A 57,671-nucleotide genomic window follows, 5' to 3' on the forward strand; every position below is an offset into this window, starting at 1 on the left:
GCCGGACGGCTGCTGCGTCACACTGGCGGGCGTGGACATGGAGGCGGACGCAGACCTGGACGCAGGCCCGGGTGCCGTGAGTGCCGACCAGGTCGAGGTGGTCGTGGCTCACCACGAGCGCGCCACGCTCCGAGTAGGGCAGGTCTTCCTGAAGGTCGATGCGGACCGGGCGCGGACCGATGTCGAGGTCGACGCCATGGAGGCAGCGCCCGTCCCGACCGCGGACATCCTCTGGCGCAGGCCGCCCGTGCTCGCCCTGGCCGCCCTGCGGGGCGAGCCACTGGGGCGACTCGGACAGGCCTCGACCGCGTCGCCGGCCGCGTGGAGAGCAGCAGGCGCGACGCTGCGCCGGCTGCACGACGCGCCCCTGCCTCCGTGGTCCGGGGCGAGCCTCGACGAGAAGGCAGCGTCCCTCGACCGCGAGTGCGCGTGGCTGCTGGCCGGTGCCGTCGTGCCCGCCGACCTCGTCACGCGCAACCGGGAGATCGCCGAGGTCGCCCTGCGCCGAAGGCCGCCGGTGTTCATGCACGGAGACCTGCAGGTGACGCACGTCTTCGTCGAAGGCGACGAGGTCACCGGGGTGCTCGACTGGTCCGAGGCCGGGCAGGGCGATGCCATGTACGACCTCGCGAGCCTGACGCTCGGGCACCGGGAGCACCTCGACGACGTCGCCGCCGGCTACGGCGCGGGGGTCGACCTCGACGCTGTGCGCGGCTGGTGGTCACTGCGCAGCCTGACGGCGATCCGCTGGCTCATCGAGCACGGCTTCGACCCGGCCGCGCCGGGGTGCGAGATCGACGTGCTGAGGTCGCAGGTGTCAGCGAGGAACGTGCGCCGATGACGTCCCGACGCCGACCGCTGCTCCTCACGGTGAGAGGCCTTGCTCTCGCCGCCGTGATCGCCCTCAGCCCGGCCTGCAGCGCCCCCGCAGCCACTCCGTCGGCCACTCCGTCGGCCACCGCGTCAACCACCACGCCAGCCACTCCGTCGGCCACCGCGTCAACCACCACGCCAGCCACTCCGTCAACCACCACGTCAGCCGTGCGGCTGCCGCCACCCGTCGGCCACGTCTTCCTCATCAACCTCGAGAACAAGGGCTTCGACCGGACGTGGGGCCCGGGCTCCGCCGCTCCCTACCTGTCCGGGACGTTGCGCGACCAGGGAGTCCTGCTCACCCAGTACTTCGGCACGGGCCACAACTCGCTGCCGAACTACGTCGCGCAGGTCACCGGTCAGGGACCCAACCCGCAGACCCAGGCCGACTGCCGGGTGTACTCGCCGTTCAGGACGTCCGGCCCGACCGTCGACCCCGGCCAGTACGTCGGGAGCGGGTGCGTCCTGCCTGCGGAGGTGCCGAGCCTGCCCGGCCAGCTCGACGTGTCCGGGCGCTCGTGGCGCGGCTACATGGAGGACATGGGCACGCCGTGCCGCCACCCGCAGCTCGGCGCCCTCGACGAAACCCAGAAGGCGCGCGTCGGCGACCAGTACGCCGTGCGACACAACCCCTTCATGTACCTGGGGTCGGTGACTGGATCGACCTCGTGCGCGCAGCGCGTCGTCGACCTCGACGCGCTGCCGACCGACCTGGCGTCGACCGCGACGACGCCCGCCCTCAGCTACATCACCCCCAACCTCTGCCACGACGGGCACGACGCGCCGTGCGTCGACGGGCAGCCCGGTGGCCTCGCGAGCGCCGACGCCTTCCTGCGCACGTGGGTCCCCCGCATCACGAGCTCCCCGGCCTTCCGCCAGGACGGCGCGCTCGTCATCACCTTCGACGAGGCCGACGCCGGCCCGGCCCATGCCACGGCGTGCTGCGGCGAGGGCCCCGGACCGAACAGCCCCCTGCCGGGCATCACCGGTCCCGGCGGCGGACGCGTCGGCGCCCTCGTGCTGTCGCGGTTCGTCACGCCGGGGTCCACGAGCACGACGCCCTACAACCACTACTCGCTCCTGGCGAGCATCGAGGACCTCTGGCGGCTGCCGCACCTCGGCCATGCTGCGAGCCCGGGCCTGCCTCGCTTCGGCCTCGACGTCTGGAACGGCCGCTGGACCTGATCGCGATGCTCGCCTGACGGACTGCCGAGCACTTCCACGATGTAGAAGTTAGAGTCCGCTGGTCAGAATTTCTGCAAAGGAGCAGCCGACATGACCGTTCACGACGCGCCCGATGGGCTCACCTCCTCCCTCACCACGGAGCTGACCAGCGAGCTCGACGGGCTGCTGCGTGAGGCCGACGACTCGCTCGCGCGCGACTTCCCGGGACCCCGCGCGGGGCGCCAGCCGATCCACACCGTCTACGTTCCGGCCCATCGTCTGGAAGCCGGACTCACGACGTCGTGGGGCGCGGACGCACTGGCGGCCATCGACGCGCACGCGGCCGGCTTCGACGCCCTGGTCGGCGACCCCGCCGTCGTCGCCGCCGTGCGGCGCAAGCTCGCCACCGAGCCCGTCGAGGACCTCCGGATCGACTTCGAGGACGGCTACGGACCCCGCCCGGACGCCGAGGAGGACGACGCCGTCGACCGCGCGGCAGCGCTGCTGCGCGAGAGCGTCGCGGCCGGCTCGGCCCCACCCTTCACCGGCATCCGCTTCAAGTCGTTCGAGGCGCCGACGCGCGGCCGGGGCGTGCGGACGCTCGTCCGCTTCCTCGACCGGCTCGCGGTCGACGGCACCCTCCCGGACGGCTTCGTCGTCACCCTGCCCAAGGTGACGAGCGTCGCCCAGGTCGAGGCAATGGTCGTCGCGTCCGAGCGCATCGAGCGCACGCTGGGGCTGGAGCGGCCGATCGGGTTCGAGATCCAGGTCGAGACGCCGCAGGCGGTGCTCGGCCCCGACGGCACCGCGCTCGTCGCCCGGATGGTGCACGCGTCGGCAGGCCGGTGCACCGGCCTGCACTACGGCACCTACGACTACTCGGCCTCGCTCGGCATCGCCGCCGAGCACCAGGCCATGGACCACCCGGCGGCGGACCACGCCAAGGCGGTGATGCAGGTGGCCGCCGCCGAGACCGGGGTGCGCCTGTCCGACGGGTCGACGAACGTGCTGCCGGTGGGTTCGGCGCAGGCCGTCGCCTCCGCCTGGTCGCTGCACCACCGCCTCGTCGGCCGCTCGCTCGCTCGGGGGTACTACCAGGGCTGGGACCTCCACCCGGCCCAGCTCCCGTCGCGCTACGCGGCGACGTTCGCCTTCTACCGCAACGGTTTCCACCAAGCTGCGGGCCGCCTCGCCGACTACCTCGGGCAGCGCGACTCCGCCTTCATGGACGAGCCGGCCACGGCACGGGCCCTGGCCGACTTCGTGCTGCGGGGGGTCGACTGCGGCGCGGTCGAGGCTGATGATGCCGTCGAGCGGTGCGGCGCGTCACGGGCGGACCTCGAACGGCTGGCCCGCCGCGGCTGACCGCAGCCCGGACGCCGGGTGACCGGGTCGCGAGACGGATGCGCCGAGATGGTTGACGCTCGCGAGACCGATCCCTAGCCTTCCATTATTCGATAAAGCACTTCCACATCACGGAATTAGAGACCGGGCTCGATCTTCGCCCCATCGCGACACCGACAACGGCACCCTGTTGGGAAGGCAGCGTCGCGTACAGAACCGCCACACCTCGACAACGGAGTTGAACCATGAGCATCGTTCTGGGCCCGAACCAGTACGGCAAGGCAGAGAACCGGGTGGTGCGCATCACGCGCGACACAGCCCGCCACGAGATCACCGACCTCAACGTCTCGACGTCCCTGCGCGGCGACTTCGCCGACGCGCACGTCACCGGTGACCAGTCGAAGATCCTGCCGACCGACACCCAGAAGAACACCGCGTTCGCCTGGGCCAAGAAGCACGGCGTCTCCTCCCCCGAGGACTACGCCCTGGCGCTCGCCCACCGCTTCCTCGACGCAGCCCCCGCCGCCACCGCCGCCCGCATCGAGGTCGAGCAGTACGCCTGGGACCGCATCCCGGTCGGCGGCGCGGGCCACGACCACGCATTCGTCCGCCGCGGCGGTGACGTGCGCACGACGGTCGTCACGCTCGAGCGCGGACCTGAGGGCCAGGAGCCCACGCCGCACGTCATCTCGGGCCTCAAGGACCTCGTCGTGCTCAAGTCGACGGGCTCGGAGTTCAAGGGCTACCTCAAGGACGAGTACACGACGCTCGCCGAGGCCGACGACCGGATCCTCGCCACCTCGCTCGTCGCACGCTGGCGCCACACGAGCACCGACGTCGACTGGAACAAGACGTACGACAGCGTGCGCGACACCCTCCTCGAGCTCTTCGCGACGACGTACAGCCGCGCCCTCCAGGAGACCCTGCACGCCATGGGCCAGGCCGTCCTCGAACGCCATCCCGACATCGCCGAGATCCGCTTCTCCGCGCCGAACAAGCACCACTTCCTCGTCGACTTCTCCCGCTTCCCGGACGTCGAGAACCGCGGCGAGGTCTTCATCGCCGCCGACCGCCCGTACGGCCTCATCGAGGCCTCGGTCCTGCGCGACGACGTGCCGGCCGCACCGGAGGCCTGGCTCGCGACGCCGGGCTTCTGCTGAGGACCCGCCATGAGCGCCACGACCTCCACCACAGCCGCCCCCGAGCGTCCCCGCAGGTCCCGCCACCCCGTCGACGAGGTGCTGCCCGCACCGAAGCTCTTCGTCTATGGCTTCCAGCACGTGCTCGCCTTCTACGCCGGCGCCGTCATCGTGCCCATCCTCCTCGCCGGCGCCATCGACCTGACCACCGAGCAGCTCATCCACCTCATCAACGCCGACCTCTTCACGTGCGGCATCGCCTCGATCATCCAGTCGATCGGGTTCTGGAAGGTCGGGGTTCGCCTCCCGCTGCTGCAGGGCGTGACCTTCACCGCCGTGTCGCCGATGATCGCCATCGGCCTCGCCGCCGGCGGCGGCACCGAGGGCCTGCTCGTCATCTACGGGGCGGTCATCGTCGCAGGCCTGTTCACCTTCTTCCTCGCGCCGTACTTCAGCCGGCTCATCCGGTTCTTCCCACCCGTGGTCACGGGCTCAGTCATCCTCATCATCGGCATCGCGCTGCTGCCGGTCGCGGCGGCGGACGCGGTGGGCGGGGCCGGACCAGAGGGCGACCCGTCGAGCGGCCGCAACATGGCCTACGCCCTCGGCACACTCGCGCTCATCGTCGTCATCCAGCGCGTCTTCAAGGGCTTCATGGCCACCGTCGCGGTGCTCGTCGGCCTCGTCGCGGGCACGTCCATCGCGTGGCTGCTCGGCGACGCGCACTTCGACGCCGTCGGGCAGTCGAGCTGGTTCGGCGTCACGACGCCGTTCTACTTCGGCTGGCCGAAGTTCTCCTTCGCCGCCATCGTCTCGATGGTCGTCGTCATGCTCATCACGGCGGTCGAGACCACCGGCGACGTCTTCGCGACCGGCGAGATCGTCGAGAAGCGCATCGAGCGCGAGGACATCGCCCGGGCCCTGCGGGCCGACGGCGTGGCCACCACCCTCGGCGGCATCCTCAACTCGTTCCCGTACACCTGCTTCGCCGAGAACGTCGGGCTCGTGCGGCTCACCCGGGTCAAGAGCCGCTACGTCGTCGCGATGGCCGGCCTCATCATGATCGTCATCGGGCTCATCCCCAAGGCCGGTGCGATCGTCGCCGGAATCCCGCACCCGGTCCTCGGCGGTGCGGCCCTCGCGATGTTCGCGACCGTCGCGGTCGTCGGCATCCAGACCCTGACGCGGGTCGACTTCCACGACCACCGCAACGTCGTCATCGTCGGCACGAGCGTGGGCCTGGCCATGTACGTCACGGCCCAGCCCGACGTGTCCAAAGCCGTGCCGGAGTGGGCCCAGATCATCCTCGGGTCCGGCATCACGCTCGGCAGCATCACCGCGATCCTGCTCAACGTCGTGTTCCACCACGTCGGTCGGCGTCGCGGACCGGCCGTGGCCGGCACACCCGGCAACCTCATCCGGCTCTCCGAGGTCAACGAGATGTCGCGCGAGCAGTTCGTCGAGACGTTCCACAGCCTCTTCCAGGGGCCGAGCTGGGTCGTCGAACGGGCCTACGACCAGAGGCCGTTCAGTGACACGAACGACCTGCGGCAGGCGTTCCAGGAGGCGCTCTTCACCGCGCCCCCGGAGGAGCAGCGCCGGCTCATCGACTCCTACCCGGAGCTCGGGGCCGAGAGCGTCGCCGGTGGCGACGAGGGAGAGCTGTCGCTCAAGGACCAGTCCGCGCTCGGGCTCACCCGCCTCGACGAGAAGAGCCACGACGAGCTGTTCGACCTGACGTCGCAGTACCGCGACCGGTTCGGCTTCCCGCTCGTGACGTGCGTGCGCGACCGCGACTCGTACGCGCAGGTGCTGCGCCACGGCTGGGAGCGGCTCAACAACTCCCCCAGCCAGGAGCACGCCGCCGCACTCGTCGAGATCAGCAAGATCGCCGCCTACCGCTTCGACGACCTCGTCGCCGACGCCAACCCGGTGCACAGCGCCCGGCAGCGGATCGTCGACGTGGACCAGATGGCATGAGCGAGCAGACGGAGGTGGGGCGCGCACGCCCCACGACAGGCGTCGCCGCCTTCAACCAGGCCGACGCCGACGGGCTACGCCCACGACTGCACGCCTGCCTCGGCGTCGACCGGTGGGTCGAGGAGGTGCTTCGCGGGCGGCCGTACGCCGACCGCGAGGCGCTCCTCGGGGCCGCCGACCACGCGGCGCGCGAGCTCGACGACACCGAGCTCGCGTCGGCCCTGGCCGGGCACCCGCGCATCGGCGAGCGGGCCAGCGCGCCCGAGCACGACGCCGCCCAGTCGGCAAAGGAGCAGGCCGGCGTCGACCCGAACGACGCTGAGGTGGCACGGTCCCTCCTCGAGGGCAACGCGGCCTACGAGGCACGCTTCGACCGCGTCTTCCTCATCCGTGCCGCCGGGCGCTCGGCCGCCGAGATCCTCGCGGAGCTGCGGCGCCGCCTCGACAACGACGACGCGACCGAGCGCGCGGAGACCGTCGACCAGCTGCGACAGATCGCGCTGCTACGGCTGGAAGGACTCCTCTGATGGGCACTCTCAGCACCCACGTGCTCGACACCAGTGCCGGACGACCGGCCGAGGGGGTCCCCGTCGAGCTCCGTTCTGCCGACGGGTCGCTCGTCGGTGAGGGCCGCACGGACGCCGACGGCCGGGTCGGCAGCATCGGGCCCGACCGGCTCGACGCGGGCGACTACACGCTGCGCTTCGACACGGCCGCGTACTTCGCGACGACGGGCACGACGGGGTTCTACCCGGAGGTGACGATCGCCTTCACGGTGGCCGACGCCGGCCAGCACTACCACGTGCCGCTGCTGCTCAACCCGTTCGGCTACTCCACCTACCGCGGCAGCTGAGCACCGCACGCGGGGCGCCAGCCGCGCGTTCCCACCGACGGCACGTCACGCAGGGCCCCAGCGAAATCCGCTGGGGCCCTGCGCACTTCGGCGTTCCAGCGTCGGAGACCAATCGGCGAGACGGTCGGCGACTGCCCTTGACCGGAGCCGGCACGCGTCTCTACTGTTTTGCATATCGGAATATGTTTTCCACGATTCGGAAGAGTGAACGATGTCGACGCTGACCCACCACCACGGCCTCCGCTACCTGGCGAACTGCTCGATGCTCTTCACCGAGCTGCCCCTCCTCGAGCGCCCGGCCGCCGCACGCACGGCCGGCTTCGACACCATCGAGCTGTGGTGGCCGTGGCCCGACCAGCCGGTGCCCGCCGACCGCGACGTCGACGCCCTCGTGGCTGCCGTGCAGGACGCGGGGGTACACCTCGCCGGGCTCAACTTCTTCGCCGGCGACCTGGCCGGGCCCGACTGCGGCGTCCTGTCGGTCCCCTCGCGGTCGCAGCAGTTCCGCGACAACATCGAGGTCACCGTCGGCATCGGCGAACGCCTCGGCACCCGGGCCTTCAACGCCCTCTACGGCAACCGAGTCGACGACGTCACCCCGGAGGAGCAGGACGCCCTCGGCCGGGAGAGCATCGCCCTGGCCGCCCGCGCCGCCGACCGCATCGGCGCCACCGTGCTCGTCGAGCCGGTGAGCGGGCCCAAGCCCTACCCGCTGCGCACCGCGGCCGACGCGGTCGCCGTCGTCGACGACCTGCGCGCCGCAGGGGTCGGCAACGTCGGCCTTCTCCTGGACCTGTTCCACCTCGCGAACAACGGCGACGACGTCGAGGCGGCCGTCACCGCGTACGCCGACCGCATCGCCCACGTGCAGATCGCGGACTGGCCCGGTCGCGGCGAGCCCGGCAGCGGGCGGCTCGACCTCGAGGGCCTCCTCGGCCGCGTCGCCGCCTCCGGCTACGACGGGTTCGTCGGCCTCGAGTACAAGCCGCTCACGACGACCCTCGAGAGCCTCACCGCCTTCGGCGAGCTCACCACCCCGCGCCCGGCCTGAGCGCGGCGGACACCCAGCCACCACCGTCCCACCTCGAAGGAGACCGACATGTCCACCATCGCCTTCATCGGCCTCGGCATCATGGGCAGCCCGATGTCCGTGCACCTCGCCCGCGCCGGCCACGACGTCGTCGGCTACAACCTCACCCCCGACCGGTACGGCCCGCTCGAGGAGGCCGGTGGCCGCGGCAGCGGCTCCATCGCCGAGGCCGTCAAGGCCGCCGACGTCGTCGCCGTCATGGTCCCGGACTCCCCCGACGTCGAGGCCGTACTCCTCGGCGACGACGGCGTCTTCGCCAACGCCCAGCCGGGGACGCTCGTCATCGACTTCTCCTCGATCCGGCCCGACGTCACCGCCGAGCTCGCGACGGAGGCGCAGGCCAAGGGCTTCCGCCTGCTCGACGCCCCGGTCTCCGGCGGCGAGGCCGGTGCCGTCAACGCCACCCTGTCGATCATGGTCGGCGGCGCGGCCGATGACTTCGCCGCAGCCCGGCCGCTCCTCGAGGCCGTCGGCGGCACCGTCGTCCACGTCGGCGGCAACGGCGCCGGCCAGACCGTCAAGGCGGCCAACCAGCTGGTCGTCGCGGCCAACATCGAGGCCCTCGCCGAGGCCGTCGTCTTCCTCAAGGCCTACGACGTCGACCTCGACGCGGCTCTCACCGTGCTCGGCGGCGGGCTCGCCGGCTCGAAGGTGCTCGAGCAGAAGCGCGGCAACATGCTCGACGAGTCCTTCGCCCCCGGATTCCGGATCGACCTGCACCACAAGGACATGGGCATCGTCAGCTCGGCCGCGCGCGAGGCCGGTGTCGTCCTGCCCCTCGGCAACCTCGTCGCGACGCTCATGGCCGCGGCCCGCGCCAACGGCGACGGCGGCCTCGACCACTCCGGCCTGCTCCGCGGCGTCCAGCGCCTGTCCGGGCAGCCCACCCCCTGACCTCTCCCGACCCCGCGCGCCCGACTCCGGGCGCCCCACGCAAGGACACGAACATGGCACGCATGACTGCAGCGCAGGCCGCGGTGGAGATCCTCAAGAAGGAGGGCATCACCCACCTCTTCGGCCTGCCCGGCGCCGCGATCAACCCGTTCTACAAGGCGATGCAGACCCAGGGGGGCCTGCACCACACGCTGGCCCGCCACGTCGAGGGCGCCTCGCACATGGCCGAGGGCTGGACCCGGGCGAAGGCCGGCAACATCGGCGTCTGCATCGGCACGAGCGGACCCGCGGGCACCGACATGATCACTGGTCTCTACTCGGCCAGCGCCGACTCGATCCCGATCCTCTGCATCACCGGGCAGGCGCCCGTCGCCAAGCTGCACAAGGAGGACTTCCAGGCCGTCGACATCGCCTCGATCGCCAAACCGCTGACGAAGATGGCCGTCACGGTGCTCGAGCCCGCCCAGGTGCCGGGCACGTTCCAGCAGGCGTTCCACCTCATGCGGTCCGGCCGCCCCGGCCCGGTGCTCATCGACCTGCCGATCGACGTCCAGATGACCGAGATCGAGTTCGACGTCGAGACCTACGAGCCGCTGCCGGTCTACAAGCCGGCCGCGACCCGGGCCCAGGTCGACAAGGCGCTCGACCTGCTCGCCGCGTCGGAGCGCCCGCTCATCGTCGCCGGCGGCGGCATCGTCAACGCCGACGCCGCCGACCTGCTCGTCGAGCTCGCCGAGCTGACCGGCGTCCCCGTGGTGCCGACGCTCATGGGCTGGGGCACGATCCCCGACGACCACGCCCTGAACGCCGGCATGGTCGGCCTGCAGACAAGCCACCGCTACGGCAACGCGACACTCCTCGCGTCCGACTTTGTGCTCGGCATCGGCAACCGCTGGGCCAACCGCCACACCGGCGACCTCGAGACGTACACGGACGGGCGCACCTTCGTGCACGTCGACATCGAGCCGACGCAGATCGGGCGCGTCTTCGCCCCCGACTACGGCATCGTGTCCGACGCCAAGGCCGCGCTCGAGCTGTTCGTCGAGGCCGCAGGCGCGCGCCGCGACGCCGGGACGCTCGCCGACCGGTCCGCCTGGGCGGCCGACTGCGCCGAGCGGAAGCGGACCCTGTGGCGCAAGACGAACTTCGACGCCGTGCCGATCAAGCCGCAGCGGGTCTACCAGGAGATGAACACGGCCTTCGGCAAGGACGTGCGCTACGTCAGCACGATCGGCCTGTCGCAGATCCAGGCCGCCCAGCTGCTCCACGTCTACGGCCCCCGGCACTGGATCAACGCCGGCCAGGCCGGCCCGCTGGGCTGGACCGTGCCCGCCGCGCTCGGCGTCGCCACGGCCGACCCGGACGCGACCGTCGTCGCGCTCTCCGGCGACTACGACTTCCAGTTCATGATCGAGGAGCTGGCGGTCGGGGCGCAGTTCAACATCCCCTACATCCACGTGCTCGTGAACAACGCCTACCTCGGCCTGATCCGACAGGCCCAGCGCGGCTTCGAGATGGACTACTGCGTGCAGCTGTCCTTCGACAACATCAACGCACCCGAGGTCAACGGCTACGGCGTCGACCACGTGAAGGTGGCGGAAGGCCTGGGCTGCAAGGCGATCCGCGTCTTCGAGCCGGACGGCATCCTGCCCGCCCTCGAGCAGGCGAAGAAGCTGCTCGTCGAGCACCGCGTGCCGGTGGTCGTCGAGGTCATCCTCGAGCGGGTCACCAACGTGTCGATGGGCACCTCCATCGCGGGCGTCACCGAGTTCGAGGAGCTCGCGACGAGCGACCTCGACGCCCCGACCGCCCTCTACGCCAACCTCGACTGAGGAGTCCCACCGTGCCGCGCGTCGTCATCGCCCCGGACAAGTTCCGCGGGTCGCTCACCGCCACCGAGGTCGCAGCGCACCTCGCGACCGGCCTGCGCGCCGCGGTCCCCGGCATCGAGGTGACCCTCGTCCCCGTCGCCGACGGGGGCGAGGGCACCGTCGACGCCGCGGTCGCCGCCGGCTTCGACCGCGTCCCGGCCGTGGCCACCGGCCCGACCGGCGCACCGGTCGAGACCTCGTGGGCTCGACGCGGTGGCGACGCAGTGGTCGAGCTGGCGGCGGTGAGCGGGCTCGACCTGCTCCCGCACGGGTCTCCGGCGCCGCTCACGGCGACGAGCCGCGGCACGGGCGAGCTCGTCGCCGCCGCGCTGGCCGCCGGGTGCACGCGGGTCGTCGTCGGCATCGGTGGGAGCGCCGGCACCGACGGCGGCGCGGGCCTGCTCCGCGCGCTCGGGCTGCGCACCCTCGACACCGACGGGCGCTCCGTCGCCGAGGGCGGTGCCGCCCTCGCCGACGTCGACCGCGTCGTGACGGCCGGCCTCGGCCCGCACCTCGGCGGCGTCGACCTCGTCGTCGCGTGCGACGTCGACAACCCCCTCACCGGGCCCTCCGGCGCGGCGCACGTGTACGGCCCCCAGAAGGGCGCCACCCCGGGCGACGTCTCCCGGCTCGACGACGCCCTCGCCCACTGGGCCGACCTCGTCGCGTCCGTCACCGGCGTCGACCGGCGCGAGGTGCCAGGAGCCGGCGCGGCCGGCGGCGTCGGGTTCGGGCTCCTCGCCCTCGCCGGCGCCCGCACCCGTCCCGGTGCAGACCTCGTCTTCGAGCTGACCGGCCTGGGCACGGCCGTGGCCGGCGCCGACCTCGTCATCACCGGGGAGGGGTCGCTCGACGCGCAGTCGCTGCGCGGGAAGGCCCCCACCGCCGTCGCCCGTCTGGCGCGCGAGCACGGGGTCCCCGTCGTCGCGGTCGTCGGGCGGTCCCTCGTCGACGCGGCCGAGGCGGAGGAGGCCGGCTTCGCCGAGGTGCTGACCACGACGGACGAGGCGGGTTCGGTCGAGGCCTCGCTCGCCGACCCCGGACCCGCCCTCGAACGCATCGGGCACCGCCTCGGCCTCCGGCTCGCCGAGCGCGTCGCAGCCTCGGGGGCGAACGGCACGAACGGCACGAACGGCGTCGCGCGATGAGGCTCGCACGCATCGGCACCGCGGGCCACGAGCGTCCGGTCGTCGAGGCACCCGACGGGTCGCTGCTCGACCTGTCGCCCCTGACCCCGGAGATCGACGCCGAGTTCCTCGAGCTGCTCACGGCCACAGGCGGGTCCGTCGTGCGCGACGCAGTCCGGTCGGGCCGCCTCTCTCCCGTGCCCGACGGCGCGACCGCCCGCTTCGGTCCGCCCGTCGCTCGCCCCGGGAAGGTCGTCGGCATCGGCCTCAACTACCGCTGCCACGCCGCCGCGATCGGGTCCGCCGAGCCGGCCGAGCCCGTCGTCTTCCTCAAGGCGACGACGTCGGTCTGTGGGCCCGACGACACGGTCCGGCTGCTCGACGGGTCCACGACGACCGACCACGAGGTCGAGCTCGCCGTCGTCGTCGGGCGCCTCCTGCGGAGCGCCTCGCCCGGTGAGGCGCTCGACGCCGTGGCCGGGTACGCCCTCGCCGACGACCTGACCGACCGCACCCTCCAGCTCGGCGGTGCCGCCACCTGGGCGCCCGGCAAGTGCGCCGACACGTACTGCCCGCTCGGTCCCTGGCTCGTCCTGCCCGACGCGATGCCTGCCCCCGACGGCTCCGGCGTCCGGCTCACCCTCACGGTCAACGGGGAGCAGCGCCAGGAGGGCTGGACCGACGACATGGTCCACGACGTCGCGGCCTGCCTCGCCCACGTCAGCACGCTCATGACCCTCGAGCCCGGAGACGTCGTCATCACCGGCACGCCCGCGGGTGTCGCCATGGCCGCCGCCGAGCCGCGCCCGTACCTGCGCGACGGTGACGTCGTCGAGGCCGACGGCGGCGCGCTGGGGCGGCAACGCTCCCCGATCGCCGCCGCACGGCATACGGTCGGACACGAGACCACGACGAAGGAGTCGGCCGCATGGCTCTCGACACGCTGATCCGCGCGCCCCGCGCCGTCGTCGACGGTGCCGAGACGGCAGCGGTCGTCGGCCTGCGCGCCGGTCGCATCGCGCTCGTCCTCACGGGTGCCACGCTCGACACCGCCACCGACGGCGCCGCCCCCGGCGACCTCGACGCGGCGACGCTCGTCGAGCTGGCCGACGACGAGGTGCTCCTGCCCGGGCTCGTCGACACGCACGTCCACGTCAACGAGCCGGGTCGCACCGAGTGGGAGGGCTTTGCGAGCGCGACCCGTGCTGCTGCCCGGGGCGGCGTCACGACGATCGTCGACATGCCGCTCAACTCGGTGCCGCCGACGACGACCGTCGACGCGCTGCGCACCAAGCAGGAGGTCGCCCGTGGCCAGGCCTGGGTCGACGTCGGATTCTGGGGCGGCGCCGTTCCCGACAACCTCGCCGATCTCGAACCGCTCCACGCCGCAGGGGTCTTCGGCTTCAAGTGCTTCCTGCTGCACTCGGGCGTCGACGAGTTCCCGGCGCTCGAGCCCGACGCGTTCGCGGCGGCCATGACCGAGACCGCTCGGATCGGGGCGCTCATGATCGTGCACGCCGAGGACGCCCACACCATCGAGCACGCACCGCCGTCCGACGGGCGCGCGTACGCCGGCTTCCTGAACTCGCGCCCGCGTGAGGCCGAGAACCTCGCGATCGCCCAGGTGCTCGACGAGGCCCGCCGCACCGGTGGCCGGGCCCACGTGCTGCACCTGTCGAGCTCGGACGCGTTGCCGGCGATCCGCGCGGCCAGGGCGGACGGCGTCCGCCTCGGCGTCGAGACGTGCCCGCACTACCTCACCTTCACCGCCGAGGACGTGCCGGACGGCGCCACCGAGTTCAAGTGCTGCCCCCCGATCCGCGAGTCGACCAACCGCGAGCGGCTGTGGCAGGGACTCGTCGACGGCGACATCGACCTCGTCGTCACCGACCACTCCCCGTGCACGGCCGACCTCAAGGCCCTCGACAGCGGCGACTTCGGCACGGCCTGGGGCGGCATCGCCGGGCTCCAGCTCGGCCTGGCCGCGACGTGGACCGGCGCGCGCGAGCGCGGGCTCGGCCTGCCCGACGTCGTCCGCTGGATGGCGGAGGCGCCGGCCCGTCAGGTCGGTCTCGAGCGCAAGGGACGCATCGCCGTCGGCGCCGACGCCGACCTCGCGGTGATCGCCCCCGACGAGGCGTTCGTCGTCGACCCCGGCTCGCTGGAGCACAAGAACCCCGTGTCGGCGTACGCGGGCCGCAGCCTGACCGGCGTCGTGCGCCGCACGTGGCTCGCCGGCACCCCCGTCGACCTCGACGCCGACCCCCGCGGTCGGCTCATCAGCAGAGGAGAGGCATGAGCACCCCCCGCTACCACGTCCCGAGGGGCGGCCTGCCCGCCCAGACCGCCCTGACGACCGACCGCGCCGTCTTCACCGAGGCGTACGCCGTGCTGCCGCGCGGCACGATGCGCGACATCGTCACGAGCGCCCTGCCCTTCTGGGAGCGGACCCGCACGTGGGTCATCGCACGCCCGCTGTCGGGGTTCGCCGAGACCTTCTCGCAGTACATCGTCGAGGTCTCGCCCGGCGGTGGCAGCGACAAGCCCGAGCTCGACCCGGGGGCCGAGGGGGTGCTCTTCGTCGTCAGCGGGTCACCGCGGCTGCGCATCGGCCTCGACGAGCACGTCATGGAGCCGGGCGGCTACGCGTACCTGCCGGCCGGGGTGCGGTGGAGCCTGCACGTCGCGGACGACGCGGGAGAGCCCGCCACCTTCCACTGGATCCGCAAAGCCTACGAGCCCGTCGAGGGGATCACCCCGCCCGACGTGTTCGTGACGCACGAGCGGGACGTCGACGCGAGCCCCATGCCCGACACCAACGGTGCGTGGACCACGAAGCGCTTCGTCGACCCGCTCGACGTGCGCCACGACATGCACGTGACGATCGTGACCTTCGAGCCGGGCGGGGTCATCCCCTTCCCCGAGACGCACGTCATGGAGCACGGCCTGTACGTGCTCGAGGGCAAGGCGATGTACCTGCTCAACAACGACTGGGTCGAGGTGCAGGCGGGCGACTTCATGTGGCTGCGCGCGTTCTGCCCCCAGGCCTGCTACGCGGGCGGTCCCGGCCGGTTCCGGTACCTGCTCTACAAGGACGTGAACCGGCACGCGAAGCTCTCACGCCAGTTCCTCTGATCGGAACCCTTAGTCCACATCGCGGAAAAACTGGAGTCCGAACCCTTCCTCCGGCACGCCCTCGCGCGTACCATCGATGCAGCGCCCGACCGCTGTTCGGCATGGATAACCGGCGGTTCGGTTCACTCCCAACCATGCGGCCGACCCGTCCGGGCCGGTCCGAACGGTGCATGACGCACCACGAGGAGTTGACGATGGCGTCCCTGTCCCCCACCGCACCCACCGTGACGGTCAACGGCCGTACGGTCGACCTCGCCGGCGTCCCGGCCTGGACGAGCGCACTCGACGTGCTCCGGGCGAGCGGCCTGACCGGCGCGAAGGAGGGGTGCGCCGAGGGTGAGTGCGGCGCGTGCTCGGTGCTCGTCGCCCGGCCGGCGACCGACGGCGCCGAGGGCACGACGACGTGGACGGCGATCAACGCGTGCCTCGTGCCGGCGACCTCGCTCGACGGCCAGGAGGTCGTCACGGCAGAGGGTCTCGGCAGCCCTGACCACCTGCACCCGGTGCAGCACGAGATGGCGGTGCGCGGAGGATCGCAGTGCGGCTACTGCACGCCCGGCTTCGTCTGCAGCATGGCCGCCGAGTACTACCGCGCCGGCCGGTGCGACGCGCACGGCGGGGCGGCTGACAGCACCGACGCGTCGGGCGAGGGACACGAGCACGGCCCCAACGGTTTCGACCTGCACGCCCTGTCCGGCAACCTCTGCCGCTGCACCGGCTACCGCCCGATCCGCGACGCCGCCTACGCGCTGGGCGAGCCGGCGGGCGACGACGCGCTCGCCCAGCGTCGCGACCGCCCGGCTCCCGCGCCCGTGGCCACCCGCGTCGTGGCGGCCGGAGGGTCGTACGCGCGCGCCGCCGACGTCGCCGACGTCTTCACGCTGCTCGCCGAGCACCCCGACGCCGTGCTCGTCGCCGGTTCGACCGACTGGGGTGTCGACGTCAACCTCAAGGGAGCGCGCGTCCCGTTCGTCGTCGGCATCGACCGCGTGCCCGAGCTGCGCACCTTCGAGGTCACCGACGCGTCCGTCGAGATCGGTGCGGCGCTGACGCTCTCAGAGGTCGAGTCCCGTCTCGCCGGCCGGGTCCCGCTGCTCGACCAGCTCTTCCCGCAGTTCGCCTCGCGCCTCATCCGCAACGGCGCGACGATCGGCGGCAACCTCGGTACCGGCTCCCCCATCGGCGACACGCCCCCCGCCCTGCTCGCCCTCGAGGCCGCAGTCGTGCTCGCCTCGGCCGACGGAGAGCGGGAGGTGCCGCTCGCCGACTACTTCACCGGCTACCGGCAGACGGTCCGGCGTACGGGCGAGATCATCCGCGCCGTGCGGATCCCGTTGCCGCTCAGCCCGGTCGCGGCGTTCCACAAGATCGCGAAGCGTCGTTTCGACGACATCAGCAGCGTCGCCGTCGGGTTCGCCCTGGCGGTCGACGACGGCACCGTCACCAGGGCCCGCATCGGCCTCGGCGGGGTCGCGGCGACCCCCATCCGCGCCTTGGCAACCGAAGCCGCGCTCGAGGGACGCCCGTGGACCAAGGAGGTCGTGCGCGAGGCCGCGGCCGTCATGCGCCGCGAAGGCACTCCGATGGACGACCACCGCGCGAGCGCGACCTACCGCAGCGCCATGCTCGGCAGCGCCCTGCTCAAGCTCCACTCCGCCACCGCGACCCGACAGGAGGTGGGCGCATGAGCACCCTGTCCGACCGTCCCGAGCGCGCCGTCGTCGGCGAGGCCCTGCCGCACGAGTCGGCGGCCCTGCACGTCACCGGCGCCGCGCTCTACACCGACGACCTCGTCGGGCGCACCGCGGGCTGCCTCCACGCCCACCCCGTCCAGGCGCCCCACGCCCGCGCCACCGTGACGGCGATGCGCGTCGAGCCGGCGTATGCCGTCCCGGGGGTCGTGCGCGTGCTCACCGCCGCCGACGTGCCCGGCGTCAACGACGCGGGCGTCAAGCACGACGAGCCGCTCTTCCCGACCGAGGTCATGTTCGTCGGGCACGCGGTCGCGTGGGTGCTCGGCGAGACGCTCGAGGCCGCCCGCCTCGGTGCCGCGGCCGTCGAGGTCGACTACGAGGAGCACCCGGCGATCGTCACCGTGCGCGAGGCGATCGCAGCGGAGGCCTTCCAGGGCGCCCGGCCGCACATGGAGCGCGGCGACGTCGAGGCCGGCCTCGCCCGCTCGGCGCACGTGTTCAGCGGTGAGCTCGAGTTCGCCGGCCAGGAGCACTTCTACCTCGAGACCCACTGCGCGCTGGCCCTCGTCGACGAGAACGGCCAGGTGTTCGCCCAGTCGAGCACCCAGCACCCGAGCGAGACCCAGGAGATCATCGCCCACGTGCTCGGGCTGCCGAGCCACGCCGTCACCGTCCAGTGCCTGCGCATGGGTGGCGGCTTCGGCGGCAAGGAGATGCAGCCGCACGGCCTCGCCGCGATCGCAGCGCTCGGCGCGACGCTGACCGGTCGGCCGGTTCGCCTGCGGCTCAACCGCACCCAGGACCTCACCATGACCGGCAAGCGCCACGGCTTCCACGCCCAGTGGCGGGTCGGCTTCGACGCCGACGGCCGCCTCCAGGCCCTCGACGCGACGCTGACGGCCGACGGTGGCTGGAGCCTCGACCTGTCCGAGCCGGTCCTGGCCCGCGCGCTGTGCCACATCGACAACGCGTACTGGGTGCCCGACGTGCGGGTCAACGGCCGCATCGCCCAGACGAACAAGACCTCGCAGACGGCCTTCCGGGGCTTCGGCGGGCCGCAGGGCATGCTCGTCATGGAGGACCTCCTCGGCCGCTGCGCCTCGCTGCTCGGCCTCGACCCGATCGAGCTGCGTCGCCGCAACTTCTACGTAGAGGGCCAGTCGACGCCGTACGGCCAGCCGGTGCGCCACGCCGAGCGCATCGTCGCCGCGTGGGACGGCGTCCTCGCCCAGGGCGACGTCGAGCGCCGCCGTGCCGAGATCGCCGCGTTCAACGCGAGCCACGACGACGTCAAGCGCGCCCTCGCCGTGACGCCGGTGAAGTTCGGCATCTCCTTCAACCTCACCGCGTTCAACCAGGCCGGCGCCCTGGTGCACGTCTACAAGGACGGCTCGGTGCTCATCAACCACGGCGGCACCGAGATGGGCCAGGGCCTGCACACGAAGATGCTCCAGGTCGCCGCGACGACCCTCGGTATCCCCCTGGCCCGGGTGCGCCTTGCCCCGACCCGCACCGACAAGGTGCCGAACACCTCTGCGACAGCGGCGAGCTCAGGCGCCGACCTCAACGGCGGCGCCGTCAAGAACGCGTGCGAGCAGATCAAGGAGCGGCTGACCGCGGTCGCCGCCGGACGCCTCGGCGTCCACCCGAACGACGTGCGCTTCGTCGACGGCCAGGTGCGGGGCCTCGGTGACGCGGGCGATGCCGTCGCCTGGGACGAGCTCGTCGGCCAGGCCTACTTCCAGCGCGTCCAGCTGTGGGCCGCGGGGTTCTACCGCACCGAGGGGCTGCACTGGGACTCCTCGCGGATGCAGGGCTCGCCGTTCAAGTACTTCGCCTACGGCGTGGCCGCGGCCGAGGTGGAGGTCGACGGCTTCACCGGCGCCTACTCGACCCGCCGCGTCGACATCGTCCACGACGTCGGCGAGAGCCTCTCGCCGCTCGTCGACATCGGGCAGATCGAGGGCGGGTTCGTCCAGGGCGCAGGGTGGCTCACGCTCGAGGACCTGCGTTGGGACGAGTCCGACCGTCCCTCGCGCGGTCGCCTCGCGACGCAGGCGGCGAGCACGTACAAGCTGCCGTCGTTCTCCGAGATGCCCGAGGAGTTCAACGTCTCGCTCCTCGAGCACGCCCACGAGGACGGCGTCGTCTACGGGTCCAAGGCGGTCGGCGAGCCGCCGCTGATGCTCGCCTTCTCGGTGCGCGAGGCGCTCCGCGAGGCAGCGGCCGCGTTCGGGCCCACCGGCGCGACGATCGACCTCACCTCGCCCGCGACACCCGAGGCCGTCTACTGGGCCGTCGAGTCCGCGCGGGCCCAGGGCGTCGGTGAGCCGCTCGACCGCCGCGCGGCGCACGCGCACCTCGTCGTCGGAGGTGACGGCGTCGAGCCCGAGCAGCCCGCTCCGGGCGAACCGGCCCTGGAGCCGGCGTCGGAGCGTGCTCTCGACGGCGCCGTCACGGCAGGAGCCCGGCCGTGAACTGGGTGCGCGCCGTCGAGGCGCTCCGCGAGCAGCGTCGGGCCGGGGTGCTCGTCACCGTGACGGCCGTCCGCGGCCACGCACCCCGCGACGCCGGCGCCAAGATGGTCGTCGCGGCCGACGCCGAGTGGGACACCATCGGCGGTGGCAACCTCGAGGCCACCGCGGTGGCCCGGGCGCGCGAGCTGCTCACGACGGGCGCCACCGCGCCGGAGACGCTGACGATGTCGCTCAGCGACAAGGCAACCAGCGAGCACGGCCAGCAGTGCTGCGGCGGCGAGGTGACCCTCCTGCTCGAGCCGCTGCCCGTCGTGCCCGCCGTGGCGATCTTCGGCGTCGGCCACGTCGGCCTCGAGCTCGCCCGGATCCTCGCCCGGCACGACGTCGAGCTGCACCTCGTCGACTCGCGGGCCGAGCACGTCGAGCCCGCCCGGCTCACCTGCCTGTCCGACGCCGTCGCACGCATCCACGTGCATCACTCCCCCGTGCCCGAGGTCGTCCTCGGACAGGTGCCGCCCGGCACCCACGTGCTCGTCATGACCCACGACCACGCCGAGGACGCCGCACTGTGCGACATGGCGCTGCGGTGCACGCACCTGGGGTCGATCGGTCTCATCGGGTCGAGCGCGAAGTGGCGCCGGTTCGAGGTGCTCCTGCGTCGCGAGGGACACGACGACGCCGCTCTCGCCCGCATCACGACCCCGATCGGGCTGCCGGACATCGCGGGCAAGGACCCCGCCACCATCGCCGTGAGCGTCGCGGCGCGCCTCGTGCAGGTGTTCCGCGCCGAGGTGCCCGCTGCAGCACCCGCCGGCTCGACCGCCGGGGAGGTGCGGGCATGACGCTCTTCCTCGGAACCTTCCTCGACACCCCCGACGCCTCGGCCCCCGTGGGCGTGCGCCTGCGCGCCGAGGCCGATGGCGCGATCCGGGTGGTCGACGGCGTCATCACCGAACGGGGCCCCGCCGCTACCCTGCGCGCGTCGCATCCCGACGACGACGTCGTCGACCTCCGTGAGGGGCTCGTGCTCCCCGGCCTCGTCGACACCCACGTCCACTATCCGCAGGTGCGCGCCATCGGCGCCCTCGGCATGCCGCTGCTCGAGTGGCTCGACCGCTGCGCACTGCCCGAGGAGACGCGGCTCGCGTCGGTCGACTACGCCCGCGAGGTCGCGACGGAGTTCGTCGGTGGCCTCGTGGGCGCCGGCACGACGACGGCGCTCGTCTTCGGTTCGCACTTCGCGAGCGCGGTCGACGTGCTGTTCGAGGAGGTGGACCGGGTCGGCCTGCGCGTCACGTCGGGACTCGTCGTCAGCGACCGCTCGCTGCCCGAGCCGCTGCTGTCGACGCCCGAGCGCACGTACGAGGAGTCGGTCGCGCTGACCCGACGCTGGCACGGCCGGGGACGCACGCGCTACGCCGTGACGCCGCGCTTCTCGTACTCCGCCAGCGACGACCTGCTCGATGCCTGCGCGTCGGTCATGAAGGACGTGCCCGGCACGTGGTTCACCTCGCACGTCAACGAGAACCAGGCCGAGATCGCCGCGGTGGCGCGCCTGTTCGCCGAGGCCGACCACTACGTCGACACCTACGACCGGCACGGCCTCGTCGGCCCGAGCACGGTGCTCGCGCACAACGTCCACGCCACCGACCGCGAGCTGAGCCTCCTTGCGACACAAGGCGCCTCCGTCGCCCACTGCCCGACGAGCAACTCTGCCCTCGGCAGTGGGCTCTTCCCGCTGCGGTCGCACACGGAGCACGGGGTCCGCGTGGCCCTCGGCTCGGACGTCGGCGCCGGCACCGGCTTCTCCCTCTTCAAGGAGGGCCTGCAGGCCTACTTCATGCAGCAGCTGCTCGGGCCGGCCGGCCTGCCGCTCGCCTCACCCGACCTGCTCTTCCTCGCGACCCGCGCCGGCGCCCTGGCGCTCGGGCTCGACCACGAGGTCGGCGACCTCTCGGTAGGTCGCCAGTTCGACGCCGTCTGGGTGCGCCCGGCGGCAGGCGATCCGCTCGAGGTCGGGCTCCGGCACGCGTCGGGCGCCGAGGACGCACTCGCCAAGACCTTCGCCCTCGCGACGCCCGGCCACGTGGCCGGCGTGTGGGTCGGCGGCGACCGCGTCAAGGGGTAGAGCCGTACCGGGGAGGCGGAACGCAGCGGGGACACCGTCGGTGACGGTGTCCCCGCTGTCGCGTGGCAGGGGCCTCAGGACCGCTCGTCGGCGAGCAGTGCCTCGTAGGCCGGCAGGGTGAGGAAGTCGGGGAAGTCGTCGGCCAGGGCCGACTCCACGAAGAGCTGACGAGCCTTGTCCCACAGCGGATCCGCGTCGAACACGTCGGATCCGACGCGGCCGCGCAGGCCGGCGAACTCCTGCTCGACGACGTCCTCGACGAGGGCGCGGGTGACGGTCTCGCCCGAGCCGAGCGTGACGTCGTTGTGCACCCACTGCCACACCTGCGACCGGGAGATCTCGGCGGTGGCGGCGTCCTCCATGAGGTTGTTGATGCCGGCTGCCCCGTTGCCCGAGAGCCAGGCATGCACGTACTGGATGCCGACCGCGACGTTGCCGCGGAGGCCGTCGAGGGTGCGACCCCCCGGGGTGCTCGCGACGTCGAGCAGGTCGGCCGCCGCGACGGACACGTCGGGACGCTGTCGGTCGAGCTGGTTCGGGCGGTCACCGAGGGTCTCGGTAAAGATCTCGGCGCAGAGCGGCACGAGGTCGGGGTGGGCCACCCAGGACCCGTCGAAGCCGGCGGTGGCCTCCCGCGTCTTGTCCTCGCGCACCTTGGCGAAGGCACGCTCGTTGGCCTCGGCGTCGCGCCGGCTCGGGATGAACGCCGCCATGCCGCCGATCGCCACGGCCCCGCGGCGATGGCAGGTGGCGACGAGCAGGTCGCTGTAGGCCTTCATCATCGGCGCGTTCATCGTCACGTCGTTGCGGTCGGGCAACGTGAACGACGGACCGGCGTCGCGGAAGTTCTTGATGACGGAGAAGAGGTAGTCCCAGCGACCGGCGTTGAGCCCGGCGGCGTGCTCGCGCAGCTCCCAGAGGATCTCGTCCATCTCGAAGGCAGCCGTGATCGTCTCGATGAGCACGGTGGCGCGGATCGTGCCGGGGTCGAGCCCGAGGACCTGCTCCGTGTGCGTGAAGACGTCGTTCCAGAGCCGTGCCTCGAGGTGCGACTCCGTCTTCGGCAGGTAGAAGTACGGGCCGCGCTCCCGGTCGACGAGCTCGCGGGCGTTGTGGAACGCGAAGAGGCCGAAGTCGACCAGACCGCCGACGGCTGCACGGCCGTCGAGCAGCACGTGGGCCTCGTCGAGGTGCCAGCCGCGGGGCCGGGGCACGATGACCGGCGTCGACCCGGGGTCGCGCAGGGCGTACTCCTTGCCGGCGGGGTCGGTGAAGGCGATGGTGCCGCGGACGGCGTCGCGGAGGTTGACCTGGCCACCGACGACGTTGGCCCAGTGGGGCGTGTTGGCGTCCTCGAGGTCGGCGAGCCACACCTTCGCGCCCGAGTTGAGCGCGTTGATCGACATCTTGCGGTCGGTCGGGCCGGTGATCTCGACGCGGCGGTCCTCGAGGCCCGGCGCCGGCGCGGGCACGGTCCACTCCGAGGCGCGCACGTCGGCCGTCCCGGGCAGGAAGTCGAGGCCGGCGCCGCCGGCGATCTCCGTGCGACGGCGGGCGCGCGCCTCGAGCAGCTCGTCCCGGCGTGCGGCGAACCGCTCGTGGAGGTCGGCGACGAAGGCGAGCGCCTCCGGGGTCAGGACCTCCTCCTGCCGCTCGACGTCGGGGCCCGAGATCGTGATCGACGTGGTGCCTGGCATGGGTGCTCCTCCGCGGGACCGGGGACACGCAGCGGGCGCTTCGGCGACGGTGCCGGGTGTCCTGCAAGACTTGGACCGAGCGTGCTGCCCGCCATCGGGCGATCCGCTCGCTATGATTTCATCATACGGAAATCATTTCTCACAAACAGCACCCTCCTCGTGAGACACCCAACCCGAGAGGCACTCCATGCCGGCACGCACGTCGATCTCCGGGGCCTCCTCCAGCGCCCGGTCCAGCGCGTCGTCGTCGGCGGACGGGGTCCGGGGCGCCAAGGCGTCCGGCGGTGTGCAGTCGCTCGACCGGGCGTTCACGATCCTCGAGACCATCGCCGACGCCGGCGGCGTCATCAGCCTCTCGCAGCTCGCCTCGGACACCCGGCTCCCCCTGCCGACGATCCACCGCCTGGTGCGCACGCTCGTCGACCTCGGCTACGTGCGCCAGGAGCCCTCGCGCCAGTACTCCCTCGGCCCGCGGCTCATCCGGCTCGGCGAGCTGACGTCGCGTCGCCTCGCGGCCTGGGCCCGGCCGCACCTCGAGCAGGTCGTCGCGCAGGTCGGTGAGTCGGTCAACCTCGCGATGCTCGACGGCGACCAGATCGTCTACGTCGGCCACGTCATGCCCTCGCAGAACTCCATGCGGATGTTCACCGAGGTCGGTCGCCGGGTCGACCCGCACACGACCGCCGTCGGCAAGGCGATCCTCGCCGGCGACGACGACGCCTCGGTGCGGGCCCTGCTCGCCCGCACCGGGATGGGCACCCGCACCGTCCACACCATCACCAGCCCCGACGCGTTCGTCGAGGAGCTCGGCCTGACCCGGCAGCGCGGCTACGCCCTCGACAACGAGGAGCAGGAGCTCGGCGTGCGGTGCGTCGCCGTCGTGGTGCCCGGCGACCACCGGCTCGCACTGTCCATCTCCGGACCGCAGCCGCGGATGGGCGACGCCGTCATCGACAAGGCGGTCGGGCCCCTGCGCGCCGCCGCGGCCGCGGTCGCGGCCGAGCTCGACTCCCGCTCCTGACCTCCGTCCGGCATCACTCGCCGGGGGTGACCGCCCCGGCCCGGACCACGGCGCCCAGCCTGCCGACCCCCGTTGCCGCCCGGCCGGGCGGACCGTCCGCGACCGGTGCAGATCATCCGGCCCGACGGATGTGGCGACGCGGCGTCTGACGCACGCTGGAGCCCGTTCGACGGGTCAGCCGGACCCGTCGAGGACGTGCCAGGGGGTGCCCACATGACCGGTCCCGACGTATCGAGCCCTGCCCCGCAGACGCGTGTCACGGTGGATGCCCGTCGGCTTTGGGGAGGCGGCCTCGCCACGGCGTGCGTGGCGGCGCTGCTCGCCGTCGCCGGCGTCCTCATCTGCCAGGACGTCCTGGATATCCGGCTCGTCCGGCCCGCCCTGCTCCTCGACCTCGCCCACTCGTTCGCGTTCGACTACGCCGTGACCGCCTTCGTCCTGGCGGTCGTCGCGACGGGACTGGCCCACGCCCTCCTGCTGACCACCCCGAGACCGCGGACGTTCTTCGCCTGGATCGTGGGCCTGGCCACCGTCTGCGGGGTCGCGGCACCGTTTGCCTTCGACGTCGCGAGGTCGAGCCAGGTCGCGACGGCCGCGATCAACCTGGCGCTCGGAATCTGTACCGGGTCGCTGATCGGTGCCGTGATGTCACGGACCGTGCGCGTCACCGCGCACGGGCGGCGATGACGACCGACATCGTCGTGGGCTTCGACGGGAGCCCCGGTGCAGAGTCAGCCGTCGACTGGGCCGCCCGCGAGGCGGGCATCCAGGGCGTCGTGCTCAGGGTCGTGACCGCGGAGCCCTGGGTCCCCCTGTCCCACGGGGCTCCCGGCGCCGGTGCGGTGCCCCCCAGGGGCAACCACCGCGCCGACAGCATCGTCGCCGGAGGCCTCCTGCGTGCTGCGAAGGTGCTCGACGACTCGCACCTCGAGGCCGCCGTCATCCCGGGGTATGCGCCCGTCGCGCTGGTGCGCGAGTCAGGAGACGCCGCCCTGGTGGTGGTCGGGCACCGGGAGCACGGTCGCCCGCGTGAGTACGCCACGGGCTCGGTCGCCCTGTCGGTCGCGATGCACTCGCGGTGCGACGTCGTGGTGGTGCCTCCGGGAGACACCGTGACGGTCGGGCCGGACCGTCCGGTCGTCGTCGGGGTCGACGGCAGCGACGGCGCCAACCGGGCGGCCCGGCGCGCGGCGCAGATCGCCTCGGAGCGGGGCGCGATCCTCATCCTCGTCCAGGCGTGGCGCGGGCGGCGCGACGAGCGGCGCACCCCCGAGACCGGAGCGGACGTGCCGCCGGACGAGTTCACCTACTTCGAACGCGTGGCCGGCCACTCCCTCGAGGAGACCGCGAACCAGCTGTCCGCCCTTCACGACGAGCGCTCCGGCCGGCACCAGGTCGTGGAGACCCAACCGGTCGCAGCCCTCGTCGACGCCTGCCAGGGAGCAGGTCTGCTCGTCGTCGGGAGCCGCAGCCTCGGAGGGTTCCGCCGGATGGTCCTCGGCTCGGTCAGCCGCGCCGCCGTCCGCCGCGCGAAGGTCCCGATCCTCGTTGTCCGTGGTTGACCGGAGCCGCCTCCCGCGACGCACGCCGCGACCAGGGACTTGCGCCTCTACCCGCGAGAGATCCCGGCCCCGACGCTGGGAGCACCATTCCCGAGCCCGCTGCCCCTCGTCGTGGACGGGCCGAACCAGGAGGCCGCGATGAAGGCGAACATCGGCGACCGCATCGTGCTCGCACCCGTGACGGTGGATGCACCGATGCGCGACGGCGAGGTGCTCGAGACCCGAGGGCCCGGGGGCGCCCCGCCCTTCCTCATCCGCTGGAGCGACGGTCACACCGGGTTGTTCTACCCGGGCCCCGGAGCCATCCTCAGCCTCGGCACCGGTCACCCCGACGACGTCGTCGAAGCGCCTCCGTTAGAGGCCGCCCCGACGGCGGAAGAGGGCCATGACGCCCCGGTCCGAGGCGCCGAGGCAGCGAGTCGCCGCCGCGTGCACGACTGGCAGGTCCGCGTCACGATCTTCGAGAGCGACGACGAGACGCACGCTAACGTCGTTCTGCTGTCGGACTCCCCGGCTCACCTCACGGCCCGGGGCGAGAGCACCCGCGGCCCCGACGACCAGCCGGTGCCCGAGATCGGTGACGAGATCGCGGTCGCCCGGGCCCTGCGCCACCTGGCCGACCGGCTGATCGAGGTCGCCACCGGCGACATCGAGACACTCACCGGTGAGCACGACGTCAGGGTCCGTGCGACCTGACCGCGGCCTCGACGACCCGGCGCCGGGTGGCCTCGCCCCGGACGCCCTTGGACCCCGCACGACCGAGACGGCCGACGGCACCGACGCCACCGACGCAACTCGCGACCTGGACCCCCGGGAGCCGGCCGACCGGGTGCTGCGCGATCTGCGGACGACCCGCCAGGGCCTGCGCAGCCGCGAGGCCCACCGGCGTCTCGAGGTGGTCGGCGAGAACTCCCTGAGCGTGCGCTCGGAGCGGTCCTGGCCCAAAGAGCTGTTGGGCCAGCTGACGCACCCGCTCGCCCTGTTGCTCTGGGCTGCCGGCGCGTTGGCCTGGTTCAACGGCAGCGCGCCCCTCGCCGCAGCGATCGTCGTCGTCATCATCGTGAACGCCGCCTTCGCGTTCGTGCAGGAGCAGCAGGCGGTGCGGGCCGTCGAGGCCCTGACCGCCTACCTGCCCCAGCAGACGCGGGTGCTGCGTGACGGTCGTGCCCTGCGCGTGGACGCGAAGAGCATCGTGCCGGGGGACGTCATCCAGGTCGGGGAAGGCGAGCAGGTCCCCGCCGACGCGCGGGTGCTCTCCGGGTCGGTGGAGGTCGACCTGTCGATGCTCACCGGCGAGTCCCTGCCGGCGCTCCGCACGCCGCAGGGGCGCCACGACGTGCCGCTGCTCGAGGCGCCGGACCTGCTCTTCAGCGGCACGTCCTGCCTGTCGGGCGAGGGCACGGCCGTGGTCTTCGCCACCGGGATGCACACCGAGCTGGGGCGCATCGCCGCCCTGTCCCAGCACGTGCGCCGCGAGCAGAGCCCGCTGGAGCGGCAGGTCAAGCATGTCGCCCGTCTCATCGGCATCGTCGCCCTCGCGATGGGCGTCGCGTTCATCCCGCTCGGGACGCTCGTCGCCGGCCTGTCGCTGAGGGACACGACGCAGTTCGCCATCGGCCTGCTCGTCGCCAACGTCCCCGAGGGGCTGCTGCCGACGATCACCCTCGCGCTCGCGCTCGGCGTCAGGTCGCTCGCGCGCGAGGGCGCGCTCGTCAAGCGCATCTCCGCCGTGGAGACCCTCGGGTCGACGACCGTCATCTGCACCGACAAGACCGGCACGCTGACCCTGAACCGGATGCGGGTGGTGCGCTGCTGGACCCCGGACGGCGAGGTCCGGCTCGACCCTGCGGCGACCGCCCCGGACCCACGCCTGAGCAGCGTCGACGGCGCCGGTCGCCGGCTCGTGTCGGCCGCCATGGCGTGCACCGTCGCGGGATGGAGCCCCGACGACCCGAGCCACGAGGTCGGCGACCCGACCGAGGTCGCCCTCCTCCGCCTCGGGCCGGTGGCCTCGCTCGCCCCACCCCTGCACGACGCCGATCGGCCCGTGTACCGGTTCGACCCGTTCCTGCGCAGGATGTCGACGGTCGACGCCGTGGACGGCCAGTCCGTCGTGCACACCAAGGGGGCACCCGAGGAGGTGCTGGCCCGGTGCACGCGGATCGCGACCGGCGCACGTCAGGACGCCCCTCTGGGCGGGTCCGAGGCACGCCGCGTGGCCGGCCTGGTGCAGGACTGGGCGGCCGAGGGGCTGCGGGTGCTCGCCGTCGCGGCCCGTCCACTGCCACAGGCGTCCTCAGGGTCCGTGGACCGGGACGACGTGGAGCGCGACCTGACGCTGCTGGGCCTCGTCGCGATGAGCGACACCCCGAGACCGGAGGTCCCCGACGCCGTCGCGTCGTGCCATCGGGCGGGCCTCAGGCTGATCATCGTCACCGGCGACCACGGCCTCACGGCTCGCGGGATCGCCCAGCGCGTCGGGATCGGCGACGAGTCGACGCCGATCGTCACCGGCCCCGAGCTCGACCGCCTGTCCGACGCCGACCTCGAGGACCTGCTCGCCCGCAGCCGGGAGCTCGTCTTCGCCCGCAGCTCCCCCGAGGCCAAGCTCCGCATCGCCGACGCCCTGCGCGCCCAGGGCCACGTGGTGGCCATGACCGGCGACGGCGTCAACGACGCCCCCGCGCTGCGGCGCGCGGACATCGGCGTCGCCATGGGCCGGTCCGGCACCGACGTCGCGCGCGAGGCCGCGACGATGGTGCTCACCGACGACAACTTCGCCACGATCGTGGCCGCCGTCCGGGCCGGTCGCCAGATCTACGACAACGTCCGCAAGTTCATCGTCTACATCTTCGCCCACGCCACGCCGGAGGTCGTGCCGTTCCTCCTCTACGCCCTCTCCGGTGGGCGGATCCCGTTGCCCCTCACCGTGATGCAGATCCTCGCGATCGACCTCGGCACCGAGACGCTGCCGGCTCTCGCGCTCGGGCGTGAGCCGCCGGAGCCCGGTCTCATGGACGCGCCACCCCGGCAGCGGGGCCACGGTGTCATCGACCCGCCCATGCTGGGTCGGGCGTGGGGGCTCCTCGGTGGCGTCTCCGCGGCGCTGGTGCTCTCCCTGTACCTCGGCACGCTCCTGTCGGGTGGGTGGCGACCGGGCGCCGACGTCAGCGCGGGCCCGTTGCAGCTGGTCTGGCAGCAGGCCACCACGATGACCTTCCTCGGGATCGTGGCCTGCCAGGTCGGCTCCGCCACGGCGGCGCGAACGCAGCACGCCTCCTTGCGGCAGGTCGGCCTGTTCACCAACCGGCTGCTCTGGTGGGGGATCCTCTTCGAGCTCGCCTTCGCGGCTGTGATCGTGTCCTGGCCGCCCCTGCAGCGGGTGTTCGGCACGGCGGTCCCCGAGCCGTGGCAGCTAGCAGCACTGCTGCCGCTGCCCTTCATCGTCTGGGGCGTCGACGAGCTGTGGCGCCTGGTGATGCGTCGGCGCCGCCCTCGGCACGGAGGCGTCGGGAGGGCGTCAGGCGAGGCCGGGACGGCGTCCTGAGCGACGTGTGCGGGCTCCGATGGTCATGGCACGACGCGCAGCCGGTTGCGGACGGCCGTCACACCGGCGATCGCGGACGCGGCCTGGGCCACGAGGCGCGCCTCCTCGGGGCTGCGCACGGTGCCGGTCAGCTCGAGGACCGTACCCACCGCCTGGACGTGGACCTGGGCGGCCGTCTCCTGCGCGCTCCGGACCAGCGCAGCCAGGATCGCGCCCGCCGCCTCGTCGGCCGTCGGTGACGTGTACGGCTCGATGTCGATCATGTCGACCACGGCCGTCACGCCCGGCGCCGCCCGGACGGCGTCGTCCAGCGCGATGCGCTGCTCGGTCGAGCCGAGGCAACCGGTCAGGAGCACGCGGCTCCCGTGGACGACGAAGCGCACCGCCCCTTCGGGGATCGTGGCATCCGTTGCCAGCGCCTCGGCCACGGCCCGGACGACGTCGGCCTCGTCGTCGTTGTCCGGGCGAGGCCGGACCACGAGCTCGTCGGCGATCCTCCTCAGCCCGTCCGCGCGGAAGGCTGTCTGCAGGACGGCCTCCTTCTCGCGCTCCGACCCGACCTCTCCCGCGAGGACGATCGTCCCGTCCTCGACGGTGACCGCGACGCGGTCGGCCTCGACGCCGGGGGCGAACCTCAGGTGCGCCATGACGCGCAGCTCCAGGGCGTGGTCGGTGCCAGTCAGATCCCGGGTCATGTCCTGATCCTGCGCCGACTCCGTCACATCTGGCCGGGACCTAGGACCTACGGCCCGGGACCTTCGGGCGCCGGAGCCCGACAGTGGTGCCGTGGGCGTCCGCGTCGAGCGCGACGCCCCTCCCCTGCCACCCAGGAGGTACCCATGGACGCACGGGCGTCGACGACGCGACCGGCACCGATCGCGGTGGGCTACGACGGATCCACCGCCGCCGAGACCGCCCTCGAGTGGGCGGCCGAGGAGGCCGTGAGCCGGTCGTGCCGGCTCGAGATCCTGATGGCGACCGCCCCCTCGTTCGAGGGAGCGCCGGCCCCGATCGGACTGTCGTCGTCGGTCGTGCCGGGCCGGATGCGTCACGCCCCCGACACGCTGGCGGACGACGCACGGCGCCTGGCGGCGAAGGTCCTCACCGACGACGCGATCGAGATGACCACGGTGGACGGTGCCGCCGCGCCGGCCCTGATCCGGGCCTCCGAGCGGGCGCAGATGCTCGTCGTGGGCAACCGCGGGCACGGAGCGATCGGCTCGGCGCTGCTCGGTTCGGTGTCCTCGACGGTCGCCCAGCACGCGCACTGCCCCGTCACCGTCGTGCGCGGGACGGTCGACGACCCGGACCGCCGACGCCCGGTCACCGTCGGGGTCGACTACCTCGAGCCCTCATCTGCTGCCGTCCGGTTCGCCGCGGACCTCGCCGCCCGCTGGGCGGTCCCGCTGCGGGTCGTCTCGGCGTGGGCCGACCCGGAACCGGGGCCGATCGGCCTGTCCCACCTTCAGACCCGCCCGGTCAGCGAGGGGGCACGAGCCCGGCAGGACCTGGCCAGGGCGGCGACGCTGGAGGCGGCCGCGCAGGCACGGCTCGTCTCGCCCGACCTCGTGCTCGAGCTGCTCACGCCCGGGTCTCCCGCGGCGCCCGCCCTCGAGGACGACTCGCGGCGCTCCGGCCTCCTCGTCCTGGGCTCGCGCCGGCTGGGGCCCCTCGAACGGGTCGCCGTGGGCTCGGTCGGCGACGCGGTCCTCAACCACGCGTCGTGTCCGGTGACGATCGTGCCCACCTGCACCGCGCACACGGCCGGGCGATGGTGATCGGTCGAAACGGCGTGCGTCGCCACTGAGGGGGCGATGATCGAGGGGCTGGATCCAACCCCTCAGCGCCGGTCCGGAGGGTCGGCGCGTCCGAAGGAAAGGCTGGCCATGTCGTTCTGGGACATCATCTGGTTCATCATCGTGTTCTTCGCCTTCGCGACCTATCTCATGGTCCTGTTCTCGATCGTCATGGACCTGTTCCGCGACCCCGAGGTGTCGGGCTGGATGAAGGCGCTCTGGGTGGCGTGCCTCATCCTCTTCACCTTCATCACCGCGATCGTCTACCTCATCGTGCGTGGTCGCGCCATGACCGAGCGTGCGACGCGCGACGCCCATGCGGTGCGCTCGGCCCAGGACGACTACATCCGGACGGTCGCGAGCGGCGGGCCCTCCCCCACCGACCAGATCGCCCGCGCCAAGGAGCTGCTCGACGCCGGCACCATCACGGCAGAGGAGTTCGAGGCGCTCAAGACCAAGGCCCTGGCCTGACCACCGGCCACTGACCCGTGGCGCTGACGCGCCGGACCCGGGACCAAGGTCCCTGCCACGGGACGGACGGGGACCCTACGGTCACGAGCACGACCTGCACAGAAGGCGTCAGATCGCGGTCTGACGCACGCCGGCGACGTCGACACCGTCCTCTTGTCGCACGGCACCCAACGGCATTGGACCACGCATGTCGCACGCCATCAGCCTCCCCACCCGTGTCGACGACCACGCCTCGCGCCTGGCCGAGATGAGCATCCGGGAGCTGATCGGCGCGCTGGCGACGACCGAGGAGCGCTTGCGAACGGTGCCGAGTCTCGTCACCTTCGGCGGGCGTCTCGTGGCCAACCCCGAGCGACGGCTGCTGCTCCAGCAGCAGCGTCGGGTCATCGCCGCCCTGCGCCGACGCCGCGCCGCGCTGCGCCTGCCCGTGCGGCGCCACTGAGCCCACGGCCGGGAACCCGTTCAGCCGGAGGCATGTCCGCGCATCGGCCGCGGAGTGGGCCCCTCGTCAACTAGCCTCGGATCATGAGTCGGGCGACGGCCCCTCGCAGGTTGACGGCGCGGTTCTGGCGAGGACGGCGCTCCGCCGCCGCGGCCGGGATCGTCTTCGGCGTGCTGCTGCTGGCCGCCCTGACGATGGTGCGCCTCGCGCTCTCGGACACGAGCGTCGCCTCACTGCAGTCGGACCCGTCGAAACGCGCGCTCATCGGGCTGAGCCTCAACCTCGTCCCCTTCGCGGGCATCGCGTTCCTCTGGTTCATCGGGGTCATCCGCGACCAGCTGGGTGACGTCGAGGACCGGCTCTTCTCCACCGTCTTCCTCGGCAGCGGCCTGCTCTTCCTCGCGATGCTCTTCATGGGCGCGGTGACCACGAGCACCGTGATGTCACTCGTCGTCGCCCCGACCCCCAGCGCGGAGCTGTTCGACTACGGCCGCGTGACCACCCAGGGCCTCATCTCGGTCTACGCGCTGCGGATGGCCGCCGTGTTCACCCTCTCGGTCAGCACGGTGGGCCTGCGGACCGGGGCGCTGCCCCGCTGGGTGGTGTACAGCGGCTACGTCGTGGCGCTGGCGCTGATGGTGGCCGCCGGTGAGCACAAGTGGGTGCAGCTCATCTTCCCCGCGTGGGTGCTCATGGTGAGCGTCGTCATCCTCGTGACCAGCCCGCCCGACCACGACACGGTCACCTAGCGCGACGCGGTCACCTAGCGCGACGCGGTGACCTGACGCGACGCGCTCACCTGGCCACGCCGCGCGCGTCGCACGGCGGGTCGACCGTGACGCCGACGACGTGCAGCTGGGTGTCCATGAGCTGGAGCGTGCGTTGCATCGCCGTCGGTTGCAGCGTGCCGATGCCCGGGCCGTAGGGGTGGTTGAAGAACACCACGAGCAGCATGAGCACGGCGATGACCATCGTCACGGTCCCCATCAGGACGCCCTGCGTCAGCGCCCGTTCCCCGCTGTCGGCGAAGAAGAGCATGAAGCCGAAGAGAGCCAGGCTGAGCAGCAGGAGGCCGATCCACAGCGGCACGGGGATGATCCCCGACGCCGAGTGGAGGCGGGCGTCGCGCGCCTCCTGCCGCTGGGTCGTCTGGTCCATCCACCGGTCGTACGCCGACTGCTCGGCGGCCGTGCCGGGTTGGACGGGCTTGATCGTCAGGAACATCCGGGCACCCCACGGGTTCACCGTCTCGCCCAGGGTGCCCGCGTCCACCGCGTCCCACTCGGCCCCCGCGACGGACCTCGCGTAGCAGACGAGCTGGCCGGTCAGCGGGCCGGACACGTCGGAGGGCAGGAACTGGGCCGTCTGGGTCATCTCGGCCACGACCGTGGCCTCGGTCGCCGCTCCCGCCCGGGAGCCGTCGTAGGACTGGAACGCCAGGAAGATGATGAAGCCGAGGAGCACCGAGAAGCCGGTCGCGAGGACGCCGAAGACCCCGGCGGCACGGTCGCCGTCGCTGAAGTAGCCGCCCACCGGGGCCTTGCGGCGCACCAGCAGCATGACCGTGACCGTCACGGCCGTGAGGGCGCCGGCGATGAGCAGTCCCCAGACGACGTTCACGGGCGGCGGTCGGGCGCGATCGTGAGGGCCATGCCTGAAGTCTGTGGGCTGTCAGGGGTCCCCGTCAGCCCATCGGTCGTTTTCGACGAACCGGCCGACACGGGGCCCCGGCGGCCCGACCGGGCACGCAGTACCCGCCGCTGCGGGACCGGGCTAGGCCGGAGGCTGGAAGGTGCCGACGCACGCCCTGTTGCCGTCGGGGTCCGCGATCACTGTCGTGCGGGGTGCCCGGCTGTCGTCGACGACCACACCGCCTGCAGCGACCGCGGCGGCGATCCGCGACTCGGCCACGTCGTGGGGCAGCTGGACGTCGAGGTGGAACCGCTGCCTCGGCGTCTCGTGCGGTTCGGTGCGCTGGAAGGACAGGATCGGCACCCGACGCGTCGCGTCGCGGACGTCGTCCCCGATCGTCCCCCGCCCCAGCGAGGTGCTGTCCCCCGTCAGCAGGGAGCTCCACACCGGTGCGACCCGGGCTGCGTCGGCGGTGTCGAGGACCAGCTCGATGGCGGTCACCGCCGCCGGGTCGGCCGCGGCGGCGTGCCGGGCTGCGACGTCGCTGATCCGTCGGGCCAGGTCGAGGTCCTGCTGGGTCACCCACTCGACCTCGTGCTCGGCGCCGGCGTCGTCCCGGCAGATCGCGTCGTCGCTGACCAGTCTCACGTCGACGAAGTCCCTGCCGATCCGCACCTCCGGCGCGTGGCCGACCTGCTCGGCGGCGGTCGCCACGTCGGCGACGAACCGTGCTCCCGCCGCGAAGTCGGCGACGACGAAGCGGGCGTGCAGCCCCTGGCCGAGCTTGCGCCAGTCAGGCAGGCCGGCCTCGCTGATCTGTTCGCCGCTGAGCATGTCCATGGCAATCCCTTCTCCTGGTCCCGTGAGGACGACGCTAGGGGTGGTTCCGGACGATCGGCGTCAGACGCGTCGCGTCCGTTGGTCGCAGTCGGTGCCGGCGGGTAGCGTCCACGTCCCAGTGGACACGTCATGGATCGTCGCGGCCGCCGAGTCCTACGACCGGGTGGCTGATCGGTACGTCGCCGCCGTCCGGGCGGGGCTGGACGACCTGCCCTTCGAGTCGGCCCTGGTCGCGCACTTCGCCCACCAGGTGGCAGCCGCGGGTGGTGGTCAGGTGCTCGACCTCGGCTGCGGCCCCGGGCTCCTCACCAGGCACCTGGCCGGTCTGGGCCTGCCGGTGCTGGGCGTGGACGTCTCGCCCGAGATGCTCCGGATCGCACGTCGGTACAACCCCGCAGCGTCGTTCGTGGAGGCCTCGCTGACCCGGCTCCCTCTCGCGGACAGCTCGGTCGGCGGCGTCTTCTGCTGGTACGTCCTGCACCACGTGCCCGACGACGACGTGACCCGGTCCTTCGCAGAGATCGCCCGCGTCCTGCGCCCGGGCGGCCACCTGATGCTCGGCGGTCACGTCGGCGACGGCGCCTACGTCAAGACCGAGGGCTACGGGGGGCTGCCGATGAACGTGCTCGTCGCGCGCCGCAGCCCCGACGCGTACGCGGAGCGCGCCCGCGAGGCAGGCTTGGTCGTGGACGCCACGATCCTGCTCGGACCCGACCGACCAGCGGGCGCAGCAGTTCTGCTCGCCCACCGGCCGGCGAGCACCTAGCCGAACGTCGCCGGCAGTCCCAGCGCGGCCCGGAGCCGCTCCGCGTACCGACATCGCCTCGATCCGCAACCCGCGCTGGTCGATCAGCGAGAATCCCGACCATGGGAAAGGTGCTGCTGGACCGGGTGATCTTCACCGACTACGGCCAGCTCGACCTGGGCTGGGTCGACTCCTTCGGCTTCGATGGCGACGTCGACCGGTTCTTCGCCGACCAGGTCAACGGCGTCGTCGGTGCAGCTGACGCCACTGGCCTCTACGTCAACCTCGCTCGGCGCTCCGGAGGTTCGCACGTCCGAATCGAGCTGTGCGACAGCCCGTCCGACGCTCGGGAGCTGTGGGAGGACGTCGTGGAGGTGCTGGTGTCGATCCCGGATGGGGCGCGCCCGCGCTGGGCATCCTGGGCCGGGGAGGACGGCGGGCCTCTGGCCATCCCCCCGGGCACCTACCGCCTCCGGGTGAGCGCCCGTGGCCGTGACGACGGACGCGACGGAGAGTTCGTGGAGGGCGTCGTGGACACCTACCTGCTCGAGCTCTGGCCGGCGCCGCCGGCACCGGATGCCGTCCTTCGGGTGGGAAGTCTCGACGCCGCCTACTGGCACCGGGAGGTCGGCGGCCGTCGGTGACGGTGGCTGCCGACGCGCGCCCGGTCGGGTCCAGAGGTCAGCGGCCCTCCGCGCCGCAACGACCGTGGAGATGGTCCTGCCCACAGTGTCCAGGGCTCGCTGGCCGTGGCACACCACATACCTCGGTCGAGGCTTCTGCCCTAGGGTTGCCGGCGGCCCGGTCACCGACGTGACCGGCCGCCGGCCCACCGTCGCGCGGGCCGTGACCGCCGACCGAGGATGAAGGGCAGCGAAGGTTTCCGATGATCAACGTCCTGCTGGCTGGTGGCGTCTCGATGGCCGTGGCGCTGCTCTGCACGAAACCGTTCATCGCGTTCCTGGTGCGGCGACGTTACGGCCAGTTCATCCATGACGACCTCACCCACCACCACGTCAAGCGCGGGAAGCCCACCATGGGCGGCGCGGTGATCATCGGGGCGGTGTTCGTCGGCTACTTCGGCTCGCACGCGCTCCTGCTGCTGCTGACCGCCACAGGGACGCTCAAGGTGATCCACAACGGGATCTCGGTCAGCGCCCTGCTCGTGCTCTTCCTGCTCGCCGGGCTCGGGCTGGTCGGGTTCCTCGACGACTACACGAAGATCCGCAAGGAGCGCAGCCTCGGCCTCACGGGTCGGCAGAAGCTCGTGGGCCAGACGCTGGTCACCGTCGTCTTCGCCCTGGGCGCCCTGCTCCTGACCGACGAGAACGGGCAGTCCCCCGCATCGACGGCGATCTCGTTCGTCCGGGACACCAGCGTCGACCTCGACTTCGCCGGCCCCGTGGTGGCGGTGGTCCTCTTCATCGCGTGGGCCAGCGTCCTCATCGCCGGCGCATCCAACGGGGTCAACATCACCGACGGCCTGGACGGCCTGGCCACCGGGGCCTCCGTCATGGTGTTCGGTGCCTACACGCTGATCGCGATGTGGCAGTACAACCAGGGCTGCGCGGTCGCTCCCGGCCCGCACTGCTACCCCGTGGGCGACGCGCTCGACCTCGCAGTGATCTCGTGCGCGATCGGCGGCGCCTGCTTCGGCTTCCTGTGGTGGAACACCTCCCCGGCCGAGATCATCATGGGCGACACCGGGTCGCTGTCCCTCGGCGCCGCGTTGGCCGGACTGGCCATCCTCACCCACACGCAGCTGCTGCTCGTGGTCCTCGGCGGTCTCTTCGTCATCGTCACCGCGTCCGTCATCATCCAGGTGGCGAGCTTCAAGCTCACCGGCAAGCGGGTGTTCCGCATCGCCCCGATCCACCACCACTTCGAGATGGTCGGGTGGTCCGAGGTCACCATCGTGGCCCGGTTCTGGATCATCGCCGGGATCTGCATCACGGCAGGCCTCGCGCTCTTCTACGCCGAATGGCTCACCGGCGCCTAGCCCCTCCTTCGCGGGCGGCTCGTGCCGACCGGTTCCGCACAGACCTCACGACGTGGCTGCAGCCTCGGGGATCGCTCCGAGCTGCTGGAGGAGCGACAACATGTCCGCCACGCCCCAGTGCTCGCAGACCAGGCCCGCGTCGTCGAAGCGCATGATGTCGATGAGGTCCACCTCGGCGTGGCGGCCGGATGCCGGCATCCCCATGAAGTCCCCGGTCTGCGTGCCCGAGACCGTCACCCGCGCCACCGCCCGGTCACCACTGGGGAGGACCTCGACGGCGTCCATGCGCAGGTCGGGGAAGGCGGCCCGGTAGCCGCGGAAGAGGTCGAGGACCCCCGCCTTGGTGGGGGGCAGTCCGGGCGCCTCCTGGTGCTCGACGAAGTTCTCGGCGAGCAGGTCGCCGAACCCGTCGATGTCTCCGGCGCTGATGAGCTCGTAGGTGCGTCGCATCGTCGCGGTGTGGTCCATGGTCGTCCTTCCAGGTGGGTGTGGTGGCGGAACCGACAGCGGCTCAGGCCTCGACGTAGACGGTGAACGGCTGGATGACACCGTGCGACTCGGCCTGCGCGGCCACCTCCGGGGGCATCGCGGCGACCATCGCCAGGAACGCCTCGACGTCGTCGACCTCGAGGGAGAGAGCTGCCTGGTTGCTTCCGTCGAGGGCGAGCAGGTCGGTGACCTCTCTGGCACCCGGAGCGGCGGCGACCCGCTCGGACTTGCCGGCCAGCCACCGCTGGGGGTCCTGGATGGCGTGGGTGATGACGATTCGGGGCATGCGCTCGACCTCCCGTCGGGATCGCCGGCGCCTGTCGCCGACGCGTGCTGCCTGTTCGATCGTCCGGCGCGCGTGCGCCCGAGACATCACTCGATCGAGCGATGCACGACGCCGGCCAGTGCCACCCGGTTGGTGACGCCGAGCTTGCCGAAGACGTGGCGCAGGTGCGTGTTGACCGTGTGCGGCGAGATGTACAGGCGCCGCGCGACAGCGCCGTTGGTCAGCCCCTCCGCCACGAGGAGCGACACGGCGTGCTCGGTCGCGGTGAGGCTCTCCCAGCCGGCCGTGGCGCGACGCCGGGGGCCGCGTGAGCCCCGGTGCACGCCGAGGGCCCGCAGCTGGGCCCGGACCCTGCCGGCCCACGCCTCGGCCCCGGCGCGCTCGTGGCGTTCGAGGGCCTCGGTGAGCAGAGCGGCGGGCTCGTCCCGCCGGCCGGCCGCGGCCAGCAGCGCCGCCGCGTCCTCGCAGGCTCCGGTGTGCTCGATGAGGAAGGGCCCCGCTCTGGCCAGGGTGACCGCCTCGAGCACGGACTCCACGTGGCCGTCGACGAGCCCACGGCAGCGCAGGGCCAGGCCCTGCACACTCGGTACCTCGGGGGCGAGCGGCACCTGGGCCGCGACGGCGTCCGCGACCTCGGCGGCGACGTCTCGGTGGCCCAGCTCCAGTGCGAGACGCACGAGGTCAGGGGCGAAGGTCCGGTGGTAGAACCGGTCGTCGATGGCGGTGCTGGAACGCCAGCAGCGATGGAGCAGGTCGTAGGCGCCGCGTCGGTCCCCCTGGGCGGACATCAGCCGGGCCAGCGCGAACGCGATGAGCCCGCCGTTGTAGGCGAGTTGGTCGTCCGGCCACGGGGTGAGCCCCGCCGAGAGCGCCCGCGCGGCCGCGAGATCGCCGGTGGCCGTGGCGATGACCACCCGGAGCGCCAGGGACTGTGACAGCAGCAGCGGATGGTTCTTGTCCTGTGCGGCCTGGCCACCCGCGACGAGCTCGGGAAGGACGTCGTCCCAGTCGCCGACGGCGACGGCCGCCCCGGCGTCGGCCATCAGGGTGTCCGCGAGCCACCACCCGGTACCGAACTCGTCGTCGAGGGCCTCGCGGTAGGTCGCTCTGGCTTCGTCCACGCGGTCGCAGTCGAAGAGGGCGAGGCCGAGCAGCAACTTCGGCTGGAGGGGCAGCGCGCCGGCGTCGGGCGCTCCGGCGGCGAGGGCCGCGGCCCGCCGGGCGTCGTCGAGCGCCTCCTCGAAGCGGCCCTGTCTGCCCAGCGCCACGAGGAGCGCGCTGAGGGCCCACACGCTCAGCGCTCCGCCGCCTGCAGCCTCGGCGACGGCGAGGGCTCGCCGGGCCGCCTGCTCACCACCGCGATGGTCGCCGGAGTACGTCATGGCCCAGGCCTGCTGGGCGAGCATCGGGACCTGCTCGAAGGGCCTCAGCGGCACCCGCCCGTCGAGGCTCCGTTCCACGACGTCGACGAGCTCGGTGGTGCGGTTCTGGAGCGCCAGGGCACCGACCAGGGCGAGCCGGACCGGGGTGTCGACCTCGGGGGCGTGCGGCCGGGCGAGGATCGCCTCGGCCCGCCCCGACGCCTCGGCCACCCTGCCCGCGCGGAGCAGCGCCTGCACGACCTCTGCTGCCACCGGATCCGCGTCCACGTGGCCGGTGGGCAGCAGCGCTTCGGCGTGCTGGAGGAGGTCGACCGCGACTCCGGGTGACTGCGCTGCCGTGTCGCGGGCAGCCTCCCGCAGCCAGGCAACCGCCTCCACGTCACCCTGCTCGGCCCCGAGCAACAGGTGGTCCGCCACCTCGAGCCGGTCGGCACCCGCCGCCCTCAGCGTCGCGGCCGCCTCGCGATGAAGGAGGCGACGGGCGGACACCGGTGTGTGCTCGTAGATGGCGTGGTGGACCAGCTCGTGACGGAACACGACCCGGCTGTCGACCTCGTCGAGCAGCTGCAGGTCGAAGGCCTCACCGAGACCGCGGACGACCTCGGTCGCCGGCTGGTGGGTCACCAGCGCGACGTCCCGCACCGACACCGCGTCCCCGAGCGCGGCGGTGACGCGCAGCAGGTCGAGGGTCGCCGGCGACAGGGCCTGCAGGCGACGGATGACGAGGTCGTTCAGCGAGGCAGGCAGCTCGGTGCCTGTGGTCTCGATCCTGCCGTCATCGGTGCCGCGCAGCATCTTCTCCTGTTCGAGCGTCCGCAGAATCGCCTTGGCCCACAACGGATTTCCCCCGGCCTTGTCGAGCAGGACGGTGAGGGCGGGTCCGGGCGGGGCGCCCAGCACCCCCGCGGCGAGGGCGGCCATGTCCACGGCGCCGAGCGCTCCGAGACTCACGGTGCGTGCGCCGGCCGCGGTCAGGTCCTCGAGGAGGCGGACGACCTCCGACGACAGCGGCGACGCCCGGGTCGACACGACGACGAGCAGGGGCGAGAGCGACAGCCGCCGCACGATGGCCGACAGCGCCGCCAGGCTCGCCCCGTCGGCCCAGTGGACGTCCTCCGCGACGAGCAGCACCGGGTGCTCGGCGCACTCGGCCTCCACGAGGTCGACGACCTCCTCGACGACCCGGTACCCGAGGTCGCCACCGAACTGGCCTTCCGCGCCCGGGACGTGGCCGTGGAGCAGCGCGGAGAGTGAGGCTCTTCGCCGGTCGGGCGAGCGAGGATGGAGGGCGAGCGCCGAGGCGACCACCCCGAAGGGGCGCGCACGCTCGAAGGGATGGGCACGGCCGTACCTGACGGCGACGTCGCGGGCACGTGCCTCCTCGGTGAGCGCGTGCACGAGGTGGGTCTTGCCGATGCCGGCCTCCCCCTCCACGATGAGGGCGCCGGCGCGTCCGTCGCCCAGATCACGCGCCATGTCTGTCGCGAGGGCGAATTCCACCGAGCGCCCTACGGACACGGCCGCCGGGGACACCCAGTCAGCGTCCCGCACCGCCGACCCGGGTGTCCAGAGCCGTTGCCACGCATGGCACCGCCGCCGGTCGTGCGCCGAGCAGCGTGACGCGTCGGCGCTTGTGTCATCGAGCGCACAGACCGGGACGTGCCCGACCCGTCACCCTCGACGTGGACGACCAGAGATGGTCACGCACCCGCAAGGAGGCCCCGATGACAACCACGACCCGCCGGCTCAGGCTCCACCCCGTTGACCGGCGCGCCTTCGCCGCCGTGGTCCTTGCCGGGGGCCTCGGGCTCGCAGCCTGCACCGCCGGCACCCTCCCGGTCGTCTCGTCCCGCGCCTCTACCGCGACCACGACCTCGCAGGAAGAGGCGAGCCCGGCGGGCCCGGGGGCTGCCTCGACCGCGACGACCGGGCCCGAACGCGACATCGTCCTGGCGGGCCGGCACTTCCGCGCCCGGTGCGACGGCAGCGGGCCCGCGGTCATCGTCGTGGCCGACTACGGCCAGTCGATGGACGACTCGGGGACCCTGCTCCATGACCTGGCGCCGAACGCCCAGGTGTGCCTGTACGACCGGCTCGGCGTCGGCCGCAGCGACTCGGCGCCGCACCTGCAGACGTTCGCCTCCCTCGCCGACGACCTCGACGGCGTCATCTCCGGGCTCGGGCTCACGCGCCCCGTCGTCGTGCTCGCACTGGTGAACGGTGCCCCGATCGCCCTCACCTGGGCGAGCCGGCACGAGAAGGACGCCCGCGCGGTCGTGCTGACGGAGCCCACCCCTCCTGGTTTCATGGGTCCTCGTGGGGCCCTGGTCCGGCTGCTTCCCCCGGACGACCCGGGCGACCTCGACCTGAGCAACCTGTGGCGCGAGCAGGACCACTTCAACGACCCGGCGCTCAACCGCGAGAGCCTCGACCCCGGGTCGTGGGACGCCTACCTGCGGCTCCCATCCACGTCCACACCGCTCTACGACCTCGTGGGGGCGGCGTCGCGTCCGTGGCCGGCATCGGTCGACGGGAAGAAGATCAACCAGGCCTGGCAGCAGGCCCAGAGCCGGGTGCTGCGGCTCTCCTCGACCTCCGAGCTGGTCACCGTCGCGAAGGACGCGGACTGGCCGCCGACCATCAAGCAGGCGCTCGAGCGCGCCCTCCAGAGCTGACGCCCCGGGCGCGGGAGCCGTTGACGTGGCAGGGTGACGCGCATGGTCGCCGCACCCAAGGACGTGTTGAGGAGCTACCTGCAGGGCGCGCGCGACGTGCTGCTCTGGAAGCTGGACGGCCTCTCCGAGCGTGACCTGCGGTTGCCGCGCACGCCGACGGGGACCAACCTGCTCGGCATCGTCAAGCACGCCCTGAACACCGAGGTGCTCTACTTCGGTCCGACGTTCGGCCGGGAGTGGCCGACACCCGACGAGCTCGTCTCCCCGGACGACCCCGACCCGCTGGCCGGGTGGTACGCCACCGAGACCGAGACGGCCTTCGGGCTCGTCGACCTCTACCGGCGCGTGCAGGCCTTCGCCGACGAGACGATCGACGCCCTGCCGCTCGACGCCGTCGGACACGTCGCGCACTGGAACGACGAGGCGGTCACGCTCCACGAGATCATGGTCCACAAGACCGTGGACCTGCAGCGCCACGCCGGGCACGCCGACATCCTGCGCGAGCAGCTCGACGGCTCCGTCGGCCTCCTGCCCGGGCACCGCAACGTTCCTGACGCCACGGACTGGTCGGCGCACACCGATCGTCTGACGGTGATCGCCAACCGGTTCGACTGATCACGCTCGACGCGAACCACGCGTCGGTCGCGATCCTGCGCCGTATCGGCATGCACGAGAAGGGAACCGGGGAGCTGGGCAGCTATGCGGGGATGGCGTCCCGCTACCGCCGGTTCACCCTGTCGGCGAGTGAGTTCCCACGCCCTCGAGGCGTGACGGCGCGCCGCACGGTCGGGTGCCCGGGCAACCTCACGGGGGCGTCGCTACGTTGAAGGAGCGAAGGGCCCGTGACAGGGCCCTCGGCGCGCGGTCACCGGTCCGGCGTCGATCCGGATCGATGCGGTAGCAGGACGCACAGGGGAGTCATGTCTGAACGCGACGAGCAGTTCACGCGGTACGTCCGGGGGCGCCGCGAGCACCTTCGACGATCCGCCCTGGTCCTGTGCGGTGACCCCACCACCGCCGAGGACCTCGTCCAGACGACCCTGACCAAGCTCTACCTCGCCTGGCCGCGCGTGGCGACGATGACCGCACCGGACGCGTATGCCCGGAGGGTTCTTGTCAACGCGCACGTGGACCTGACCCGCCGGCCCTGGTGGCGGCGTGAACTGTCCGCGGGCGACGACCTTCCGGAGCACCCGGCACACCCGAACGTCGGTGTCGTCGAGGACCGCGACGAGCTGGCCGACGCCCTGGCTGCCCTGCCTCCGGCGATGCGGCGGGTGATCGTCCTGCGATACCTGTGGGACCTCGGCATCGCCGAGACGGCCGACCTGCTCGGGATCTCGCCCGGGACCGTCAAGAGCCAGAGCTCCAAGGGTCTCGCCCACCTGGCACGTGCCCTGTCCCCCGCCGACCTGCCCCCGGCGCACGAAGCGCCCGACGCCCAGGAGGTGTCGCGATGACCGACACGATCGAGCAGCAGCTGCGAGATGGACTGGCGCGTCTTCGTGACGCCGGCCCCGCGCAACCGTTCGACCCGGCCGACGACCTCGCGCGGGGCCACGTCGCACGTCGCCGAGCCCGGTCCCGATCGCTGGCCGGCGTCGCGACATCCGTGACTGCCGTCGCGGTGGCCTGCGCTCTCTGGGTGCACGGCGCCAGCGGCCCGGCTCCCCACCCGGTCGGTTCGAGCAGCCACAGCGCCACGCTCAGTGACACCACTGCGCCGACGCCGTCCAGCACGGCGAGCCGTCCGTCGTACAGCACCGCTCCCCCGATGACGACCGGGCAGCTCGGTCGGCGGATGGTCGAGGTCGTGCGGGCCCGTGCGGCCGGCGCCGACCGGTACCTCGGAGGGTGGGGCGACGACTCGTCCGGCGGCGGGATCCGGACCAGCTTTGACAGCTTCGGCGTCGGCCGGTTCGCCATCTCCGTCGCGTGGGGCCGCCCCGGCTCCAGCTCGCTGGGGGGCGTCTCCGTCGGCGCCACCACCGCACCCTTCGCCAGGGAGGACGGCCAGGCGGCAAGCCTGCGCTGCGGCGGCGCGTTCACCGACACGACGACCTCCCCCTGCCGGCTGGCCGATGGGCGTCCGGACGGGCCCCGCCTCTACTACGGCAGCACGGGCACCACGCGCGCAGCCAGCCTCACCCGTCCCGACGGACGGGTCGCCTACGTCGTCGTGACCGCCCGGCAAGCGGGCAACTCGCTGACCGCGACCACCGCGCCCCTGCCTTCGAAGTCCGAGCTCATCGCCATCGTCACCGATCCCCGCCTCCTGTGGGACGGCGCCCTGGTGGACTCCTCGCCCTTTGGCTCGTCCGGAGGCACCTGGCTGAACGCGCCGTCGACGACCAGCCGGTGACGGGCGGGGGCGACACGAGACTTCAGCGGACCTGCCCGCCCCGACCCCCCGAGCGCTCCGTACCGAAGGCAGCGGCCATGGGGCGGATGGGAGAGGCGGAGCGGCTCACGGGACTCAGAGGGGCCTGCGCGAGCGCAGAGCGGAGAGCGCCATGCGCAGGTCAACCTCCACGAGCTCGTTGTTGAGGGCGACCACGACCACGCGTCGGCGTGCGCGCCCGAGCACCAGCGCGGCCGAGAGACCGGCGGCCCCCCCACCGACGACGACGACCTCGTGGTCCGGACCACCGGCCCCGTCGCCGTAGGGCGCGTTCTCGTCCATCCGACGAGGGTGGCCGACCTCGTGGGTGCACGGCAACGGTCCGCCGGGATCCGCGGCCCTGACCGGCACAACCCGGCCGTTCGACCGGGTCGATCCGACGGCCTCGCGAGCAGGGTGGTGGATGTCCGACCGGCCCGGTGCCGGGAACGGCCGCACCAGACACCGCCCTCCAGAGGAGACCGTCATGCCCACCCAGAACGCACACCCGCGACGTGACGAAGGCACCGGCAGCCGGGCCGTCCCGACGAGCCCGCACCCCACGAGTGCCGACAGCATGCGACGCTGACCCAGGACCGCTACGGGTCGGCCGACGTCCTGGCGCTTCGCGAGATCGAGCGCCCGACGCCGCGGAGCGGGCAGGTCCTGGTCAAGGTCGTCGCCGCCGGGATGGACCGGGGCGCCTGGCACTTCATGACCGGTGAGCCGTACCTCATGCGGCTGCTGGGCTTCGGGTTCCGGGCCCCGAGCGTCCGCGTGCCGGGGACGAACTTCGCGGGCGTCGTCGAAGCCGTGGGCGAGGGCGTCACGACCTACCAGCCCGGCGACGAGGTGTACGGAGCGTGCCGAGGCACCTTCGCCGAGTACGCCGTCGCCCCGGCCGAGAAGGTCGCGCCGAAACCGCCCCAGCTGTCCTTCGAGGAGGCGGCGGTGCTGCCCTACCCGACCTTCGTCGCCCTCCAGGCGCTGCGCGACCACGGCCGGGTGCAGCGGGGTCAGCGCATCCTCGTCGTGGGCGCCTCCGGCGCCGTCGGCACGGTCGCCGTTCAGATCGCTACCTCCCTCGGTGCGACCGTGACCGGGGTGTGCGGCCCCGCCGGCGCCGGGCTGGTGCGGTCCCTCGGCGCGAGCCACGTCATCGACTACACGACCGAGGACTTCGCCGACGGCTCCCAGCGGTTCGACGTGGTGCTCGACATCGGTGGCCGGACGCCGGTGCGCCGGCTGCGTCGGGCCCTCACCCGGTCCGGCGCCCTGGTCATCGTCGGCGGTGAGGGCGACCGGTGGGTCGGGGGCATCCAGCGACAGCTCGCGGCGATGGTGACGTCCGTGTTCGTGCCGCAGCGGCTCGTCTCCTTCGTCGTGAAGGAGCACGCGCGGGAGCTGCTGGCGATGAACGCGCTCGTGGCTGCCGGCCGGGTCAGGCCCGTGCTCGGCCCCGTCTTCCCACTTTCGGACGGAGCGAGGGCCGTCGTCGCCTTCGAGCAGGGCCACGCACCCGGACGCGTCGTCATCGCACCGTGAACAGCCACCCACCCACCCAGGAGTCCATCGTGCCCAACGTCCAGCCCCGGATCCCGACACCAGAGGGTGTCGCGCCACGAACCCTCGGCACGGGAGATCCTGCCGGCCGGCGCCCGCGTCTCGCTCTCGCGCTGCTGGTGTCCGCGCAGTTCGTCGTCATGCTCGACACGTCGATCGTCAACGTCGCGCTGCCCTCCATCCAGTCGCAGCTCGGCCTGTCGCCGACGGGCATCACCTGGGTCGTGAACGCGTACGTCCTCGCCTTCGGCGGGCTGCTGCTGCTCTCCGGCCGCGTCGCGGACCTGTTCGGCCGGCGCCGCATGTTCGTCGTCGGGTCGGCGCTGTTCACCGTCGGGACCCTGGTCTCTGCCGCCTCCGCCGGGCCGGCGGTGCTGGTGGGCGGCCGGGTCCTGCAGGGTGTCGGCGCCGCGGCACTCAGCCCTGCCGCGATGTCCTTGCTCCTGCTGGCCTTCCCGGCCGGCGCGCGTGCACGAGCCATGGGCCTGTGGGGTGCCGCCTCCACGCTCGGCGGGGCGACGGGGGTCATGGCGGGCGGACTGCTCGTCGGATGGTTCGGTTGGTCATCCGTCTTCTACGTGACGGTCCCCGTGTCCCTCGCGGCGGTCGTCCTGGCCCACCGGTCGCTGCCCGAGAGCGCACGTGGCGCTCGCCGCCCCTTCGACTGGTACGGGTCGGCGACCATCACCGGCGCCGTCCTCGCGATGGTGCATGCGGCCCTGGCTCTGCCCGAGCACGGACTGGTCTCGGTGCCCACGCTCGCCGGGGCGGCAGCGTCGGCGGTCCTGCTCCGGCTCTTCGTGGTCATCGAGCGCCGGACACCGGACCCGCTCCTGCCACTGGAGCTGTTCGGGTCCCGGCGCCTGGACGTCGGCGTGGTCCTCGCGGTCCTCGGCGGGGGCGCCCGGGCGTCCACGTTCGTGCTCGTGGCCCTCTACCTGCAACAGCTGCTGGCGATGGCGCCGCAGCAGGCGGGGCTCGCGATGGTCCCCACGTCGCTGGCAGGGTTCGCCGTGTCGCTGACCCTCCTGCCCCGGATGCTGCGCCGGTTCGGTGCACGACGCACCCTGGTGGTGGGGATGGTGGTCCTGGCAGCGGGGCACCTCTGGCTGGGGCACGCCCCACTGGCAGCGGGCTACGCGACCGCGGTGCTGCCGGGGCTGCTGCTGGTGGCCACCGGCGTGGCGCTCAGCTTCACCCCCACGACGATGGTGCTCGCATCGGCCGTGCCGGCAGCCCACACCGGGCTCGCGTCCGGGCTGGCCGGGTCGGCGACGCAGGTCGGGGCCGCCCTCGGCATCGCCGCCTTCACGGGCGTCGGGCTTGCTGCCACGAGCGCAGATGCCGGTGCGATGTCGGCCGCAGGCTTCTCCGCCGCGTTCACGGCGGCCGCCGCGGTCTCCCTGACGACGGCACTCGTCGGTCTGCTCCTCGCGATCGTGCCGGGCAGCAGCCTGAGCGTCGCTCCCCCGGCCGGGCCCGGTTCTGCGCTCGAGATGGCGAGGCGAGAAGCATGAACGCCACGTCCCCCCGGCCCGCCCGCGGAAGAACTCCTTCGGTCGGCCTCGTGGTGGCCGGGTCGTTCGCGACGGGTGCCGTCGTGGCACTCATCCTGGTCCTCGCCCCGGTCGTCCCCGCCCAGGAGCCACGCATGGCCGGCGCCGTCCTTGTCGGGTTCGCGGTCGGATGGGCGATGGTGGCAGGCCTGACGACCCGGTTCACCGACCAGGCCCAGCCGTGGGCACTGGTGCCGGCCGGGTTCATGGGCGTGGGTGGGGTGCTGCTGATGGCGTTCGGCCGTGCCGTGAGCCCGGTGCTCGACTGGGTCTGGCCGCCGGTGCTGCTCGCGATGGTCGTCTGGATGGCGGTCCAGGTGCGGCGACACCTGCGTGGCCCGAGTCGCCGTTGGCTGCTCTTTCCCGTGCTCGGTGTCCTGGCGCTGGCCTCGGTCGGCGGCGGCTTCCAGACGGTCGGGGCGGCACTCGCCGCCGGCGCCCACCCCGTGCCCGGCCGGCTGGTCGACGTCGGCGGGCACCGGTTGCACCTGAGCTGCTCCGGCAGCGGCAGCCCCACCGTCGTCATCCAGCCCGGTGGCGGCGAGATGTCGTCGAACTGGGCGTGGATCGTGCCGGCCGTCGCCCGCACCACGCGTGTGTGCATCTACGACCGACCCGGCCGAGGCTGGAGCGACCCGGCCGACGCGCCGCAGGACGGAGCGGCCCTCGCCGCCGAGCTCCATGCCCTGCTGCAGCGTGCGGGCGTCCGGGCGCCCTACGTGCTGGCGGGCCACTCCTTCGGGGGTCTCTACACGTTGGCCTTCGCCGCTGCCCATCCCGACGAGGTGACCGGCATGGTGCTCGTGGACTCCACCGCACCTGCGTGGCGGCCGGGCGCCGCCCCTTCCGCTCCGACCGCGAACGGCTCCTACGACCTGCTGGCCCGGCTCTCGGCGCTCGCTGCGGCCTCGTCGCGAGTCGGCATCACCCGCCTGTACGCCGAGACCGAGGGCGCCTCCCTTCCTCCGCGAGCCCGTGACGAGGTGCGTGCCAGCATGGGCCGCCCGGACACGCTGCAGAGCACGATCGACGAGTACGCCCAGGCGGGTCGCTCGGCCCAGCAGGCGACCGCCCTGACGACCTTCGCCGGCAAGCCTCTCGCCGTCCTGACCGCCGGGACCGGAAGCGCCCCCGACTGGTTCGGCAAGCAGGACCGCCTGGCCGGCCTGTCCACCAACGTCCAGCACCGCGTCGTCGCCGGCGCCACCCATGAGGCGCTGGTCGCCGACGAGGCCCATGCGGCGAGGACCACGGATGCGATCCTCGAGGTCGTGTCGGCAGCGCGCAGCGGCGCACCGCTGTCGCCCTGAATCTTGACTCAGCCGAAGTCGACCCGCGCCAGCTCGGTGCGCGACGTGATGCCGAGCTTGGTGAAGACGTTGCGCAGGTGGAAGGCGACGGTGCGAGGGGACACCCAGCACTGCGCGGCGACGTCCTTGTTCGACAGGCCCGACCCGACCAGCTCAGCGACCTTGCGCTCCATCGGCGTCAGGTCGAGCAGGGTGGAGGGGTCGCGCCTGCGAGCGGTCTCACCCGAGGCGCGCAGCTCCTGCTCGGCCCGGGCGAGGAGTGGACCGGCGTCGAGGTCGGCGAACGTGGCCATCGCGGAGCGCAGGTACGCGCGCGCGTCCACGCGTCGGTTGGTCCGCCGGAGGAGCTCGCCGTACGCGAGCTCGGCCCGAGCCCGCGCGTAGGGCCGCGAGGCCCGACCGTAGTGATCGAGAGCCCTCTCGAAGCCCTCCGAGGCCGCCTCGGCGTCCGTCGCGGCCACGGCGCGCGCGAACGCGACGTCGGCCAGGGCCGACGGGAGTCCGGACGCGGACGCGAAAGCGCGCAGGTCCGCGACGGTTCCGCCGTCGGCCCGGTCGCGCCCTCCGGCCCGAGCCGCCGCGTCGATGCGGTCGACCGCCGCGAGGCGCTGCAGGGCGGGAACACGGAACGCGTCGAAGTGGTGCAGCGCGGCAGCAGCGTCGCCCGCCGCGGCCGCCCGGGTTCCCTTGGCCCAGTGGGTCAGGTCGTGCACGGGGTCGGTCATGACGCCCAGCGGGTGCCGCGCCACGACGGCGTCGAGCTCGGCCAGCCGTGCGTCGACGTCGCCGCGCCCGGTCAGCGCTGCCAGCAGGGCCAGCCACGCCAATGGGGCGGCGGTGAGGCCCGGCTGGCCGACGCTGCGGGCCAGGGTGAGGGCCTCGTCGGCGCAGGCGCGCACGCCGGTCCACTCCCCCAGCGGCAGCAAGGCGAAGGCGAGCCGCTGCAGGCCGTAGATCACCACCATGCCCGCGCCCAGCTCGCGCGCCGCCCCGACCATCGCGGCGTAGTAGAAGCGGGCGCCGACGTCGTCGCCGAGGTGCCGCGCGGCGTTCCCCAGGTTGCCCAGGACGTCGAGGTCGTCCAGCTCCCGGCCTGCCTCCAGCGCCCGGGCGAGGGTGCTGGTGGCCAGCGCCCAGTCGCCCTCGCCCGAGGCGGTCAGCGCTCCGAGCAGCAGCCGCAGGCAGGCACTGCGAGCCGAGCCGTGGCCCGTGGGCGTCAGCAGTCGGGTGAGCACCTCCGGCGGCAGGGTGGCACCGCTGTCGCCTCCGTAGGCTCTGGTCATGGCTGCGGCCACGGCCATCTCCAGAGACCGCCCCTCGTCATGGTCGCAGACGGCTCGGGCGGCGACGGTGAAGATGCGGTGCGCGTCGGGTGCCGAACCGACGTAGATCTCGATGCGTGCCCGCAGGCGGTCGATGTCGGCGCGCAGCAGCGGGTCGGACGCCGTCTCACGGGATGCGGCTGCCAGCGCCCGAGCGCGCACCGCGAGTCCGGCCGACCACGCGGTGCGCGCGGCTGCGAAGAGCCGAGCCGACCGCTGCTCCTCGCGGGCCGTGAGGGCGGCAGAGCGCTCGTACGCGTCGGCCGCGGACCGCTGGGCACCTCGCTGCTCGGCCCGGGCTGCCACTCTCGAGAGGGCGTCGGCGACACCCGCGTCCAGCCCCTCTACCGCGGCCGCCCGGTGCCATGTCGCACGGTCCTCGTCGTGTCCGTCGAGGGCGTGGGCCAGCGCCCGATGTGCCTGGCGCCGTTCGAAGCTCGTGGCCGCCTGGTAGACCGCCGAGCGCACCAGGGGGTGGCGGACGGCGACCGTCTCGCCGCTCACGGTGAGCAGGCCCGAGCGCTCGGCGTCCACCCAGGCTCCCTCCTGCGCACCCAGGTCGCCGGCAGCGCGCCGCACGGTGCCCACGAGGCCGGTGGCGTCCGCCGCCGCGACGAGGAGCAGCGTCTGCACCTGCTCGCTGAGGCGTCGGGACCTGTCGAGGAAGGCCCGCTCGACGCCCGCCGTCAAGGCGAACTGCGGCGGGAGGGGCACCGAGCCATGCAGCTGCGCCTGGCTCAGCTCGCCGGGCAGCTCGAGCAGCGCGAGAGGGTTGCCGCGGGTCTCCCCCACGAGTCGGTCGGCCACCTCGTCGGGCAGCGGGTCGCCACCGTTCTCGCCGAGAAGCCGTCGGGCGTCAGCAGGGTCGAGGCCCACGAGCTCGAGGACGGGCAGTCCGTGCGCGGAGAAGTCCTGGCCGCCGGACCCGCCCGTGCGGGCCGCGAAGACCATGACGACGGGGTCGGCCGACAGCTGACGTGCCGTGAACAGCAGGGCGTTCGCGGATGCCGGGTCGAGCCACTGCGCGTCGTCCACGACGCACACGACGGGCCGTTCGGGTTCCGCCTGCTCCGTGAGCAACGACAGCGTCGCGACCCCCACCAGGAAAGGCTCGACCGCCGGCCCGTCCTCGAGGCCGAAGGCCACACGCAGAGCCCGCGCCTGTGGGCCGGGAAGCCGGTCGAGATCGAGGACGGGGCGCAGCAGGCGGTACAGCGCGGCATAGGGCAGCGGGGACTCCGACTCGATCCCAGCCGTTCGTAGCACTCGTGGGAAACCGCTGGACTCGCTGGGCTCGCCGGGCTCGCCACCGTCGAAGAAGGTGGTGAGATCGCGCAGCAGGGCGGTCTTGCCGACGCCGGGCTCGCCCAGCACCACCAGTGCCCCCGACGTGCCGGCCCGCGCCTCGTCCACGAGTGACGCAAGCTGTGCGCGTTCGCGGTCACGCCCATGCAGCACACGCCGACGGTACCGCCGCGGCCGGACCGTCGGAGCGACTCCCGGCGCATTGGGCTGGCCCGGCTACAGCCCGAGCATGACGGCGTTGCGGACCGCATCGTTGACGGCGTGCGCCAGGGCCGGTGCGGCGAGGTTGCGGTGGCGACGCCACGCGAACGAGAGCGGCACCCCGAGAGCGATGTGCACGACGACGAGCTCGGCGACGAGGAGCGGGAACGGCAGCGGAAGGTCGGACGAGACCGGGAGGTGCCACAGCCCCCACAGGGCCGAGACGAGCACGGCCGACCACCAGCCGCGGTGCTCGCCGTCGTGGTGCACGTGCGCGTCGACGGCTCCGCGGAAGGCCACCTCCTCCATCAGGAACGTGGCCGGGAAGTAGAGCGCGACGTACGTGGCCAGGGCTGCGAGCGCCTCCGTCGTCGGGAGTGGCGCCCCGGTCACCACGTGGATGGTGCCGTACACCGCCACCATGCCGCCGGCCCCGATGGCGATGGGCAGGGCGGCGCCGCGGAGCGTGGCCAGCAGCGTGGTCGCGCGCAGCGAGAAGGCCGCCGCGACGGCACCGGCCATGGCCGCGAGGTACCACCCTGACGACGCGAGCTGACCTGACATCAGGGCCCGGACCGCGAAGTAGCCGGGGACGACCGCCAGCAGCGCCGCAACGACGACGCCCCGCCTGCTCAGCGCGAACCGCGTCGTGCCGGCGGCGTACAGCTCGCGCAACGGCCGACGGCGGACCAGCAGCTGGAAACCCGCGGTGAGCGGGATCCCCAGGAGCAGGTACGCGTTGTCGTCGAGCCTGAGCGCGTACCCTGCGGCGACCCAGACGCCCACGAACGCCACCACCTCGGCGGCTCGGCGTCGACGCGACGGCACTGGGCGTTCAGCGGAGAGGCGCAGGGGAAGGGCCCGAGAGCGGGTGTGGGAGGTCATGGCCTGTCTCCGATTCCTGGTGTGGTGTCGCGAGGGTCGTTCACTCGTCGAAGGGGGCGATGGCGATGGCTGCGGTGAAGGCGCCGTAGCGGCGCAGGAGCATGGCCCGGCCCTGCGGGACCCGGGCCGCCTCGTCGGCCCACAGGGCGGTGAAGGACGCCTTGAACCCCTCCCGCGGGTGCGCGCCCACGGCGTTCTCGAGGATCGTGCGCGGAAGGTCCCAGCTGCGCAGCCCGACGACGTCGACCCCGGCGCCGGCGGCGAGCAGGTGTGCGACCGGACCCGCCTCGAGAGGGACGCGCGGGCTGTGGTGCATCGTGATGGCCGTCAACAGGGTGTCGGTGCCGGCGGTCGAGAGGCCGACCTGCTCGGCGACGTCCCGCGCGACCCGGGCCGAGACGAGCGTGAAGTCCTCACGACCTCGAGGCAGGGTCAGCCCCACGTCGTGGAGCAGGGCGGCAGCGCAGAGCAGCTCGGCGTCGACGTCCAGGCCGTCGACCTCGGCGAGGGCGCGGCCGAAGACGTACGTCCGACGGCTGTGGTTGAGCAGGGTCCCCGGCAGCACCCGCGTGGCAGCGTCGAGGGCCCTACGGGTGAGTGCCGAGTCGGGCGGGAGCAGGCGCTCGGGTGACACATACGCGTGCTTACCGGGGTTGACGCGGGCCAGCATGCCGAGCCGGCCGACCAGGTTGCCCGCGTGCACCCGGGCCAGGTCGATCACCATCCCGCGCCGCTCGCGGCGCTGCAGGCGCCCGCCGGTGCGACGCGTCCACTCGTAATCCCCGAGGGTCCCGATGGTCCCGATGCGGTCGAACGAGCTCATGTCCATTCCCCTTCCGGGCCCGGGTCGACCGGCCCTCCCTGATGCCCGGGACCCGGGCTCACGTCCTCGTACGGCCCTTCGAGGATCCCGCCGGGCCGACGTCGATCACCCCGGTCAGATGGCCGGGTCGTGCGCTGGGTCAGGCGCCGGCGACCGGTTCACGGAACCCGGTCATGTGACCGGGGCGAGAAGCGTCCGCCGACGCGACGGTGGATGGCGTGGCCGACCGCTCCAGGACGGCCGGGAAAGGCAGAACCGCCATGAGCACCACGACCGCTTCGACACCCGTTGTCTCCCACGACCGCGCGCCGTCCACCGGACCGCTCGGTCGCATCGTCTTCGGCTCCATGGCCTTCGGGATCCTTGCCGCCGCCATCTCGACCCTGGTCGTCCTGCCCAGCGCACCGGAGGCGGTCGTGACCGGCGGCGCGCTCATCGCGTTCGCCTCCGGGTGGGCCGTGCTCGCTTGGGCTTCAACGCGTTTCACGAGCCGGCCACAGCGCTGGGCAAACGTCCCGGCCGCCGTCCTGGGTGCCACGGGTGTCGTGCTCGTGGCGACCGATCCCGGTGACCCGACCCTCACGCGGCTCGGCCTGGTGTGGGCTCCCGCGCTCGTCGGCCTGGCTCTCTGGGTCGGCCACCGTGCCCGCCGCGGCCTACCCGATCGTCGCGGCCTACCCGTGCTCGGCGCCGTCGGGGTGATGCTCATCGCAGGCCTCGGTGGGGCGTTCCAGGCCGCGGCGAGCGACCCTTTCGAGGCTGCAGGCCCGATGCCCGGGAGGCTCGTCGACGTCGGCGGCTACCGGCTGCACATCTCGTGCCGGGGCACGGGCTCACCCACCGTCGTCCTGCTCAACGGGCTCGGTGAGACCTCGCCCGAGTGGGCACGCGTCGCCCCGGCGGTCGCGTCACAGGCCCGCGTCTGCGTCTACGACCGTGCAGGGCAGGGCTGGAGCGAGGACTCCCCCAGGCCCGCCGACGCGACGAGCACCGCAGGCGACCTGCACCGGCTGCTGGCCGCCGCCGGCGAGCACGGACCGTACGTCCTCGCCGGCCACTCAAGCGGCGGGGTCTACGCCCTCACCTATGCCCACCTCCACCGCCCGGAGGTCGCCGGCATCGTGCTGCTCGACAGCGCCAGCCCGCGGCAGGCCGAGCTCATCCCGTCCTTCGAGGGCGAGTACCAGGTGATGCGGCGGGCCCTCGCCATCGCGCCGGCGCTGTTCCGCCTCGGCGCCGGCCGCCTCCTCGCGAGCGCCGCGACGCCGACCCTCCCGGGAGGCGCCGGCGCCCAGGCGTCATCCTTCTCCGACAGCCCCCGGGGGATGCGCAGCATGCGGGCCGAGCAGCTCGCCCTGCCGACCGCGTTCGCCCAGGCACGGGCCACGACCACCCTCGGCGACCTCCCGCTCGTCGTCCTCACGGCCAAGCCCAACGTCGACGGCAAGCCCGGCTGGGGCTCGGCCCAGGACGAGCTCGCGTCGCTGTCGACCAACTCCCGGCACACCATCGCCGACCTCGACCACGCGGCCTACCTCGACGACCCGGCGGGCGCGGCCCTGTCGGTCGGCGCGATCAGCGACGTCCTCCGCGCAGCCCGTGACCACACACCAGTCACCCATCGCTAGACACCCTCGCCGGCCCGACCCATCCCTTCCCTCCAGATACGGAGAGCGCCATGACCGCACCACTGCACCGCGCGCGACGGATCGCCACCTCGGCGACCCTGGCCCTGCTGACGCTCGCCGGCCTCGCGGCCGGCGGGGTGGCCACGACGCTCTCGCAGACCAGCAGCGCCGCCCGGCAGCCCGACGCGGGTCCGCTGCCGCCCGCTCGGCCGTCGTCGGGCGGGCCGCTGGTGGCAGCCGTGGCGCTGGGTGCGTCCGGCACCGTCGGGAGCGACGCCCTCGCGCCCTACGAGGTGTTCGCCGGCTCGCCACGCTTCTCCGTGTACACGGTCGCCGCGACGAGGCGCCCCGCGCGGGTCGAGGGCGGCCCGTCGATCATTCCCGCATTCACCTTCGACGACACCCGCAGCGGCCGGGCACCGCGTCCGGACGTCGTCGTCGTGCCGGCCGTCTCCGACCCCGACGGGGAGTCGGAGGCCCCGATGCGTACGTGGGTGGCCGAGCAGGCCCACCAGGGTGCACTCGTTCTCGGGGTCTGCGCCGGCTCCCGGCTCCTTGCCGCGACCGGTCTGCTCGACGGGCGGACCGCCACCAGTCACTGGTCGCGGATGGCTTCCCTGCGCAGGAGCCGCCCCCAGGTCCACTGGGTCGACGGGAAACGCTACGTCCAGGACGGTGCGATCACCACCACGGCAGGCATCACCTCCGGCATCCCCGGCGCTCTGCGCGTCATGACCGACCTGGCCGGAGCCGAGGAGGCAGCCCGCGTGGGTGCCGCCATGGGCTACCCCGACTGGTCCGTCGATGGTCCGGTCGACATCCCGGTCCAGTCCTTCGGCGCCGGTGACTGGCCCATAGGGCTGAACGTGCTGCTGCCGTGGGGGCGTCCCGTGCTCGGCGTCGCACTGGCGGACGGCATGGGCGAGATCGACATCGCCAGCGCGTTCGAGGTCTTCGACGTCTCGTACGCCGCCCGTCCCGTCGCGATCAGCGAGACCGGAGTCGTCACGACCCGGCACGGCATGGTGCTGGTGACCGACACCGTCGAGCAGGGTCCGCGGCCCGACCGCCTGGCCGCACCCGGGGCTCGCGGCACCGGCCAGCTCGGCTCGGGCCTCGAGAGGTGGGCGGCCCGCAACGACGTCCCCGTCGACGCGCTGCACCGGCCCGGACGGGTCGGCTTCGACGGCGCGCTGGAGTACCTCGCCGCCGCGGAAGGCCGGGCCACCGCCGTATCGGCGGCCAAGATGGTCGACTACCCCACCGCGCACCTGAGCCTGGTCGGCCGCGGCGGCCCGTCGCGGGTGGCCGCCCTGGCCGGGTTGGCCCTGGCGCTGGCCGCGGCCGCCGCTGCCACGCCGACGCTGGCGGCGCGACTCCGCCGCCGACCCTCGAGACGGGAGTGAGGCGTCCGACAGGTGCTGGTCTTGACCTGAGGTACTGCGATGTCGCAGTATTGAAGTACTGCGACATCGCACTACCGACAGTCTTCCGAGACGCGTGAAGGGAGTGGCCCCATGCCAACCACTCAGTCAACCGTCGTCACACCGCTGCCGGCCCCAGGGCCTGCCGAGGGGCCACGCCTGCTCCGGTCCCTCACCTGGGCAATGGCCCGGCTGGCGAGGTGGCGCCTGCTGCTCGGCAGCGGCGCCGTCTTCGTCGCCTTCGCAGCCGTGTTCTTCGCGTCGTCGGCGCCATTCGCCATCCCCCGCGTCGAGACGACGTGCGGCCAGGCACCGCCCGACGTGCGGTTCACCTCGAGCGCGGCGGACATCATGCGCTTCCTCGATGCCTGCGGACCCGTCGGTCGGGAGGCGTACCGACACCTCCAGGTGGCAGACCTGCTCTACCCGGCCGTGTTCGGGTTCTTCATGGCGACATGCCTCGCCCTCGTCGTCTCGCGGCTCGCCCCCGCGCGCCCTGGCCTTCTCGTCGTTGCCGCCCTCCCACTCCTCGGCGCCGCGTTCGACTACCTCGAGAACATCTGCGCATGGCTGGCCATGACGGCCTATCCGGTTGCGGCGGCGACGAACTCGCTCCTCGGGCTGGCCTCTGCCGCCAAGAACATCACCTTCTGGACGGCAGGGGTACTGCTGCTCGCAGCGCTGGGCATGCGGGGCGCCGCCGGCGTCATCCGCGCGCGCCGCCCGCCGCGTGCAGACGCGAACGCAGGCCCGACGGGCGGAGGTCGCCGATGACCCGTCGCGAGAGGTCGGAACCGACCGAGGACGCCGGGCACGAGGCCGGGACGCCCGTGTTGGCGGCCGGCCTGGGCAACGTCCTGTTCGACGTCTGGCTGGTGTCTCGGGCCGCGACCGCCCTGATCGACGCCGCGGTCAAGCCGG

50 protein-coding genes and 2 pseudogenes (1 of these 52 only partly in view) are annotated in these 57,671 nt (G+C 72.9%); 41 read left to right on the plus strand and 11 right to left on the minus strand.

Annotated features, from left to right (window positions below):
* The first annotated feature begins 37 nt into the window (after positions 1–37).
* From RY076_RS13705 to guaD, 18 genes and pseudogenes are all read left to right on the plus strand, one after another.
* Positions 38–841, plus strand: a complete 804-nt coding sequence (locus RY076_RS13705; RefSeq protein WP_323099224.1) for a phosphotransferase family protein — start codon at positions 38–40, stop codon at positions 839–841.
* Positions 842–1,041: 200 nt separating this feature from the next.
* The gene (locus tag RY076_RS13710; RefSeq protein ID WP_323098817.1) at positions 1,042–2,058 is read left to right on the plus strand and encodes an alkaline phosphatase family protein; all 1,017 of its coding nucleotides are present in this window, start codon (positions 1,042–1,044) and stop codon (positions 2,056–2,058) included.
* A gap of 90 nt (positions 2,059–2,148) precedes the next feature.
* Complete coding sequence (locus RY076_RS13715; RefSeq protein WP_323098819.1) at positions 2,149–3,402, plus strand: DUF6986 family protein; 1,254 nt, start codon at positions 2,149–2,151, stop codon at positions 3,400–3,402.
* Between the two features lie 224 nt (positions 3,403–3,626).
* A complete protein-coding gene (gene pucL / locus RY076_RS13720) occupies positions 3,627–4,541 on the plus strand; it encodes a factor-independent urate hydroxylase (protein ID WP_323098821.1) in 915 nt (304 codons plus the stop codon).
* 9 nt (positions 4,542–4,550) lie between these two features.
* Entirely contained in the window at positions 4,551–6,500 is a 1,950-nt protein-coding gene (gene uraD, locus RY076_RS13725; protein ID WP_323098823.1) for a 2-oxo-4-hydroxy-4-carboxy-5-ureidoimidazoline decarboxylase, read from the plus strand.
* Entirely contained in the window at positions 6,497–7,027 is a 531-nt protein-coding gene (gene uraD, locus RY076_RS13730; RefSeq protein ID WP_323098825.1) for a 2-oxo-4-hydroxy-4-carboxy-5-ureidoimidazoline decarboxylase, read from the plus strand. The genes uraD (RY076_RS13725) and uraD (RY076_RS13730) overlap by 4 nt, the downstream gene beginning before the upstream one ends.
* Positions 7,027–7,353, plus strand: a complete 327-nt coding sequence (uraH, locus tag RY076_RS13735; RefSeq protein WP_323098826.1) for a hydroxyisourate hydrolase — start codon at positions 7,027–7,029, stop codon at positions 7,351–7,353. Before uraD (RY076_RS13730) ends, uraH begins: the two co-directional genes overlap by 1 nt.
* Positions 7,354–7,564: 211 nt before the next feature.
* Complete coding sequence (locus RY076_RS13740; protein WP_323098828.1) at positions 7,565–8,404, plus strand: hydroxypyruvate isomerase family protein; 840 nt, start codon at positions 7,565–7,567, stop codon at positions 8,402–8,404.
* Positions 8,405–8,434: 30 nt separating this feature from the next.
* A pseudogene (locus tag RY076_RS13745) lies at positions 8,435–9,337 on the plus strand (2-hydroxy-3-oxopropionate reductase); the annotation flags it as partial.
* 53 nt (positions 9,338–9,390) lie between these two features.
* Positions 9,391–11,169: a glyoxylate carboligase gene (gcl, locus tag RY076_RS13750; RefSeq protein WP_323098830.1), complete on the plus strand. Its 1,779-nt coding sequence runs from the start codon at positions 9,391–9,393 to the stop codon at positions 11,167–11,169.
* Positions 11,170–11,180: 11 nt separating this feature from the next.
* Entirely contained in the window at positions 11,181–12,356 is a 1,176-nt protein-coding gene (locus RY076_RS13755) for a glycerate kinase (protein ID WP_323099029.1), read from the plus strand.
* Positions 12,353–13,282 carry a fumarylacetoacetate hydrolase family protein gene (locus tag RY076_RS13760; protein WP_323099031.1) on the plus strand — a complete coding sequence of 310 codons (930 nt, stop codon included), beginning with the start codon at positions 12,353–12,355 and terminating at the stop codon, positions 13,280–13,282. The genes RY076_RS13755 and RY076_RS13760 overlap by 4 nt, the downstream gene beginning before the upstream one ends.
* Positions 13,264–14,634, plus strand: a complete 1,371-nt coding sequence (gene allB / locus RY076_RS13765; protein WP_323099033.1) for an allantoinase AllB — start codon at positions 13,264–13,266, stop codon at positions 14,632–14,634. Before RY076_RS13760 ends, allB begins: the two co-directional genes overlap by 19 nt.
* Complete coding sequence (locus RY076_RS13770) at positions 14,631–15,470, plus strand: bifunctional allantoicase/(S)-ureidoglycine aminohydrolase (protein WP_323099034.1); 840 nt, start codon at positions 14,631–14,633, stop codon at positions 15,468–15,470. Before allB ends, RY076_RS13770 begins: the two co-directional genes overlap by 4 nt.
* Before the next feature lie 194 nt (positions 15,471–15,664).
* On the plus strand, positions 15,665–17,158 hold the full coding sequence (locus RY076_RS13775; RefSeq protein WP_323099035.1) for a xanthine dehydrogenase small subunit: 1,494 nt from the start codon (positions 15,665–15,667) through the stop codon (positions 17,156–17,158).
* A complete protein-coding gene (xdhB, locus tag RY076_RS13780; protein WP_323099037.1) occupies positions 17,155–19,641 on the plus strand; it encodes a xanthine dehydrogenase molybdopterin binding subunit in 2,487 nt (828 codons plus the stop codon). The genes RY076_RS13775 and xdhB overlap by 4 nt, the downstream gene beginning before the upstream one ends.
* Positions 19,638–20,483 (plus strand): xanthine dehydrogenase accessory protein XdhC, encoded by an 846-nt coding sequence (gene xdhC / locus RY076_RS13785; protein WP_323099038.1) that lies wholly within the window; start codon positions 19,638–19,640, stop codon positions 20,481–20,483. The genes xdhB and xdhC overlap by 4 nt, the downstream gene beginning before the upstream one ends.
* Positions 20,480–21,769 (plus strand): guanine deaminase, encoded by a 1,290-nt coding sequence (gene guaD / locus RY076_RS13790; RefSeq protein ID WP_323099039.1) that lies wholly within the window; start codon positions 20,480–20,482, stop codon positions 21,767–21,769. The genes xdhC and guaD overlap by 4 nt, the downstream gene beginning before the upstream one ends.
* A 74-nt stretch (positions 21,770–21,843) precedes the next feature.
* Here the strand turns inward: guaD and aceB are convergent, their stop codons facing one another.
* Positions 21,844–23,466 (minus strand): malate synthase A, encoded by a 1,623-nt coding sequence (gene aceB / locus RY076_RS13795; RefSeq protein WP_323099041.1) that lies wholly within the window; start codon positions 23,464–23,466, stop codon positions 21,844–21,846.
* 187 nt (positions 23,467–23,653) lie between these two features.
* On the opposite strand from aceB, the gene RY076_RS13800 reads away from it, so the two are divergent.
* From RY076_RS13800 to RY076_RS13820, 5 genes are all read left to right on the plus strand, one after another.
* On the plus strand, positions 23,654–24,487 hold the full coding sequence (locus tag RY076_RS13800) for an IclR family transcriptional regulator (RefSeq protein ID WP_323099042.1): 834 nt from the start codon (positions 23,654–23,656) through the stop codon (positions 24,485–24,487).
* Positions 24,488–24,700: 213 nt separating this feature from the next.
* On the plus strand, positions 24,701–25,174 hold the full coding sequence (locus RY076_RS13805; protein ID WP_323099043.1) for a DUF6069 family protein: 474 nt from the start codon (positions 24,701–24,703) through the stop codon (positions 25,172–25,174).
* Complete coding sequence (locus RY076_RS13810) at positions 25,171–26,049, plus strand: universal stress protein (RefSeq protein ID WP_323099044.1); 879 nt, start codon at positions 25,171–25,173, stop codon at positions 26,047–26,049. The genes RY076_RS13805 and RY076_RS13810 overlap by 4 nt, the downstream gene beginning before the upstream one ends.
* Positions 26,050–26,187: 138 nt before the next feature.
* Complete coding sequence (locus RY076_RS13815) at positions 26,188–26,745, plus strand: dsRBD fold-containing protein (protein WP_323099045.1); 558 nt, start codon at positions 26,188–26,190, stop codon at positions 26,743–26,745.
* Positions 26,714–29,596, plus strand: a complete 2,883-nt coding sequence (locus RY076_RS13820; RefSeq protein ID WP_323099046.1) for a cation-translocating P-type ATPase — start codon at positions 26,714–26,716, stop codon at positions 29,594–29,596. Before RY076_RS13815 ends, RY076_RS13820 begins: the two co-directional genes overlap by 32 nt.
* Before the next feature lie 23 nt (positions 29,597–29,619).
* On the opposite strand, the gene RY076_RS13825 is transcribed toward RY076_RS13820, so the two are convergent.
* Positions 29,620–30,291 carry a BON domain-containing protein gene (locus RY076_RS13825; RefSeq protein ID WP_323099048.1) on the minus strand — a complete coding sequence of 224 codons (672 nt, stop codon included), beginning with the start codon at positions 30,289–30,291 and terminating at the stop codon, positions 29,620–29,622.
* 144 nt (positions 30,292–30,435) lie between these two features.
* Between RY076_RS13825 and RY076_RS13830 the strand changes: the two genes are divergently transcribed.
* The 4 genes from RY076_RS13830 (at position 30,436) to RY076_RS13845 (ending at position 33,054) form a co-directional block, all read left to right on the plus strand.
* Positions 30,436–31,374 carry a universal stress protein gene (locus RY076_RS13830; RefSeq protein ID WP_323099049.1) on the plus strand — a complete coding sequence of 313 codons (939 nt, stop codon included), beginning with the start codon at positions 30,436–30,438 and terminating at the stop codon, positions 31,372–31,374.
* A 108-nt stretch (positions 31,375–31,482) separates the two neighbouring features.
* On the plus strand, positions 31,483–31,863 hold the full coding sequence (locus RY076_RS13835; protein WP_323099050.1) for an SHOCT domain-containing protein: 381 nt from the start codon (positions 31,483–31,485) through the stop codon (positions 31,861–31,863).
* Positions 31,864–32,050: 187 nt separating this feature from the next.
* Positions 32,051–32,305, plus strand: a complete 255-nt coding sequence (locus RY076_RS13840; RefSeq protein WP_323099051.1) for a hypothetical protein — start codon at positions 32,051–32,053, stop codon at positions 32,303–32,305.
* Positions 32,306–32,388: 83 nt separating this feature from the next.
* Positions 32,389–33,054, plus strand: coding sequence for a hypothetical protein (locus RY076_RS13845; protein ID WP_323099052.1), 666 nt, complete (start codon positions 32,389–32,391; stop codon positions 33,052–33,054).
* Between the two features lie 46 nt (positions 33,055–33,100).
* Here RY076_RS13845 and RY076_RS13850 read toward each other — a convergent pair whose 3' ends face one another.
* The gene (locus RY076_RS13850; RefSeq protein WP_323099054.1) at positions 33,101–33,925 is read right to left on the minus strand and encodes a bestrophin-like domain; all 825 of its coding nucleotides are present in this window, start codon (positions 33,923–33,925) and stop codon (positions 33,101–33,103) included.
* A gap of 153 nt (positions 33,926–34,078) precedes the next feature.
* Complete coding sequence (locus RY076_RS13855) at positions 34,079–34,777, minus strand: VOC family protein (RefSeq protein ID WP_323099055.1); 699 nt, start codon at positions 34,775–34,777, stop codon at positions 34,079–34,081.
* A gap of 118 nt (positions 34,778–34,895) precedes the next feature.
* Between RY076_RS13855 and RY076_RS13860 the strand changes: the two genes are divergently transcribed.
* From RY076_RS13860 to mraY, 3 genes are all read left to right on the plus strand, one after another.
* Positions 34,896–35,543 carry a class I SAM-dependent methyltransferase gene (locus RY076_RS13860; RefSeq protein WP_323099056.1) on the plus strand — a complete coding sequence of 216 codons (648 nt, stop codon included), beginning with the start codon at positions 34,896–34,898 and terminating at the stop codon, positions 35,541–35,543.
* Positions 35,544–35,644: 101 nt separating this feature from the next.
* On the plus strand, positions 35,645–36,166 hold the full coding sequence (locus tag RY076_RS13865) for a hypothetical protein (RefSeq protein ID WP_323099057.1): 522 nt from the start codon (positions 35,645–35,647) through the stop codon (positions 36,164–36,166).
* A 242-nt stretch (positions 36,167–36,408) separates the two neighbouring features.
* Positions 36,409–37,521 carry a phospho-N-acetylmuramoyl-pentapeptide-transferase gene (gene mraY / locus RY076_RS13870; protein ID WP_323099058.1) on the plus strand — a complete coding sequence of 371 codons (1,113 nt, stop codon included), beginning with the start codon at positions 36,409–36,411 and terminating at the stop codon, positions 37,519–37,521.
* Positions 37,522–37,566: 45 nt separating this feature from the next.
* Here mraY and RY076_RS13875 read toward each other — a convergent pair whose 3' ends face one another.
* From RY076_RS13875 to RY076_RS13885, 3 genes are all read right to left on the minus strand, one after another.
* On the minus strand, positions 37,567–37,989 hold the full coding sequence (locus RY076_RS13875; RefSeq protein WP_323099059.1) for an ester cyclase: 423 nt from the start codon (positions 37,987–37,989) through the stop codon (positions 37,567–37,569).
* Positions 37,990–38,032: 43 nt separating this feature from the next.
* The gene (locus tag RY076_RS13880; RefSeq protein WP_323099060.1) at positions 38,033–38,296 is read right to left on the minus strand and encodes a hypothetical protein; all 264 of its coding nucleotides are present in this window, start codon (positions 38,294–38,296) and stop codon (positions 38,033–38,035) included.
* Positions 38,297–38,382: 86 nt separating this feature from the next.
* On the minus strand, positions 38,383–41,229 hold the full coding sequence (locus tag RY076_RS13885; protein ID WP_323099061.1) for a helix-turn-helix transcriptional regulator: 2,847 nt from the start codon (positions 41,227–41,229) through the stop codon (positions 38,383–38,385).
* 173 nt (positions 41,230–41,402) lie between these two features.
* On the opposite strand from RY076_RS13885, the gene RY076_RS13890 reads away from it, so the two are divergent.
* The 4 genes from RY076_RS13890 (at position 41,403) to RY076_RS13905 (ending at position 44,715) form a co-directional block, all read left to right on the plus strand.
* On the plus strand, positions 41,403–42,353 hold the full coding sequence (locus tag RY076_RS13890) for an alpha/beta fold hydrolase (protein WP_323099062.1): 951 nt from the start codon (positions 41,403–41,405) through the stop codon (positions 42,351–42,353).
* A gap of 42 nt (positions 42,354–42,395) precedes the next feature.
* Positions 42,396–42,968, plus strand: a complete 573-nt coding sequence (locus RY076_RS13895) for a DinB family protein (RefSeq protein WP_323099063.1) — start codon at positions 42,396–42,398, stop codon at positions 42,966–42,968.
* A 305-nt stretch (positions 42,969–43,273) separates the two neighbouring features.
* A complete protein-coding gene (locus RY076_RS13900; RefSeq protein ID WP_323099064.1) occupies positions 43,274–43,813 on the plus strand; it encodes a SigE family RNA polymerase sigma factor in 540 nt (179 codons plus the stop codon).
* Positions 43,810–44,715: a hypothetical protein gene (locus RY076_RS13905; protein WP_323099066.1), complete on the plus strand. Its 906-nt coding sequence runs from the start codon at positions 43,810–43,812 to the stop codon at positions 44,713–44,715. The genes RY076_RS13900 and RY076_RS13905 overlap by 4 nt, the downstream gene beginning before the upstream one ends.
* A gap of 189 nt (positions 44,716–44,904) precedes the next feature.
* Here the strand turns inward: RY076_RS13905 and RY076_RS23670 are convergent.
* Positions 44,905–45,036, minus strand: a pseudogene (locus RY076_RS23670) (FAD-binding protein); the annotation flags it as partial.
* A 330-nt stretch (positions 45,037–45,366) separates the two neighbouring features.
* Between RY076_RS23670 and RY076_RS13915 the strand changes: the two are divergent.
* From RY076_RS13915 to RY076_RS13925, 3 genes are all read left to right on the plus strand, one after another.
* Entirely contained in the window at positions 45,367–46,278 is a 912-nt protein-coding gene (locus RY076_RS13915) for an NAD(P)-dependent alcohol dehydrogenase (RefSeq protein ID WP_413785781.1), read from the plus strand.
* 29 nt (positions 46,279–46,307) lie between these two features.
* Entirely contained in the window at positions 46,308–47,813 is a 1,506-nt protein-coding gene (locus RY076_RS13920) for an MFS transporter (RefSeq protein WP_323099069.1), read from the plus strand.
* 83 nt (positions 47,814–47,896) lie between these two features.
* Complete coding sequence (locus tag RY076_RS13925; RefSeq protein ID WP_323099070.1) at positions 47,897–49,162, plus strand: alpha/beta hydrolase; 1,266 nt, start codon at positions 47,897–47,899, stop codon at positions 49,160–49,162.
* Positions 49,163–49,170: 8 nt separating this feature from the next.
* On the opposite strand, the gene RY076_RS13930 is transcribed toward RY076_RS13925, so the two are convergent.
* The 3 genes from RY076_RS13930 to RY076_RS13940 form a co-directional block, all read right to left on the minus strand.
* Positions 49,171–51,942, minus strand: a complete 2,772-nt coding sequence (locus RY076_RS13930; protein ID WP_323099071.1) for an AAA family ATPase — start codon at positions 51,940–51,942, stop codon at positions 49,171–49,173.
* A gap of 63 nt (positions 51,943–52,005) precedes the next feature.
* Positions 52,006–52,776 (minus strand): CPBP family intramembrane glutamic endopeptidase, encoded by a 771-nt coding sequence (locus RY076_RS13935; protein WP_323099072.1) that lies wholly within the window; start codon positions 52,774–52,776, stop codon positions 52,006–52,008.
* 139 nt (positions 52,777–52,915) lie between these two features.
* Positions 52,916–53,698 (minus strand): HD domain-containing protein, encoded by a 783-nt coding sequence (locus RY076_RS13940; protein WP_323099073.1) that lies wholly within the window; start codon positions 53,696–53,698, stop codon positions 52,916–52,918.
* Between the two features lie 260 nt (positions 53,699–53,958).
* Here RY076_RS13940 and RY076_RS13945 point away from each other — a divergent pair, with 260 nt between their 5' ends.
* From RY076_RS13945 to RY076_RS13960, 4 genes are all read left to right on the plus strand, one after another.
* Positions 53,959–55,326 (plus strand): alpha/beta fold hydrolase, encoded by a 1,368-nt coding sequence (locus RY076_RS13945; protein ID WP_323099075.1) that lies wholly within the window; start codon positions 53,959–53,961, stop codon positions 55,324–55,326.
* Between the two features lie 50 nt (positions 55,327–55,376).
* Positions 55,377–56,732, plus strand: coding sequence for a DJ-1/PfpI family protein (locus RY076_RS13950; protein WP_323099076.1), 1,356 nt, complete (start codon positions 55,377–55,379; stop codon positions 56,730–56,732).
* Positions 56,733–56,843: 111 nt separating this feature from the next.
* Entirely contained in the window at positions 56,844–57,524 is a 681-nt protein-coding gene (locus tag RY076_RS13955) for a hypothetical protein (protein WP_323099077.1), read from the plus strand.
* Positions 57,521–57,671, plus strand: partial view of a MarR family winged helix-turn-helix transcriptional regulator gene (locus RY076_RS13960; protein WP_323099078.1) — the start only. The gene runs 362 nt beyond the window's last position; 151 of the gene's 513 nt are visible here — the first part of the coding sequence; it begins with the start codon at positions 57,521–57,523; its stop codon lies beyond the right edge, outside the window. The genes RY076_RS13955 and RY076_RS13960 overlap by 4 nt, the downstream gene beginning before the upstream one ends.

The organism is Intrasporangium zincisolvens (genome assembly GCF_034724055.1).
In the GTDB taxonomy this organism is placed as follows: Bacteria; Actinomycetota; Actinomycetes; order Actinomycetales; family Dermatophilaceae; genus Monashia; species Monashia zincisolvens.

Coding starts and splice junctions, on each gene's coding strand:
- xdhB (WP_323099037.1), top strand. CDS start 17,155: ATGAGCACCCTGTCCGACCGTCCCGAGCGCGCCGTCGTCGGCGAGGCC.
- RY076_RS13800 (WP_323099042.1), top strand. CDS start 23,654: ATGCCGGCACGCACGTCGATCTCCGGGGCCTCCTCCAGCGCCCGGTCC.
- uraD (WP_323098823.1), top strand. CDS start 4,551: ATGAGCGCCACGACCTCCACCACAGCCGCCCCCGAGCGTCCCCGCAGG.
- mraY (WP_323099058.1), top strand. CDS start 36,409: ATGATCAACGTCCTGCTGGCTGGTGGCGTCTCGATGGCCGTGGCGCTG.
- RY076_RS13835 (WP_323099050.1), top strand. CDS start 31,483: ATGTCGTTCTGGGACATCATCTGGTTCATCATCGTGTTCTTCGCCTTC.
- RY076_RS13875 (WP_323099059.1), bottom strand. CDS start 37,989: ATGGACCACACCGCGACGATGCGACGCACCTACGAGCTCATCAGCGCC.
- RY076_RS13760 (WP_323099031.1), top strand. CDS start 12,353: ATGAGGCTCGCACGCATCGGCACCGCGGGCCACGAGCGTCCGGTCGTC.
- gcl (WP_323098830.1), top strand. CDS start 9,391: ATGGCACGCATGACTGCAGCGCAGGCCGCGGTGGAGATCCTCAAGAAG.
- RY076_RS13895 (WP_323099063.1), top strand. CDS start 42,396: ATGGTCGCCGCACCCAAGGACGTGTTGAGGAGCTACCTGCAGGGCGCG.
- RY076_RS13705 (WP_323099224.1), top strand. CDS start 38: ATGGAGGCGGACGCAGACCTGGACGCAGGCCCGGGTGCCGTGAGTGCC.
- RY076_RS13715 (WP_323098819.1), top strand. CDS start 2,149: ATGACCGTTCACGACGCGCCCGATGGGCTCACCTCCTCCCTCACCACG.
- RY076_RS13865 (WP_323099057.1), top strand. CDS start 35,645: ATGGGAAAGGTGCTGCTGGACCGGGTGATCTTCACCGACTACGGCCAG.
- RY076_RS13945 (WP_323099075.1), top strand. CDS start 53,959: ATGAGCACCACGACCGCTTCGACACCCGTTGTCTCCCACGACCGCGCG.
- RY076_RS13840 (WP_323099051.1), top strand. CDS start 32,051: ATGTCGCACGCCATCAGCCTCCCCACCCGTGTCGACGACCACGCCTCG.
- uraH (WP_323098826.1), top strand. CDS start 7,027: ATGGGCACTCTCAGCACCCACGTGCTCGACACCAGTGCCGGACGACCG.
- RY076_RS13740 (WP_323098828.1), top strand. CDS start 7,565: ATGTCGACGCTGACCCACCACCACGGCCTCCGCTACCTGGCGAACTGC.
- RY076_RS13890 (WP_323099062.1), top strand. CDS start 41,403: ATGACAACCACGACCCGCCGGCTCAGGCTCCACCCCGTTGACCGGCGC.
- RY076_RS13805 (WP_323099043.1), top strand. CDS start 24,701: ATGACCGGTCCCGACGTATCGAGCCCTGCCCCGCAGACGCGTGTCACG.
- RY076_RS13880 (WP_323099060.1), bottom strand. CDS start 38,296: ATGCCCCGAATCGTCATCACCCACGCCATCCAGGACCCCCAGCGGTGG.
- RY076_RS13845 (WP_323099052.1), top strand. CDS start 32,389: ATGAGTCGGGCGACGGCCCCTCGCAGGTTGACGGCGCGGTTCTGGCGA.
- RY076_RS13900 (WP_323099064.1), top strand. CDS start 43,274: ATGTCTGAACGCGACGAGCAGTTCACGCGGTACGTCCGGGGGCGCCGC.
- RY076_RS13955 (WP_323099077.1), top strand. CDS start 56,844: ATGCCAACCACTCAGTCAACCGTCGTCACACCGCTGCCGGCCCCAGGG.
- RY076_RS13825 (WP_323099048.1), bottom strand. CDS start 30,291: ATGACCCGGGATCTGACTGGCACCGACCACGCCCTGGAGCTGCGCGTC.
- pucL (WP_323098821.1), top strand. CDS start 3,627: ATGAGCATCGTTCTGGGCCCGAACCAGTACGGCAAGGCAGAGAACCGG.
- RY076_RS13905 (WP_323099066.1), top strand. CDS start 43,810: ATGACCGACACGATCGAGCAGCAGCTGCGAGATGGACTGGCGCGTCTT.
- RY076_RS13855 (WP_323099055.1), bottom strand. CDS start 34,777: ATGGACATGCTCAGCGGCGAACAGATCAGCGAGGCCGGCCTGCCTGAC.
- RY076_RS13810 (WP_323099044.1), top strand. CDS start 25,171: ATGACGACCGACATCGTCGTGGGCTTCGACGGGAGCCCCGGTGCAGAG.
- RY076_RS13830 (WP_323099049.1), top strand. CDS start 30,436: ATGGACGCACGGGCGTCGACGACGCGACCGGCACCGATCGCGGTGGGC.
- RY076_RS13775 (WP_323099035.1), top strand. CDS start 15,665: ATGGCGTCCCTGTCCCCCACCGCACCCACCGTGACGGTCAACGGCCGT.
- guaD (WP_323099039.1), top strand. CDS start 20,480: ATGACGCTCTTCCTCGGAACCTTCCTCGACACCCCCGACGCCTCGGCC.
- RY076_RS13770 (WP_323099034.1), top strand. CDS start 14,631: ATGAGCACCCCCCGCTACCACGTCCCGAGGGGCGGCCTGCCCGCCCAG.
- RY076_RS13815 (WP_323099045.1), top strand. CDS start 26,188: ATGAAGGCGAACATCGGCGACCGCATCGTGCTCGCACCCGTGACGGTG.
- uraD (WP_323098825.1), top strand. CDS start 6,497: ATGAGCGAGCAGACGGAGGTGGGGCGCGCACGCCCCACGACAGGCGTC.
- RY076_RS13940 (WP_323099073.1), bottom strand. CDS start 53,698: ATGAGCTCGTTCGACCGCATCGGGACCATCGGGACCCTCGGGGATTAC.
- allB (WP_323099033.1), top strand. CDS start 13,264: ATGGCTCTCGACACGCTGATCCGCGCGCCCCGCGCCGTCGTCGACGGT.
- RY076_RS13950 (WP_323099076.1), top strand. CDS start 55,377: ATGACCGCACCACTGCACCGCGCGCGACGGATCGCCACCTCGGCGACC.
- aceB (WP_323099041.1), bottom strand. CDS start 23,466: ATGCCAGGCACCACGTCGATCACGATCTCGGGCCCCGACGTCGAGCGG.